Source organism: Streptomyces xanthochromogenes (assembly GCF_014650455.1).
Taxonomy (GTDB): domain Bacteria; phylum Actinomycetota; class Actinomycetes; order Streptomycetales; family Streptomycetaceae; genus Streptomyces; species Streptomyces xanthochromogenes.
In genome coordinates this window covers 373,150-429,417 of the sequence record NZ_BMUZ01000002.1, presented here as the reverse complement: position 1 = coordinate 429,417, position 56,268 = coordinate 373,150, and the positions used below count along the sequence as shown (strand labels likewise).

Annotated in this window: 53 protein-coding genes and 2 riboswitches (2 of these 55 cut by a window edge); of the genes, 18 read left to right on the top strand and 35 right to left on the bottom strand. The window is 71.4% G+C overall.

All coding sequences use genetic code 11. The annotated features are described in order from the left end of the window. Positions 1-634 carry the 3' end of a phytoene desaturase family protein gene (locus tag IE267_RS05755; protein WP_189762329.1) on the top strand. It extends 878 nt beyond the left edge of the window, so the window shows 634 of its 1,512 coding nt (coding positions 879-1,512); the start codon falls outside the window, past its left edge; the stop codon is at positions 632-634. Positions 635-659: 25 nt separating this feature from the next. Here IE267_RS05755 and IE267_RS05750 read toward each other — a convergent pair whose 3' ends face one another. The 5 genes from IE267_RS05750 to IE267_RS05730 all read right to left on the bottom strand — a co-directional run bounded on the left by IE267_RS05750 (position 660) and on the right by IE267_RS05730 (position 5,277). After that, on the bottom strand, positions 660-1,517 hold the full coding sequence (locus IE267_RS05750) for a hypothetical protein (RefSeq protein WP_229860760.1): 858 nt from the start codon (positions 1,515-1,517) through the stop codon (positions 660-662). A gap of 62 nt (positions 1,518-1,579) precedes the next feature. Beyond that, entirely contained in the window at positions 1,580-2,497 is a 918-nt protein-coding gene (gene metF, locus IE267_RS05745; protein WP_189762328.1) for a methylenetetrahydrofolate reductase [NAD(P)H], read from the bottom strand. 97 nt (positions 2,498-2,594) lie between these two features. Then, positions 2,595-3,251 (bottom strand): thiamine phosphate synthase, encoded by a 657-nt coding sequence (gene thiE / locus IE267_RS05740; protein ID WP_167153789.1) that lies wholly within the window; start codon positions 3,249-3,251, stop codon positions 2,595-2,597. Between the two features lie 105 nt (positions 3,252-3,356). Next, complete coding sequence (locus IE267_RS05735) at positions 3,357-3,722, bottom strand: Rv2175c family DNA-binding protein (RefSeq protein WP_161255091.1); 366 nt, start codon at positions 3,720-3,722, stop codon at positions 3,357-3,359. A 331-nt stretch (positions 3,723-4,053) separates the two neighbouring features. Further along, entirely contained in the window at positions 4,054-5,277 is a 1,224-nt protein-coding gene (locus IE267_RS05730; RefSeq protein WP_167153787.1) for an NAD(P)/FAD-dependent oxidoreductase, read from the bottom strand. 119 nt (positions 5,278-5,396) lie between these two features. Beyond that, positions 5,397-5,509, top strand: a riboswitch (TPP riboswitch). Here IE267_RS05730 and thiO point away from each other — a divergent pair. From thiO to IE267_RS05705, 5 genes are all read left to right on the top strand, one after another. Further along, positions 5,507-6,688 carry a glycine oxidase ThiO gene (thiO, locus tag IE267_RS05725; protein ID WP_189762327.1) on the top strand — a complete coding sequence of 394 codons (1,182 nt, stop codon included), beginning with the start codon at positions 5,507-5,509 and terminating at the stop codon, positions 6,686-6,688. Its footprint overlaps the riboswitch before it by 3 nt. Then, positions 6,685-6,885: a sulfur carrier protein ThiS gene (thiS, locus tag IE267_RS05720; protein ID WP_161258086.1), complete on the top strand. Its 201-nt coding sequence runs from the start codon at positions 6,685-6,687 to the stop codon at positions 6,883-6,885. The genes thiO and thiS overlap by 4 nt, the downstream gene beginning before the upstream one ends. A 2-nt stretch (positions 6,886-6,887) precedes the next feature. Then, complete coding sequence (locus IE267_RS05715) at positions 6,888-7,682, top strand: thiazole synthase (RefSeq protein WP_161258089.1); 795 nt, start codon at positions 6,888-6,890, stop codon at positions 7,680-7,682. Between the two features lie 87 nt (positions 7,683-7,769). Next, positions 7,770-9,776 carry a Stk1 family PASTA domain-containing Ser/Thr kinase gene (gene pknB / locus IE267_RS05710; protein ID WP_189762326.1) on the top strand — a complete coding sequence of 669 codons (2,007 nt, stop codon included), beginning with the start codon at positions 7,770-7,772 and terminating at the stop codon, positions 9,774-9,776. An 11-nt stretch (positions 9,777-9,787) separates the two neighbouring features. After that, positions 9,788-10,639 carry a deoxyribonuclease IV gene (locus tag IE267_RS05705; protein ID WP_189762325.1) on the top strand — a complete coding sequence of 284 codons (852 nt, stop codon included), beginning with the start codon at positions 9,788-9,790 and terminating at the stop codon, positions 10,637-10,639. A 22-nt stretch (positions 10,640-10,661) separates the two neighbouring features. On the opposite strand, the gene IE267_RS05700 is transcribed toward IE267_RS05705, so the two are convergent. Continuing rightward, entirely contained in the window at positions 10,662-11,294 is a 633-nt protein-coding gene (locus IE267_RS05700) for a sulfite oxidase-like oxidoreductase (protein WP_161258095.1), read from the bottom strand. A gap of 153 nt (positions 11,295-11,447) precedes the next feature. On the opposite strand from IE267_RS05700, the gene bfr reads away from it, so the two are divergent. Further along, entirely contained in the window at positions 11,448-11,927 is a 480-nt protein-coding gene (bfr, locus tag IE267_RS05695) for a bacterioferritin (protein WP_161258098.1), read from the top strand. A 37-nt stretch (positions 11,928-11,964) separates the two neighbouring features. Here the strand turns inward: bfr and IE267_RS05690 are convergent, their stop codons facing one another. Both IE267_RS05690 and IE267_RS05685 read right to left on the bottom strand, forming a co-directional pair. Further along, positions 11,965-12,231: a (2Fe-2S)-binding protein gene (locus tag IE267_RS05690; protein ID WP_167153783.1), complete on the bottom strand. Its 267-nt coding sequence runs from the start codon at positions 12,229-12,231 to the stop codon at positions 11,965-11,967. 183 nt (positions 12,232-12,414) lie between these two features. Beyond that, complete coding sequence (locus IE267_RS05685) at positions 12,415-13,755, bottom strand: class II 3-deoxy-7-phosphoheptulonate synthase (RefSeq protein WP_167153781.1); 1,341 nt, start codon at positions 13,753-13,755, stop codon at positions 12,415-12,417. Between the two features lie 188 nt (positions 13,756-13,943). Here IE267_RS05685 and IE267_RS05680 point away from each other — a divergent pair, with 188 nt between their 5' ends. The 3 genes from IE267_RS05680 (at position 13,944) to IE267_RS05670 (ending at position 18,069) form a co-directional block, all read left to right on the top strand. Continuing rightward, positions 13,944-15,950: an N-acetylmuramoyl-L-alanine amidase gene (locus IE267_RS05680; protein WP_229860756.1), complete on the top strand. Its 2,007-nt coding sequence runs from the start codon at positions 13,944-13,946 to the stop codon at positions 15,948-15,950. A gap of 11 nt (positions 15,951-15,961) precedes the next feature. Then, positions 15,962-16,060, top strand: coding sequence for a trp operon leader peptide (locus IE267_RS40355; RefSeq protein WP_161258106.1), 99 nt, complete (start codon positions 15,962-15,964; stop codon positions 16,058-16,060). Between the two features lie 104 nt (positions 16,061-16,164). Then, positions 16,165-18,069: an anthranilate synthase family protein gene (locus IE267_RS05670; protein WP_167153777.1), complete on the top strand. Its 1,905-nt coding sequence runs from the start codon at positions 16,165-16,167 to the stop codon at positions 18,067-18,069. A gap of 9 nt (positions 18,070-18,078) precedes the next feature. Here the strand turns inward: IE267_RS05670 and IE267_RS05665 are convergent, their stop codons facing one another. The 5 genes from IE267_RS05665 to IE267_RS05645 all read right to left on the bottom strand — a co-directional run bounded on the left by IE267_RS05665 (position 18,079) and on the right by IE267_RS05645 (position 23,100). After that, entirely contained in the window at positions 18,079-19,077 is a 999-nt protein-coding gene (locus IE267_RS05665) for a 2-hydroxyacid dehydrogenase (RefSeq protein ID WP_161248242.1), read from the bottom strand. Positions 19,078-19,210: 133 nt separating this feature from the next. Further along, on the bottom strand, positions 19,211-20,239 hold the full coding sequence (locus IE267_RS05660) for a 6-phosphofructokinase (RefSeq protein WP_161248244.1): 1,029 nt from the start codon (positions 20,237-20,239) through the stop codon (positions 19,211-19,213). Between the two features lie 144 nt (positions 20,240-20,383). Beyond that, positions 20,384-21,070, bottom strand: a complete 687-nt coding sequence (locus tag IE267_RS05655; RefSeq protein WP_167153775.1) for a response regulator — start codon at positions 21,068-21,070, stop codon at positions 20,384-20,386. Between the two features lie 11 nt (positions 21,071-21,081). Further along, the gene (macS, locus tag IE267_RS05650; RefSeq protein WP_167153773.1) at positions 21,082-22,296 is read right to left on the bottom strand and encodes a MacS family sensor histidine kinase; all 1,215 of its coding nucleotides are present in this window, start codon (positions 22,294-22,296) and stop codon (positions 21,082-21,084) included. Positions 22,297-22,335: 39 nt separating this feature from the next. Next, positions 22,336-23,100 carry a lysophospholipid acyltransferase family protein gene (locus IE267_RS05645; protein WP_167153771.1) on the bottom strand — a complete coding sequence of 255 codons (765 nt, stop codon included), beginning with the start codon at positions 23,098-23,100 and terminating at the stop codon, positions 22,336-22,338. 170 nt (positions 23,101-23,270) lie between these two features. On the opposite strand from IE267_RS05645, the gene IE267_RS05640 reads away from it, so the two are divergent. Beyond that, positions 23,271-24,050, top strand: a complete 780-nt coding sequence (locus IE267_RS05640) for an alpha/beta hydrolase (RefSeq protein ID WP_167153770.1) — start codon at positions 23,271-23,273, stop codon at positions 24,048-24,050. Next, entirely contained in the window at positions 23,962-24,678 is a 717-nt protein-coding gene (locus IE267_RS05635) for a hypothetical protein (RefSeq protein ID WP_373304472.1), read from the top strand. Before IE267_RS05640 ends, IE267_RS05635 begins: the two co-directional genes overlap by 89 nt. Before the next feature lie 351 nt (positions 24,679-25,029). Here the strand turns inward: IE267_RS05635 and IE267_RS05630 are convergent, their stop codons facing one another. The 6 genes from IE267_RS05630 to IE267_RS05605 form a co-directional block, all read right to left on the bottom strand. Continuing rightward, a complete protein-coding gene (locus IE267_RS05630; RefSeq protein WP_189762321.1) occupies positions 25,030-25,785 on the bottom strand; it encodes an endonuclease/exonuclease/phosphatase family protein in 756 nt (251 codons plus the stop codon). A 69-nt stretch (positions 25,786-25,854) separates the two neighbouring features. Next, positions 25,855-26,808, bottom strand: a complete 954-nt coding sequence (locus IE267_RS05625) for an ROK family glucokinase (protein ID WP_161248258.1) — start codon at positions 26,806-26,808, stop codon at positions 25,855-25,857. A gap of 174 nt (positions 26,809-26,982) precedes the next feature. Next, positions 26,983-27,417, bottom strand: a complete 435-nt coding sequence (locus IE267_RS05620; protein WP_161248260.1) for a DUF5304 domain-containing protein — start codon at positions 27,415-27,417, stop codon at positions 26,983-26,985. A 70-nt stretch (positions 27,418-27,487) separates the two neighbouring features. Continuing rightward, a complete protein-coding gene (locus IE267_RS05615) occupies positions 27,488-28,612 on the bottom strand; it encodes an ArsA family ATPase (RefSeq protein WP_189762320.1) in 1,125 nt (374 codons plus the stop codon). Between the two features lie 2 nt (positions 28,613-28,614). After that, a complete protein-coding gene (locus IE267_RS05610) occupies positions 28,615-29,094 on the bottom strand; it encodes an SRPBCC family protein (RefSeq protein ID WP_167153762.1) in 480 nt (159 codons plus the stop codon). A 123-nt stretch (positions 29,095-29,217) separates the two neighbouring features. Then, complete coding sequence (locus tag IE267_RS05605) at positions 29,218-29,979, bottom strand: metallophosphoesterase family protein (protein ID WP_161248267.1); 762 nt, start codon at positions 29,977-29,979, stop codon at positions 29,218-29,220. A 275-nt stretch (positions 29,980-30,254) separates the two neighbouring features. Between IE267_RS05605 and IE267_RS05600 the strand changes: the two genes are divergently transcribed. Beyond that, a complete protein-coding gene (locus tag IE267_RS05600; protein WP_167153760.1) occupies positions 30,255-32,048 on the top strand; it encodes an AMP-dependent synthetase/ligase in 1,794 nt (597 codons plus the stop codon). 524 nt (positions 32,049-32,572) lie between these two features. Here IE267_RS05600 and IE267_RS05595 read toward each other — a convergent pair. Beyond that, positions 32,573-33,715 carry a glycosyltransferase family 4 protein gene (locus IE267_RS05595; RefSeq protein WP_189762319.1) on the bottom strand — a complete coding sequence of 381 codons (1,143 nt, stop codon included), beginning with the start codon at positions 33,713-33,715 and terminating at the stop codon, positions 32,573-32,575. Between the two features lie 160 nt (positions 33,716-33,875). Here IE267_RS05595 and IE267_RS05590 point away from each other — a divergent pair, with 160 nt between their 5' ends. Next, positions 33,876-35,102, top strand: a complete 1,227-nt coding sequence (locus IE267_RS05590; protein WP_189762318.1) for a glycosyltransferase 87 family protein — start codon at positions 33,876-33,878, stop codon at positions 35,100-35,102. Positions 35,103-35,241: 139 nt separating this feature from the next. Here IE267_RS05590 and IE267_RS05585 read toward each other — a convergent pair whose 3' ends face one another. The 5 genes from IE267_RS05585 to IE267_RS05565 all read right to left on the bottom strand — a co-directional run bounded on the left by IE267_RS05585 (position 35,242) and on the right by IE267_RS05565 (position 40,726). After that, the gene (locus IE267_RS05585) at positions 35,242-36,474 is read right to left on the bottom strand and encodes a hypothetical protein (protein ID WP_189762317.1); all 1,233 of its coding nucleotides are present in this window, start codon (positions 36,472-36,474) and stop codon (positions 35,242-35,244) included. 16 nt (positions 36,475-36,490) lie between these two features. Continuing rightward, positions 36,491-37,522 carry a C40 family peptidase gene (locus IE267_RS05580; protein WP_167153757.1) on the bottom strand — a complete coding sequence of 344 codons (1,032 nt, stop codon included), beginning with the start codon at positions 37,520-37,522 and terminating at the stop codon, positions 36,491-36,493. Positions 37,523-37,762: 240 nt separating this feature from the next. Continuing rightward, entirely contained in the window at positions 37,763-38,788 is a 1,026-nt protein-coding gene (locus tag IE267_RS05575) for a C40 family peptidase (protein ID WP_161244273.1), read from the bottom strand. A gap of 275 nt (positions 38,789-39,063) precedes the next feature. Continuing rightward, positions 39,064-40,425, bottom strand: a complete 1,362-nt coding sequence (locus tag IE267_RS05570; protein ID WP_373304471.1) for an NYN domain-containing protein — start codon at positions 40,423-40,425, stop codon at positions 39,064-39,066. Between the two features lie 46 nt (positions 40,426-40,471). Continuing rightward, positions 40,472-40,726, bottom strand: coding sequence for a hypothetical protein (locus IE267_RS05565; protein ID WP_161251868.1), 255 nt, complete (start codon positions 40,724-40,726; stop codon positions 40,472-40,474). Positions 40,727-40,881: 155 nt separating this feature from the next. On the opposite strand from IE267_RS05565, the gene IE267_RS05560 reads away from it, so the two are divergent. Then, entirely contained in the window at positions 40,882-41,631 is a 750-nt protein-coding gene (locus IE267_RS05560; protein ID WP_167153755.1) for a rhomboid family intramembrane serine protease, read from the top strand. After that, positions 41,628-41,909 carry an Lrp/AsnC family transcriptional regulator gene (locus IE267_RS05555; RefSeq protein WP_053727718.1) on the top strand — a complete coding sequence of 94 codons (282 nt, stop codon included), beginning with the start codon at positions 41,628-41,630 and terminating at the stop codon, positions 41,907-41,909. Before IE267_RS05560 ends, IE267_RS05555 begins: the two co-directional genes overlap by 4 nt. Positions 41,910-42,243: 334 nt before the next feature. On the opposite strand, the gene IE267_RS05550 is transcribed toward IE267_RS05555, so the two are convergent. The 6 genes from IE267_RS05550 to ctaE all read right to left on the bottom strand — a co-directional run bounded on the left by IE267_RS05550 (position 42,244) and on the right by ctaE (position 49,577). Next, positions 42,244-43,656, bottom strand: coding sequence for an aminotransferase class V-fold PLP-dependent enzyme (locus tag IE267_RS05550; protein ID WP_189762316.1), 1,413 nt, complete (start codon positions 43,654-43,656; stop codon positions 42,244-42,246). 245 nt (positions 43,657-43,901) lie between these two features. After that, a riboswitch (SAM riboswitch) is annotated at positions 43,902-44,019 on the bottom strand. A gap of 134 nt (positions 44,020-44,153) precedes the next feature. After that, complete coding sequence (gene trpD / locus IE267_RS05545) at positions 44,154-45,218, bottom strand: anthranilate phosphoribosyltransferase (RefSeq protein ID WP_189762315.1); 1,065 nt, start codon at positions 45,216-45,218, stop codon at positions 44,154-44,156. A gap of 196 nt (positions 45,219-45,414) precedes the next feature. Continuing rightward, entirely contained in the window at positions 45,415-47,040 is a 1,626-nt protein-coding gene (gene qcrB, locus IE267_RS05540; protein ID WP_167153752.1) for a cytochrome bc1 complex cytochrome b subunit, read from the bottom strand. Continuing rightward, complete coding sequence (gene qcrA, locus IE267_RS05535) at positions 47,037-48,086, bottom strand: cytochrome bc1 complex Rieske iron-sulfur subunit (protein ID WP_167153751.1); 1,050 nt, start codon at positions 48,084-48,086, stop codon at positions 47,037-47,039. Before qcrA ends, qcrB begins: the two co-directional genes overlap by 4 nt. Continuing rightward, on the bottom strand, positions 48,083-48,892 hold the full coding sequence (gene qcrC / locus IE267_RS05530) for a cytochrome bc1 complex diheme cytochrome c subunit (protein WP_161249134.1): 810 nt from the start codon (positions 48,890-48,892) through the stop codon (positions 48,083-48,085). Before qcrC ends, qcrA begins: the two co-directional genes overlap by 4 nt. 64 nt (positions 48,893-48,956) lie before the next feature. After that, on the bottom strand, positions 48,957-49,577 hold the full coding sequence (ctaE, locus tag IE267_RS05525) for an aa3-type cytochrome oxidase subunit III (RefSeq protein ID WP_053727713.1): 621 nt from the start codon (positions 49,575-49,577) through the stop codon (positions 48,957-48,959). A 187-nt stretch (positions 49,578-49,764) separates the two neighbouring features. Between ctaE and IE267_RS05520 the strand changes: the two genes are divergently transcribed. Next, complete coding sequence (locus tag IE267_RS05520; protein WP_167153750.1) at positions 49,765-50,166, top strand: DNA-binding transcriptional response regulator; 402 nt, start codon at positions 49,765-49,767, stop codon at positions 50,164-50,166. 2 nt (positions 50,167-50,168) lie between these two features. On the opposite strand, the gene IE267_RS05515 is transcribed toward IE267_RS05520, so the two are convergent. From IE267_RS05515 to ctaC, 4 genes are all read right to left on the bottom strand, one after another. Continuing rightward, the gene (locus IE267_RS05515) at positions 50,169-51,422 is read right to left on the bottom strand and encodes a L,D-transpeptidase (protein ID WP_161249130.1); all 1,254 of its coding nucleotides are present in this window, start codon (positions 51,420-51,422) and stop codon (positions 50,169-50,171) included. 114 nt (positions 51,423-51,536) lie between these two features. Continuing rightward, entirely contained in the window at positions 51,537-51,935 is a 399-nt protein-coding gene (locus IE267_RS05510; protein WP_100574649.1) for a cytochrome c oxidase subunit 4, read from the bottom strand. After that, a complete protein-coding gene (ctaD, locus tag IE267_RS05505; RefSeq protein ID WP_161249128.1) occupies positions 51,932-53,674 on the bottom strand; it encodes an aa3-type cytochrome oxidase subunit I in 1,743 nt (580 codons plus the stop codon). Before ctaD ends, IE267_RS05510 begins: the two co-directional genes overlap by 4 nt. Further along, a complete protein-coding gene (gene ctaC, locus IE267_RS05500; protein ID WP_189762314.1) occupies positions 53,671-54,636 on the bottom strand; it encodes an aa3-type cytochrome oxidase subunit II in 966 nt (321 codons plus the stop codon). Before ctaC ends, ctaD begins: the two co-directional genes overlap by 4 nt. A 273-nt stretch (positions 54,637-54,909) precedes the next feature. Between ctaC and IE267_RS05495 the strand changes: the two genes are divergently transcribed. After that, a protein-coding gene (locus IE267_RS05495) for a cysteine desulfurase/sulfurtransferase TusA family protein (protein ID WP_189762313.1) crosses the window boundary here: on the top strand, positions 54,910-56,268 show its 5' portion. It continues 96 nt past the right edge of the window; only the first 1,359 of its 1,455 coding nucleotides appear in the window; it begins with the start codon at positions 54,910-54,912; its stop codon lies beyond the right edge, outside the window.

Sequence of the window (56,268 nt, the reverse complement as noted above, 5' to 3'; positions counted from 1 at the left end):
GCTGCCCGGCCGGGAGTTGTGGGAGTCCGGCACGGTGCGGCCGACCGCCGGGGCCCGGCCGAGCCGGTTCACGGTGCTGCTCGCGCTGCGCGGCGCCCGCCCGGCCGACGCGTGCCACCACACGGTGGTGCACTCTCCGGACGCCTCGGCCGAGGCCCGCGCGGCCTTCACCGGGCCCGGCCTCGCGCCGCCCACGGTCACGGTGCTGCGTCCCGACGACCCGGCGGTGCGCCCCGACGACGACCACGAGGCGCTGACCCTGACGGCGACGGTCGCCCCGCACGGCCCGGTCGACTGGACGGACGCAACCCTCGTGCGGCGGTACACGGACGAGCTGATCGCGGCCGCCGCACGGGCCGTGCCCGATCTGCGCGAACGGCTCCTGTGGCACGAGTCCCGCACCCCGGTGCACCTCGCGCAGGCGACGGGCGCCGAGGGCGGTTCGGTGCCCGCGCCCTCCCTGGCCGGGGCCGGGGCCGCGTTCCTGCACCCGTCCAACACCACGGCCCTGCCGGGGCTCCACCTCGCGGGCGGCTGGGCGCACCCGGGCGGCGGGCTCGCGCACACCGGGATGTCGGGCGCGCTCGTGGCCGGCCTGATCGTGGAGGGGGACGACTTCCGGGGCTCGCAGTGAGCCCCGGGGTCCGCCCGGTCGGCGGTCAGTAGCGGTAGGGCTGCTGCTCCGGATGCTGCGGCAGGTCCGGGTGGTTCTGGTGGTTCTGGCCGCCCGTGTGGTTCGGGTCGTACGGCGGCTGGGGCTGCTGCTGCTCGTAGGGCACGTACTCGCCGTCACGCTGCTGGGGCACCCAGACGCCGCCGGGCGGGGTGTCCGTCCCGTACTGCGCGGCGAGCGGGTCGGGGTAGGACTGCTGGCCGCCGAAGCTGTCGTAGCCGGTGTAAGTGCCGTACGCCTGGGCGCCGTTGCCGATGTACGGGTCCGAGTAGGCGGCGTACTGCTGCTGCCCGGCGCCCGTCTCGTCGTACTGCGGGGCATACGGATCGGCGTACGGCTGGTGCGGGTCGTAGCCGCCGTACTGGGGCTGCGCCTCGGCCTGCTGGGCGGCCCCGTAGATGCCGTACTGGCCGGTGTCGTCGGGCATCGGCAGCGACTCGTAGACCGCATCGGCGTGCGCCGCCCGGTCGTTGGCGTCCGGCGGGGCGGCCTCGCTGCTCTCCTCGTACTGGAGGTCCGAGACCTCCAGGACCGGCTCCGCGGCGGGGGCACCCCGGCGGCCCGCCTTGCGGCGGCGGCTGGCGCCGGGGCGGCCGCCGATCGCCCAGCCCGTAGAGAAGCCCTTGCGGAAGGACAGGGTCACGTACGCCTGCCCGACGGCGAAGGCGATCGCACCCAGGATGATCACGAAGACGGACGGGATCAGGACACCCACGACCACGCCGAGGAAGCCGGTGAAGGCGAGCAGCCGCCAGCGCAGCCGTGCCTTGTACTGCAGCAGCACCTCACCGAGCAGCCACAGCGCGACGATTCCGAACGCGATGTAGAGGACCGTCCAGCCCATGTACGCCCCTCATTCTCCTGCCCCGGGTACAGCTGTCCCCTGACCCGGGTACCGGTCTCCGGCTACGCCTGCTGGTGCAGACCGAGATTCTCGTAGATTTCGAGCGTCGCCGTGGAGTTGTTGAGGGTAATGAAGTGCAACCCGGGAACGCCATCGGCGAGCAGCCGCGAGCAGAACTCGGTGGCGAACTCGATGCCCATGGAGCGTACAGCGGCCGGATCGTCCTTGGCCGCCAGCATCCGGTCCCTGAGGTCCGCCGGGAAGACCGCGTTGCTGAGCTGGGGCAGTCGTCCCAGCTGCTTCACGCTGGTCACGGGCAGGACCTCGGGGATGATCGGGGTCTCACAGCCGGCCGCCGCGACCCGGTCGCGCAGTCGGGAATAGTTCTCGGGCTCGAAGAACATCTGCGTGATGGCGTAGTCGGCGCCGGCCCGGCACTTGTCCACGAAGTTGCGGATGTCGGAATCCCAGTCCGTGGAGCGGGGGTGCATCTCGGGGAAGGCCGCGACGCCGACGCAGAAGTCGCCGGACTCCCGGATGAGCGAGACCAGTTCGGCCGCGTAGGTCACGCCCTGGGGGTGCTTGACCCACTCGCCCATCGGGTCGTCCTTCGGGTCGCCGCGCACCGCGAGGATGTTGCGGATACCGGCGTCGGCGTACTGCCCGACCGCGTGGCGCAGCTCGGCGACCGAGTGCCCGACGGCGGTGAGGTGGGCGACCGGCGTGAGGGTGGTGTCCTCGGTGATCTGCTGGGTGGCCTCGACGGTTCCGGTACGGGTGGTGCCACCGGCGCCGTACGTGACGGAGACGAAGTCGGGGGCCACCGCCTCGACCCGGCGCAACGCGTTCCAGAGGTTCCGCTCACCCTTCTCGGTCTTGGGCGCGTAGAACTCGAAGGAGTACGTGGTCTCGCCGGTCGCGAGCATGTCGCGCACGGTGCGTGCGTGATCAGTCCTGGTGGAAGCAGTGCCTAGGGCCATACTGGCAGGTTAGCCACGGGGGCCCGGCACCCCAACCACGCAGGGGTGAATTGTCTTAATTGCCGGACTTCTGTCCACCCCTCGGACAGCGGGCCGCTCAGCGCGCGCCGAGCCGCTCGCGGACGCGCTTGGCGAGGTCGGCGGCGGCCGCGGCCGGGTCGTCGGCCTCGGTGATCGCCCGCACCACGACGACGCGGTCCGCGCCCGCGTCCAGGACCTCGTCCAGGTTGGCCGCGTCGATCCCGCCGATCGCGAACCAGGGCCGGTCCGTCGTGAGCGAGGCGGTGTGGCGCACCAGGTCGAGGCCGGGCGCGTGGCGGCCGGGCTTGGTCGGGGTGGGCCAGCAGGGGCCGGTGCAGAAGTAGTCCACGCCGGGCTCGACGGCGGCCGCGGCGGCCTCCGCCTCCGCGTGGGTGGAGCGGCCGATCAGGACGGTGTCGCCCAGGATCGCGCGGGCCGCGGGCACCGGCAGGTCGCCCTGCCCCAGGTGCAGCACGTCGGCGCCGATGGCGTGCGCCACGTCGGCGCGGTCGTTGACCGCGAGCAGCTTGCCGTGCCGACGGCAGGCGTCCGCCAGGACGGCCAGGTGCTCCAGTTCCTCGGCGGCCTCCATGCCCTTGTCGCGCAGCTGCACGATGTCCACGCCGGACGCGAGGACGGCGTCCAGGAAGGCGGGCAGGTCGCCCTGGCGCTTGCGGGCGTCGGTGCACAGGTAGAGCCGGGCGTCGGCGAGCTGCTCACGGGCCGTGGGCATGGAAGGTCCCCCGTTGTGTTCGTCTTCGGCCGGGCCGCGCGGTGTACGGCCGGGTGGACCGGACCGTACACCGCGCGGCGTTCGGCACTGTCGGGTGGGCTCGGCTCAGAGAGCGAGCGCCTGGGCGCGGCGCTTCACCTCCGTGCCGCGATTCTCGCTGAGGGCCTCGGCGGGGGTGCCGGGCAGCGTCGGGTCCGGAGTGAAGAGCCACTCCAGCATCTCCTCGTCGGAGAAGCCGTCGTCCCTCAGCAGGGTCAGCGTCCCGGCCAGGCCCTTGACCACCTTGTCGGAGTCGATGAAGGCGGCGGGCACCTGAAGCGCCCTGTTCTCACCGCGGCGTACGGCGATGAGCTGGCCCTCCTTGACCAGCTGCCGTACGCGCGTCACCTCCACGTCCAGCATCTCCGCGATGTCGGGGAGGTAGAGCCAGGCGGGGACGAGAGCATCAATCTTTGCGTCAATCTCGGTCACGGACCAAGCGTGCCACCTCGCACGGACACTCGGTACCGGGGTGGTCCCTCGGGGGCTGTGCCCCCGCGCCCCTTCCTGGGGGCACAGCCCCCAGGCCCCATCGCGGGGCGCTGCCCCCGGACCCCTTCTGGGGGCGCTGCCCCCAGACCCCCGCTCCTCAAGCGCCGGAGGGGCTTGATGCGGTTCGGCCGCAGGCCCGTGCGTGGTTGCTCGCGCCGTTCCTCGCGCCCCTGTAGGTGACCCCGAGCCCCTTGGCGGAGCCACGCACACGTCGCAGGCCGGCGCCCCTGTAGGTGGCCCCGAGCCGCCTTAGGGCACCCGGCGCCACTCGTCACGTCAGCGTGGCCGACTTCAGCGGGATGGACGGGTCGGCCGTCTTCGACGGGTCCATCAGGGCACCCGATTCGATCAGTTTGCGGCCCTGGGCCAGGTCGCGGGGGCGGCCCACCGCGAGGATCGCCACCAGGGCGCCGTCCCTGAGCCAGCACACGGACCAGGGGGTCGAGGACGGGTCGCCGCGGTGGATCAGCTCGTCGGTGTCGGTGTGGTGGCCCGCGTACTGGACGAAGCGGCCGAACTGCTCGGACCAGAAGTACGGGACCGGGTCGTAGTCGGTGGGGGCCTCACCCACGATGTCGGCGGCGACCGTACGCGGGCCCTGGAGCGCGTTGTCCCAGTGGTGGACCAGGAGGCGCTCGCCGAACCGGGCCGAGGGGAACGAGGCGCAGTCGCCGACCGCGTACACATCGGGCAGCGAGGTGCGCAGACGGGCGTCCGCGGTTACCGCGCCCTCGGGGCCGAGCGCGATGTCCGAGCCGGTCAGCCAGCCCGTCGCGGGGCGGGCCCCGATGCCGATGACCACCGCGTCGGCCGGCAGCCGGCGCCCGTCGGCGAGCAGCACCTCGCCCGGCACGACCGCCTGCACCCGGGCACCGGTGAGGAGCTCGGCGCCCGACTCGGCGTACCAGCCGGTCATGGGGGCGGCGACCGCCGCGGGCAGCACCCCGGCCAGCGGGCGGTCGGCGGCCTCGACGACCGTGACCTCGCAGCCCGCGTCGCGCGCGGCCGTCGCGAACTCCGCGCCGATCCACCCCGCGCCCACCACCACGATCCGGTGGCGCTGGTCGAGGACCGGGCGCAGCCGGCGCGCGTCGTCGAGGGTGCGCAGGAGGTGGACGCCGGGCACCCCCTGGCTGCCGGGCAGGGTGAGCGGTTCGGCGCCGGTGGCGATGACGAGGGTGTCGTAGTCCACCTCGCCCGCCTCGGTCACCACGCGGTGCTCGTCCGGGCGCACCCCGGTGACTTCGAGGCCCAGGCGGAGGTTCACGCCGAGTGCCTCGAAGTCCACCTCGAAGGCCGAACCCTCGGCCTTGCCGAGCAGGACGGCCTTGGACAGCGGGGGCCGGTCGTAGGGCTGGTGGGGTTCGGCTCCGATGAGGGTGATGGTTCCGGTGAAGCCCTGTTCGCGCAGGGCCACCGCGGTCTGCACGCCGGCCATGCCCGCGCCGACGACGACCACGTGCCGCGCTTCGGATTGCGTCTGCTGTTCGCTCACCCGATCACCATAAGCAGCTGACTATTTGTCAGGTAAGGGGCCGGGCCCGGCCGGGCACCCCTCGGGCACCCGGACGCTCCCTTACTGCGCGCTGGCGGCTCGGGCTATGGTGGCAGGCGTAAAGCACTCGCGGGAGCCCGGACGCACCGGGCTGAGAGGGAGGCTGGGCGGCCTCCGACCGTACGAACCTGATCCGGGTCATGCCGGCGAAGGGAGGGGCTGGACGCCCATGCGTTCTGCACAGCGAGGGCCCGGGAACGGGTCCGACGTCCTCGTGGTCGGGGGCGGCATCATCGGGCTCGTCACCGCCTGGCGGGCCGCCCAGCGCGGGCTGACGGTGGTGCTCGTCGACCCCGAGCCGGGCGGCGGGGCCGCCCAGGTCGCGGCCGGGATGCTCGCCGCCGTCACCGAACTCCACTACGGCGAGCAGACGCTGCTCGCCCTGAACGTCGAGTCCGCCCGGCGCTATCCGGCCTTCACGGCCGAGCTGAGCGAGGCGACCGGCCTCGACACCGGCTACCGCGCCTGCGGCACCCTGGCCGTGGCGCTCGACTCCGACGACCGCGCCCACCTGCGTGACCTGCACGCCCTCCAGGTCCGCTGCGGCCTGGAGTCGGAGTGGCTGTCCGGGCGCGACTGCCGTCGCCTGGAGCCCATGCTCGCGCCCGGAGTGCGCGGCGGGCTCCGCGTGGACGGCGACCACCAGGTCGACCCGCGCCGCCTCGCCGGCGCCCTGGTCGCCGCCTGCACCGGGGCCGGGGTGCGCTTCGCGCACGGCTGGGCCGAGCGGCTCTCGGTGGTACGGGAACGGGCGGCGGGAGTCGTCCTCGCGGACGGCACCGCGCTCGCCGCCGACCAGGTGGTGCTCGCCGCGGGCAGCCTCAGCGGGCGTTTCGCGGGCGTACCGGAGGAGCTGCTTCCGCCCGTCCGTCCGGTGAAGGGCCAGGTCCTGCGGCTGACGGTGCCGCCCGCCTACGCGCCGTTCCTGTCCCGGACCGTGCGGGCGGTGGTGCGGGGCAGCGACGTGTATCTCGTACCGCGGGAGAACGGCGAGCTGGTCGTCGGCGCCACCAGCGAGGAACTCGGCTGGGACACCACGGTCACCGCGGGCGGTGTCTACCAACTCCTGCGCGACGCGCACGAGTTGGTGCCGGGCATCACCGAGCTGCCGCTCACCGAGACCCGGGCCGGACTTCGCCCCGCCTCCCCCGACAACGCCCCCCTCCTCGGCCCGACCGCGCTGCCCGGGCTGCTGCTCGCCACCGGGCACTACCGCAACGGCGTGCTGCTCACCGCCGTCACCGGCGATGTCCTGGCGCACGCCCTGGCCACCGGTGAACTGCCCGACGAGGCACGCCCGTTCACCCCACGACGCTTCGCCTCCGCACCTCGGGAGCTGACGACCGCATGACCATCTCCGTCAACGGCGAGCCCCGCGCGCTCGCCTCCGGAACCACCCTCGACGCCCTCGTCGCCACCCTCACCCCGTCCCGCTCCGGGGTGGCCGCCGCCGTCAACGAGGCGGTCGTGCCGCGCAGCGCCTGGCCGACGACCACGCTCGACGACGGCGACCGCGTCGAGGTCCTCACCGCCGTGCAGGGGGGCTGACCATGGCCGACGACCTGCTGACCATCGCCGACACCACCTTCGGGTCCCGGCTGATCATGGGCACCGGCGGGGCGCCCAGCCTCGACGTCCTGGAACGCGCGCTCACGGTGTCCGGCACCGAGCTGACCACGGTGGCGATGCGCCGCCTCGACCCGAGCGTGCAGGGCTCGGTGCTCTCCGTCCTGGACCGGCTCGGCATCCGCGTGCTGCCCAACACCGCGGGCTGCTTCACGGCGGGCGAGGCGGTGCTCACCGCGCGCCTGGCGCGCGAGGCGCTTGGCACGCACTGGGTGAAGCTGGAGGTCGTCGCGGACGAGCGCACCCTGCTGCCCGACCCGATCGAACTCCTCGACGCCGCCGAGGTATTGGTGGACGACGGGTTCACCGTACTGCCGTACACCAACGACGACCCGGTCCTCGCGCGCAAGCTGGAGGACGTCGGATGCGCGGCGATCATGCCGCTCGGCTCCCCCATCGGCTCCGGCCTCGGCATCCGCAACCCGCACAACTTCGAGCTGATCGTGGACCGGGCCGGCGTCCCGGTGATCCTCGACGCGGGCGCCGGCACCGCGTCCGACGTGGCGCTCGCCATGGAGCTCGGCTGCGCCGCGGTGATGCTGGCCTCGGCGGTGACCCGGGCCCAGGAACCGGTCCTGATGGCCGAGGCGATGCGGCACGCGGTGGAGGCGGGCCGGCTCGCCCACCGCGCGGGCCGCATCCCGCGCCGCCACTTCGCCGAGGCGTCCTCGACGATGGCCGGGCGGGCCGCGCTCGACCCCGAGCGGCCCGCGTTCTAGCCGGTCCGCGTCACAGCTCGGCTGCAGTCGGGCCCCCGGAACGCACGCGGCGTGAAGGGGGCCGGGCGGCGCTCGTAAACTCTCCCCGTGGATACGACCCTTCATGACCCCCTCGTCGGGCAGGTGCTCGACGGCCGCTACCGCGTCGACGCGCGCATCGCCGTCGGCGGTATGGCCACGGTCTACCGGGCCGTCGACACCCGCCTCGACCGTGTACTCGCCCTCAAGGTGATGCATCCGGGCCTCGCCGCCGACGCCTCCTTCGTGGAGCGCTTCATCCGGGAGGCCAAGTCGGTCGCCCGGCTCGCGCACCCCAATGTGGTCGGCGTCTTCGACCAAGGGGCGCAGGACCAGTACGTGTACCTGGCGATGGAGTACGTCGCGGGCTGCACCCTGCGCGACGTGCTGCGCGAGCGCGGCGCGCTCCAGCCGCGCGCGGCCCTCGACATCCTGGAGCCCGTCCTCGCGGCCCTCGGCGCCGCCCACCGGGCCGGGTTCGTGCACCGGGACATGAAGCCCGAGAACGTCCTGATCGGCGACGACGGCCGGGTCAAGGTCGCCGACTTCGGCCTGGTCAGGGCCGTGGACTCGGTCACGAGCACCACCGGCTCGGTGCTCGGCACGGTCTCCTACCTCGCCCCCGAGCAGATCGAGCACGGCACCGCGGACACCCGCGCCGACGTGTACGCCTGCGGTGTGGTCCTGTACGAGATGCTGACCGGCGCCAAGCCGCACGTCGGGGACACCCCCGCCCAGATCCTCTACGCCCACCTCCACGAGGGGGTGCCCGCGCCCTCCGCGGCGGTGCCTGGCCTCGCCCTGGAGCTGGACGAGCTGGTCGCCTCCGCGACCGCCCGCAACCCGGAGGTCCGCCCGCACGACGCGGTGGCCCTGCTCGCCGAGACCCTCACGGCCCGCTCGGCCCTGGGCGAGGCGCAGCTGGACGCCGTCCCGCCGGGCGCCCGCCCGGCCGCCGGCGGGTCCGGTGCCGAGGACCGTACGAGCGTGATCCCGCGCGCGCTGCCGACGCCGCTCCCCCCGGCGTCCGGCGCGCTGCCCGCCGATGCCGTGCCCGACCAGGGGGCCCACCGCACGACCCGGCTGCGGACCGACGAGTCCGTCAACCGCACCAGCCGCCTGATCATGCCGCAGCGCGTCGAGGACGAGCCGGAGCAGCGGCCGCGCCGGGTGCGCGGGCGCCTCGCCAACCGGCGCGGCCCGGTCGCGGTGGTGGCGGCGCTGCTCCTGATCCTCGGTGTCGGCGCGGGCGTCTGGTACATCAACTCCGGCCAGTTCACCCGGGTTCCGGCCCTCATCGGGCAGACCGAGGACGCGGCGAAGAAGAAGCTGTCGGACGCCGGGCTCGACGTCAAGAAGGTCGACCGGCAGTTCAGCGACACCGTCGAGCGCGGCCAGGTCGTCTCGACCGATCCGGCCACCGGCGCCCGCATCCGCGGCAACGGCGCGGTGACCCTGGTGGTCTCGCGCGGCCCGGAGACGGCACAGGTGCCGAAGCTCGACGGGATGCCGCTCGACCGGGCGAAGGACGAGCTCCGGAAGGCGGGCTTCGCGCCGGGCGACACGTCCAGCGAGTTCAACGACGACGTCGCGCAGGGCTCGGTGATCCGCACCGACCCGGCCGCGGGCATCAAGCGCCACACGGACACGGCCGTCTCCCTCGTCATCAGCAAGGGCGCCCCGGTCGATGTGCCCGGAGTCGTCGGCGACTCGGTGGCCGACGCCACCGCCGCCCTCCAGGACGCCGGGCTGAAGGTCACCGTCTCTCCCGACCAGGTCGAGTCGCCGCAGGACGCGGGCAAGGTCGCGGCCCAGTCCGCCGCCGAGCACGCCCGGCTCGCCCAGGGCGACAGCGTCACCCTGACCGTGTCGAAGGGCCCCCGGATGGTCACCGTGCCCAAGGTGACCGGCGAGAAGGCCTCGGACGCCCAGAAGGACCTGGAGAAGGCCGGCTTCAAGGTGAAGGTCGACCGCGGCTTCCCGTTCCTCAGCGACGAGGTGTCGGGCCAGTCCGTCGCCGCCGGCGCCCAGGCGCCCGAGGGCTCCACCATCACCATCACCACCAAGGGACTGTAGGTAGCCACCCCATGCGCAACCCCATCGGCGGCCACGTCCCCGTGGCCGGCGGCCTCGCCACGGTCGGCCTCTCCTACGCGCGCGAGATCGGCGCCGAGACCGTCCAGGTCTTCGCCGCGAACCCGCGCGGCTGGGCCACCCCCACCGGGAACCCGGCCCAGGACGAGCGGTTCCGGGCCGAGTGCGCCGAGGCGGCGGTACCGGCGTACGTCCACGCGCCGTACCTGATCAACTTCGGCTCGCACACCGAGGCGACGGTGGAGAAGTCGGTGGAGTCGCTTCGGCACTCGCTGCGCCGGGGCCGTGAGATCGGCGCGCTCGGCGTGGTCGTGCACACGGGCTCGGCGACCGGCGGACGGCCGCGGGCCGAGGCGCTCGCGCAGGTACGGGAGCACCTGCTGCCGCTCCTGGACGAACTGACCCACGACGACGACCCGTTCCTGCTCCTGGAGTCGACCGCCGGGCAGGGCTCGTCGCTGTGCTCGCGCACCTGGGACTTCGGCCCGTACTTCGAGGCCCTGGACTCCCACCCCATGCTGGGCGTCTGCCTGGACACCTGCCACATCTACGCGGCCGGGCACGACCTGGCCGGTCCCGGCGGGATGAAGCAGACCCTGGACCTGCTCGTGGACACCGTGGGCGAGGGGCGGCTGAAACTGATCCACGCCAATGACTCCAAGGACGTGGCCGGCGCGCACAAGGACCGCCACGAGAACATCGGCTCGGGGCACATCGGCGAGGAGCCGTTCCGCGAGCTGCTCGGGCATCCGGCGACCGCGGGCGTACCGCTGGTGATCGAGACGCCGGGCGGCAAGGAGGGGCACGCGAACGACGTGGCCCGGCTGAAGTCGCTGCGGGCCTAGCGCCCGCGCCGCGGCCGGGAGCTCAGAGCTCGGGGCCGTCCCCGGGCTCCTCCTGGTAGGAGTAGCGCTGCTCGCGCCAGGGGTCGCCGATGTTGTGGTAGCCCCGCTCCTCCCAGAAGCCCCGGCGGTCGGCCGTCATGTACTCGATGCCGCGGACCCACTTGGGGCCCTTCCAGGCGTACAGGTGCGGCACGACCAGGCGCAGCGGGAAGCCGTGTTCGGCGGTGAGCAGGTCGCCGCCGTTGTGGGTGGCGAAGAGCGTGCGGTCGGAGAGGAAGTCGGCGAGCCGCAGGTTGGAGCTGAAGCCGTACTCGGCCCACACCATCACATGGGTGACATCGGCGGCGGGCGGCGCGATCTCGGCTATCGTGCGGGCGCCGACCCCGCCCCATTCGGCCCCGAGCATCGAGAACTTGGTGACGCAGTGCAGGTCGGCGATCACGGTCTCGAACGGCAGCGCCGAGAACTCCTCGTGGTTCCAGCAGTGCTTGTCGCCGTCGGCGGTGGCCCCGAAGACCCGGAACTCCCAGCGCTCCGGCTTGAACTTGGGCACCGGCCCGTAGTGGGTGACCGGCCAGCCGCGCTGGAGGCGCTGCCCCGGCGGAAGCTCCGTCTGCGCTGCTCCCTGCCGCTCCCGGCTCTCCGGCTGACCCATGCCTCCATGGTGACAGACCCCGGGGGATGGTGTTGACCAGGGACGTCCCGATTCGGGCAACTCCTACTAAGCATGCACTTACTGGACGGGTTCTGATCACGGTGCAAGGATGCGCGAAACCTGCCCAGTTACCGCTTGGAAGGAGCCTCTGCGATGCAGGGCGACCCCGAGGTCATCGAATTCCTGAATGAGCAGCTGAGTGCCGAGCTGACGGCGATCAACCAGTACTGGCTGCACAGCGCGATGCAGGCCAACTTCGGCTGGACGAAGCTGGCCAAGTACACGCGTCACGAGTCGATCGACGAGATGAAGCACGCGGAGGTGCTGACCGACCGGATCCTGTTCCTGGACGGCCTGCCGAACTTCCAGCGGCTCTTCCATGTGCGCATCGGGCAGACGGTCACCGAGATGTTCCAGGCGGACCGGCAGATCGAGGTCGAGGCGATCGACCGCCTCAAGCGCGGCATCGAGGTCATGCGCGCCAAGGGCGACATCACCTCGGCGAACATCTTCGAGTCGATCCTGGCCGACGAGGAGCACCACATCGACTACCTCGACACCCAGCTGGAGCTGGTGGAGAAGCTCGGCGAGGCGCTCTACATCGCGCAGCTCATCGAGCAGCCGGAGAGCTAGCGGGCGCCGGTCGGCACCGCGGCGGCCGGGGCCGGCATCAGGCGGCCTCGTCGAGGGCCGCGGCGGCGAGCTCCGGCTCGGGCGCGACGGCGGTGAGCGCCGGCCTGCCCTGCTCCACCAGCTCGCGCCGGGGGCACGCGCCGCGTCCGAGCAGCGACTGGATGCGGCGCACGCACGAGCCGCAGTCGGTGCCGGCCTTGGAGGCGGAAGCTATCTGGCGGGGGGTGCAGGCACCACCCTCCGCGTGCTTCTTGACCTGCTCCTCGGTGACACCGAAGCAGTTGCACACGTACACGCGGTTCACCTCCCGAGATGATCGACACGGGGTCGATGGACATGCCGTCCCGATCGACCGATTCCCGTTTCGTCGGTGAGGCAACCCTAACCTTACCCGGCACCCCGGGAGCGCGACAGTCCCGGTACGCCAGTGGGGCGCGGATCACATGGATCCGCGCCCCACCGTCGATGCCTACGGGCTGTACGGGAATTACTGGTCGCGGTACATCTCGGCGACCAGGAACGCCAGGTCGAGGGACTGGCTGCGGTTCAGGCGGGGGTCGCAGGCCGTCTCGTAGCGCTGGTGCAGATCGTCCACGAAGATCTCGTGGCCGCCGCCCACGCACTCGGTGACGTCGTCACCGGTGAGCTCGACGTGGATGCCGCCCGGGTGGGTGCCCAGCGCCTTGTGGACCTCGAAGAAGCCCTTGACCTCGTCCAGGACGTCGTCGAAGCGGCGCGTCTTGTGGCCGGAGGCCGCCTCGAAGGTGTTGCCGTGCATCGGGTCGGTGACCCAGGCGACGACGGCGCCGGAGGCGGTGACCTTCTCGACGAGCTCGGGCAGCTTGTCCCTGACCTTGTCCGCGCCCATGCGGACGACGAAGGTCAGCCGGCCCGGCTCGCGGTCCGGGTCGAGACGGTCCACGTAGGTGAGCGCCTCGTCGACGGTGGTCGTCGGGCCGAGCTTGATGCCGATCGGGTTGCGGATACGGGACGCGAACTCGATGTGCGCCCCGTCCAGCTGACGGGTGCGCTCGCCGATCCACACCATGTGGCCCGAGGTGTCGTACAGCTCGCCGGTGCGCGAGTCGGTGCGGGTCAGCGCCGACTCGTAGTCGAGGAGCAGCGCCTCGTGGGAGGCGTAGAACTCGACGGCCTTGAACTCGGCCGGGTCGGTGCCACAGGCCTTCATGAAGTTCAGCGCGTTGTCGATCTCGCGGGCGAGCTGCTCGTAGCGCTGGCCCGAGGGGGACGACTTCACGAAGTCCTGGTTCCAGGCGTGCACCTGGCGCAGGTCGGCGTAGCCGCCGGTGGTGAAGGCGCGCACCAGGTTGAGCGTCGAGGCGGACGCGTGGTACATCCGCTTCAGGCGCTCGGGGTCCGGGACGCGGTCCTTCTCCGTGAAGGCGAAGCCGTTCACGGAGTCGCCGCGGTAGGTCGGCAGGGTCACGCCGTCGCGGGTCTCGGTGCCCTTGGAGCGGGGCTTGGAGTACTGGCCGGCGATGCGGCCGACCTTCACCACGGGCACGGAGGCCGCATAGGTGAGGACGGCGCTCATCTGGAGGAGGGTCTTCAGCTTGGCCCGGATGTGATCGGCCGAGACGGCGTCGAAGGCCTCGGCGCAGTCGCCGCCCTGGAGCAGGAACGCCTCGCCCTGGGCGACGGCTCCCAGACGGGCGCGCAGCTGGTCGCACTCGCCCGCGAAGACGAGCGGCGGATACGACTCGAGGTCCGCGATCACATCGCGCAGAGCCTCGGCATCGGGGTACTCGGGCTGCTGCGCCGCGGGAAGGTCACGCCAGGTGTTTACGTTCACGGTCACCGGACCCACATTACGGGGTCGGCCAAGCCGTCCACCCCAGCGACCACCAAATGAGACACCGGCCACGCGGACACGGAGGCGAGGACCGCGAGGGCAGTCATGCCGTCCGGGAGGTCCTGACCGTGACGGTTCATGATCATCCCCTGTTAATCTCGCGCCAGTTACTGAATTGCGGACAAAGGCGACCAGGGGTGGGCGTGAGCCGAAGCGTGACCAGCAGGCAGCGGAAACACACGAGGAGGAAGCTTCTCGGGTACGGAGTGGCCGGGGCCCTCGCCCTCACCGCACTCGGCCCGCAGGCGCTCGCGGCGCCTGCCGCCACGGCGGCCGACGCCGGCTCCGCGGGCTCGGCCCTACAGGGCCAATTCACCCGTGCGGCACAGGAGTTCAAGGTTCCGCAGAGCGTCCTGATGGCGGTCTCCTACCGCCAGACGCTCTGGGAGGACCACGACGGTGAGCCCAGCACCTCGGGCGCGTACAACGTCATGGGGCTGACCCGGGTGCTGCCCGGCGACGTCGAGCGGCCCACCGCCCAGGACCGGCTCGCCCACCTCGACCTGAGCGGCGACCCGGCGGTCATGAAGCGGTTCGACGCGAGCAAGGCGCCGGCCGCCGAGCCGTCCGTCGACACCGCCGACCCGCGCCTGCACACCCTGGACGAGGGCGCGAAGCTCATCGGCGAGCCGGTGGACGCGGTGCGCACCGACGCCGGGCAGAGCATCCGGGCGGGCGCGGCGCTGCTCGCCCGCTACCAGCGCGCGGCCACCGGCTCGCTGCCGGCCGACCCGGGTGCCTGGTACCCGGCGGTGGCCCGCTACAGCCAGTCCCCCGACGCCAAGGGCGCCGACGCCTTCGCGGAGCGGGTCTTCGACTCGGTGCGCTCGGGCGAGAGCCGGGTCACCACCGGCGGCCAGCACCTCGCACTGCCCGCCGACCCCGGGGTGAAGCCCGCCGAGCCGTCGAAGAAGGCGGCCAGGACGGCGGCGGCCGCCCCCGCGGCTCCGACGCCCGAGTGCCCGGCCGGGCTGAACTGCGACTACAAGCCGGCCGACCCGAACAACTACAACGTGGCGAACCGGCCGGACAACGGCTTCGACATCCGGCAGATCGTGATCCACGACACGGAGGGGACCTACGAGGGGTCGATCAACACCTTCCAGGATCCCAGGAGTTCGGCCAGCACGCACTACATCGTCAAGGACGACGGCAGCCTGGTCACCCAGGTGGTGGCGACGAAGGACGAGTCGTACCACGCGGGCAACAAGACGGTGAACATGCACGCGCTCGGCGTCGAGCACGTGGGCTTCGCCATGAAGACGGGCAGCTGGTACGGCGAGCCGCTCTACGACGCGTCGGCGACGCTGGTGAAGTACCTCGCCGACCGGTTCTCCATCCCGCTGGACCGCGAGCACATCGTCGGCCACGACGAGGTGCCGGGCCCGCTGGACGGCTATGTGGCCGGGCAGCACTGGGACCCGGGCCCGTTCTGGGACTGGAACCACTACATGTCCCTGCTCGGCGCCGACGACTGCGCCGGCGGCCGGCGGCCCGTGGCCGGGCAGGTCGTCAAGGTCGTCCCGCCGTTCACCCCGCGCACGACGACGTACTACGACCCGGCCACCAAGGTCCGCACCACCTTCGACCAGCCGGTCAACTTCGGCTACCTGTACGCGGCCCCCTCCACGGACGCGGCCGCGCCGACCGACCCGTACCTGGGCGACCAGATCGCGACCGAGGGCCCGAACTGGGCCAACAAGGTCGTGGCGGGCGGCCGGTACGTGGTCGCGGACCAGCAGGGCGACTGGACGGCGATCTGGTACGGCGGGCAGAAGGCCTGGTTCCAGAACCCGGGCGGCCGCTACACCTCCGTCGTGGCGCGCTCGGCGGCCCCGGTCGTCCTGAAGGCCAAGGGCACCGCCCCGGTCCAGGTCTACGGGCGCTCCTACCCCGAGGACGCGGCGTACGCGGGCACCGGGGTGCCGGTGCAGGGCAGCAACTCGGCGTCCCTGACGAAGTACAGCATCCCGGCCGGGCAGGCCTACGTGGCCGCCGGTGACCCGGTCGCGGGCGACTACTACTACGGCGGCACCACGCTCGGCACGCTGGTCAAGGGCGCCCAGACCTTCTACCCGATCCGGTACAACCACCGGATCGCCTGGGTGAGGACGGCCGACGTCCAGGCGGTCACCCCGGGGACCCGCTAGGCATCCTCCCGATGGCACCGCGGGCCGCGGTGCCATCGGGTAGAGTGCGCCGCATGTTCGCGCACTCGATCCAGAACTGGTGGTGGACCGCTCATCCGGCGGCCCGCTGATCTCTGCGCTTACACAGACTCGCGAAGGCCGCCCCGAGGGGCGGCCTTCAGTGTTTCCCGGGCCGTTCCCCTCCCGCTCACACCGCCGGAAGGAACCCCAACTCGTGCTGATCCAGAGGCTGTTGGACGAGAACTGCCCGCCTTTCGCGCTGCTGCGCCGGCGCACCCCGGGCCACGACCACGACGTCGTCGAGCTGTTGATCGGCGAGGTCCACGAGGCCGAGCACCTCGCCGACCTGCCCGTCCGCGACCTGCCCACGCTCGCCCTGGTGCCGTTCCGGCAGATCCGGGAGCGCGGCTTCGACGTCCGCGACGACGGGACCCCGCTCTCCGTCCTGGTCGCCGACGAGGTGCACGAGCTGCCGCTCGACGAGGTGCTGGCACAGCTGCCCGCGCACGAGGTGCGGGTCGAGGGCGGCGCCTTCGACGTCGGCGACGAGGAGTACGCGGGCATCGTGCGACGGGTGATCGACGACGAGATCGGCAGCGGTGAGGGCGCCAACTTCGTCATCCGGCGCACCTTCACCGGCGAGATCCCGGGCTTCGGCCGGGCCGACGCGCTCGCCCTGTTCCGCCGGCTGCTCGCGGGCGAGCGGGGCGCGTACTGGACGTACGTGGTGCACACCGGAAGTGGGCAGGGGCCCGAAGGGCCTTCCTCGCAAGGGGGGCGGCGGGCGACGGGCGGGCGGACGCTGGTCGGCGCCAGTCCCGAGGTGCACGTGCGGATGTCCGGCGGCACGGTCGTCATGAACCCGATCAGCGGGACCTACCGCTATCCGGCCGGCGGCCCCACCCCCGAGGACCTGCTGACCTTCCTCGCCGACCGCAAGGAGACCGACGAGCTCTCCATGGTCGTCGACGAGGAGCTCAAGATGATGTGCACCGTCGGCGACATGGGCGGCGTGGTGATCGGCCCCCGCCTCAAGGAGATGGCCCATCTCGCCCACACCGAGTACGAGTTGAGGGGCCGCTCCTCGCTCGACGTGCGCGAGGTGCTCAGGGAGACGATGTTCGCGGCGACGGTCACCGGCTCGCCGGTGCAGAACGCGTGCCGGGTCATCGAGCGGTACGAGGACGGCGGGCGCGGCTACTACGCGGGCGCGCTCGCGCTGCTCGGCCGGGACGCGGGCGGCGCCCAGACCCTGGACTCCCCCATCCTGATCCGCACCGCGTACGTCTCCCCCGAGGGCCGCCTCACGGTCCCGGTCGGCGCCACCCTCGTCCGCCACTCGGACCCGGCCGGCGAGGTCGCCGAGACCCACGCCAAGGCCGCGGGCGTGCTCGCCGCGCTCGGGGTGCGCCCGGCCCGCCCCGCCGTCGAGTCCGTACGCCCGCGGCTCGCCGACGACCCGCGGGTGCAGGCCGCGCTCGACGCCCGGCGGGCCGACCTCGCGCCGTTCTGGCTGCGGATGCAGGACCGGCCGGCCGAGCCGAGCGGATCGGCCCTGGTGGTGGACGGGGAGGACACGTTCACGGCGATGCTCGCGCACGTCCTGCGCTCGGCGGGCCTGGAGGTCTCGGTCCTCCGCTACGACGCCCCGGGGCTGCGCGAGCGGGTGCTCGGCCACGAGGGCCCGGTGGTCCTGGGGCCCGGGCCGGGCGACCCACTGGACGCGGCCGACCCGAAGATGCGCCTCCTTCGCCCGCTCGCGGCCGAGCTACTGCGCTCGCACCGGCACGGGCTGCTCGGCGTGTGTCTGGGCCACGAGCTGATCGCGGCGGAGCTCGGCCTGGAGATCGTGCGCAAGCGGGAGCCGCACCAGGGCGCGCAGGTGCGGATCGACCTGTTCGGGCGCGAGGAGACGGTCGGCTTCTACAACAGCTTCGCGGCACGCTGTGAAGGTGAGCTGCCCGGCGTGGAGATCGCCCGCGACCCGGTCACGCACGAGGTGCACGCGCTGCGCGGCCCCGGCTACGCGGGCATCCAGTTCCACCCGGAGTCGGTGCTGACCCTGCGCGGCCCCGAGGTCGTCAGGGATCTGCTCGCGGGAGTCGCGGCGGTCCGCTGAGCGGCCGCCTCACTTCGCCGCGGGGACCAGGACGTTCTCGGTGTGGCGGCCTTCGGCGTAGGCCGCCACGTTCTCCACCGTCGCCTCGACGATCTGGGCCACCGCGTCCCGGGTGTAGTACGCCTGGTGCGAGGTGACCACCACGTTGGGGAACGTCACGAGGCGGGCCAGGGTGTCGTCCTCGACCGCCTCCAGGGACTTGTCGAGGAAGAACAGGCCCGCCTCGGCCTCGTACACGTCGAGGCCGACCCCGGCGAAGCGGCCCTTGCGCAGCTCGCCGACCAGTGCGTCCGTGTCGACGAGCCCGCCCCGGCTGGAGTTGACCAGGATCGCGTCGTCCTTCATCGCGGCGAGTTCCTCGCGCCCGATGATGTGGTGGGTCGAGGGCAGCAGCGGTACGTGCAGGCTGATCACGTCAGCGCTCGCGAAGAGCTCGTCCTTGTCGACGTACTTCATGCCGAGCTCCACGCAGGCCGGGTTCTGCGCCACGTCCCAGCCGAGCAGGTTCATGCCGAAGCCGTGGGCGATCCGGGTGAACGCCTCGCCGATCTTGCCGGTGCCGAGGACCCCGACGGTGCGGCCCCGCAGATCGCGGCCGAGCAGCCCGTCCAGGCGGAAGTCGAAGTCGCGGGTGCGGTTGGAGGCCCGCACGATGCGGCGGTTCACCGCCATCGCCAGGGTCCAGGCGAATTCGGCGACCGAGTACGGCGAGTAGTAGGAGACCCGGGCGACGGTGAGGCCCAGGCGCTCGGCCACGTCCAGGTCGATGTTGTTGAACCCGGTGGAGCGCTGGGCGATCATCTGCGTGCCGCCGACGGCCAGGCTCTGCAGCACCCGGGCATTGAGGTTGGCGTTGACGCTGGTGGAGATCACCTCGTACCCGGTGGCGATCGGCGCGGTGTCCTCGGTGAGGAAGACGTCCAGGCAGCGGACCTCGTGACGGCCCTCGAAGGCCTTCTCGATCAGCGGCTTCTCGTCGGCCTGCACGCCGAATGCCAGGATTTCCACGACTTCCCCTTCAGGGCGCTCTCCGGCACGTGTGCCGGATATGAGGGCTATGGGCCGGATATCGCGAATATACGGCCCACAGCCCCGCCCCGCCCGGCCTGGTCGGCCTGGGTGAGCCCGGTCCCGGCCCGGGTCAGCCGAAGAAGACGCCCACCTCGGCGTAGAGCGCGGGGTCCACGGTCTTCAGCTTCGAGGTGGCCTCCGAAATCGGCACCCGCACGATGTCGGTGCCGCGCAGCGCGACCATCTTGCCGAAGTCCCCGTCGCGCACCGCCTCGATGGCGTGCAGCCCGAAGCGGGTCGCCAGCCACCGGTCGAACGCGCTCGGGGTGCCGCCGCGCTGGACATGGCCGAGGACGGTGGTCCTGGCCTCCTTGCCGGTGCGCTTCTCGATCTCCTTCGCCAGCCACTCGCCGACGCCGGAGAGCCGGACGTGCCCGAACGAGTCGAGCGTGCCGTCCTTGAGCACCATCTCGCCGTCCTTGGGCATGGCACCCTCGGCGATGCAGACGATCGGCGCGTACGAGGCCTTGAAACGGGAGGTGACCCACGCGCAGACCTGGTCGACGTCGAAGCGCTGCTCGGGGATGAGGATGACGTTGGCGCCGCCGGCCAGGCCCGAGTGCAGGGCGATCCAGCCCGCGTGCCGGCCCATGACCTCGACGACCAGGACCCGCATGTGGGACTCGGCCGTGGTGTGCAGTCGGTCGATGGCTTCGGTGGCGATGCCGACGGCGGTGTCGAAGCCGAAGGTGTAGTCGGTGGCGGACAGGTCGTTGTCGATCGTCTTGGGCACGCCGACGCAGTTGATGCCGTACTCGTCGCTGAGCCGGGCCGCGACTCCCAGCGTGTCCTCGCCGCCGATCGCGATCACGGCGTCGATCTCGTACTTGGTGAGGTTCTCCTTGATGCGGCGGACGCCGTTCTCCGCCTTGAGGGGGTTGGTGCGCGAGGAGCCGAGGATGGTGCCGCCGCGCGGCAGGATGCCGCGCACCGCCGGGATGTCCAGCTTGACGGTGTCGCCCTCCAGGGGCCCGCGCCAGCCGTCCTTGAACCCGGTGAACTCGTATCCGTACTCCTGCACACCCTTGCGGACGATGCCCCGGATGACGGCGTTGAGTCCGGGGCAGTCACCGCCTCCGGTCAGTACTCCGACCCGCATGGAATGGTCCCTTCACCTGGGAGTGACGTACGCGGTCCACGCTAGTGGTGACGTACGTCACTCCGGGATGGGGCGAAAGGTCAATTCCCGCCCTGGGCAAGGGAGTTGATCGACGGTCGTTCACTCGTACGGGGGATGGCTCGCTCAGGCGTCGTCCAGGCCGCGCTCGATCGCGTACCGCACGAGCTCCACCCTGTTGTGCAACTGGAGCTTGCCCAGGGTGTTCTGGACGTGGTTCTGCACCGTGCGGTGCGAGATGACCAGGCGCTCGGCTATCTGCTTGTAGCTCAGGCCCTTGGCGACCAGGCGCAGGACCTCGGTCTCGCGCTCGGTGAGCTGGGGAGCCTTGGGCTCGTCGGCGGTGGCGGGCGCCGGGGCGCCGGCCAGCCTGCGGTACTCGCCGAGGACGAGGCCGGCCAGGCCCGGGGTGAACACCGGGTCCCCTACGGCCGTGCGGCGCACCGCGTCGGTCAGCTCCTCGGTGCTGGCCGACTTGAGGAGGTAGCCGAGCGCGCCGGACTTCACCGCCTCCAGAACGTCCGCGTGCTCGCCCGACGCGGACAGGACGAGCACCCTCAACGCCGGGTTGGCGGCGACCAGTTCCTTGCAGACCTGGGCGCCGGACAGGCCCGGCAGGTTGAGGTCGAGGACCAGGACGTCGGGCGCCGCGGCCTGGGCGCGGCGGACCGCCTGCGGCCCGTCGCCCGCGGTGGCGACCACGTCGAACCCGGCGGCCGCGAGGTCACGGGCGACCGCGTCGCGCCACATCGGGTGGTCGTCGACCACCATCACCTTCACCGTCGCCTCCGCCCGTTCCCTGTGCTGTTCCATGTGCTGTTCCGTCATCCGTGCCGTCCTGCCTTCCCCCGCGGTACCTTCAGTTCCACTTCCGTGCCCTGGCCCGGCACGGAGATCAGCTCCGCGGTGCCGCCCAGGTCGCGCAGCCGGCCCCGGATCGAGAGGGCGACGCCCAGGCGCCCCTCCCCCTCGGCCTGGTCGAGCCGGCCCGGCGGGATCCCGGGCCCGTCGTCCCGTACCGTCACGATCACTTCGTCCCCCCAGTCCTCGACCAGGATCCAGGCCTGGGCCGCGTCCCCCGCGTGCCTGCGGACATTGTCCAGGGCGGCACTGACAGCGGCCGCCAACTCCCGTGCCGCGACGGGCGCGAGCGGGACCGGGGCACCCGGCTCGGCGAAGGAGACCGTCGATCCGGCGTGCCGCGCGAGCAGCGAACGCAGGTCGACACAGGCCACGTCGCCGGGCTCGTCGTCGACCTCCACCGCCCGCACGACGGCGCCGTTGGCGAGGTCCTCGGAGGCACGGGTCGGCGGGACCAGTCCGCTGGAGACCAGGGTGCGCAGCGCGACCTCCTGCTCGCCCGCCATCCGGCCGAGCTCCGCCGCCTCGCCGCCGAGCGCGCTGCCGCGCCGCTGCACCATGGCGAGGACCTGCAGCACGCTGTCGTGGATGTCCCGGGCCAGGCGCTCCCGCTCGCGGGTGGCCGCCTCGATCTCGAGGGCACGGGCGAGCGTCGCCTCACTGGCCCGGGCCACCTCGACGATGTAGCCGATCGCGATGGAGGCGATCCACACCAGGAGCACGTTGTGGAAGGTGTCCCGGGTGGGGTGGGCGCGCTCCACGATGTTGGCGACGGCCACCAGCGAGGAGGCGAACGCGGCCCAGCGCCAGCCCCCCTTGATCGCGAAGGCGAGCACGGCTCCGGCCGCCGCTATCGTCGGCAGTGTCGGGCCGTCGATGTGCTGGGCGTCCAGGTCGGCGAGCGGGGTCAGCAGGATGCCGGTGAGCACCACGGTGAGGTCGGCGACGAGGAAGCGTCCGGTGCAGGCGGCCGCGTTCGCCACCCTGGGCAGCGTCGCGAAGTTCCACACCGTGAGCACCGCCAGGTACCCGATGCCGACCCAGGGCCGCTCGAACTTCTCGTAGCCGCTGGCGAAGATCGCCAGAGCGTAGAGCGTGGTGAGCACCCGGTAGCCGGTCAGGGCCCGCCACAGCGGCAGCTCCACCGACATCCGTACGACACGTTCGCGCTTGGCCATCTCCCCCACCCCCGACCGAACCCCCGGAACGGACGGCGCCTAGGCGCCGGGCTGTTCCGCCCGCCTGGCCTGCTCGGCCTCGCGGGCCCGCTCCGCCCGCTCGGCGGCCTTCTGCTCGTCCGCGACGCGCTTGGCCTCGTCGGCGATCTGCCGCTTGGCCGCGGTCGCGTAGATGTCGACGTACTCCTGGCCGGAGAGCTTCATGATCTCGTACATGACCTCGTCGGTCACCGAGCGCAGGATGAAGCGGTCGCCCTCCATGCCCTGGTAGCGGCTGAAGTCGAGCGGCTTGCCGATCCGGATGCCGGGGCGCATCAGCTTCGGCACCACCTTGCCGGGCGGCTGGATCTTCTCGGTGTCGATCATCGCGACCGGGATCACGGGGGCGCCGGTGGCGAGCGCAACCCGGGCGAGGCCGCCCGGCTTGCCGCGGTAGAGACGGCCGTCGGGCGAGCGGGTGCCCTCCGGGTAGATGCCGAAGAGGCCGCCGCCCTTGATGACGTCGATGCCGGCGTTGATCGCGGCCTCACCGGCCCCGCGGGCGCCCGAGCGGTCCACCGGGAGCTGGCCGACGCCCTTGAAGAACGCGGCCGTCAGCTTGCCCTTGACCCCGGGGGAGGTGAAGTACTCGGCCTTGGCGATGAAGGTCACCTTGCGGTCGAGGACGGCCGGCAGGAAGAAGGAGTCCGAGAACGAGAGGTGGTTGCTCGCGAGGATCGCCGGGCCCTCGGCGGGGATGTTCTCCAGGCCCTCCACCCACGGCCTGAAGGCGAGCTTCAGCGAGCCGCCGATGGAGAACTTCATAGCGCCGTAGATCAACTCGGATGCCTTCCTGTGCTTGTCGAACAGACCTTAACCCGTGCCGGACCCGGCCTCCCGCGCGACGGCCCTGGTCGGTGTCGGTCCGGTCGCGTACCGTGAAGTAGGACTCCCCCGCACAACCCCCGCCCCTGCTCATGAACAGGAGACCCCTGGTGCCGGTCCTCCCTGGAGCCGAGCCGTTCCGCCACGAGGGCGGAGAGGTCGGCGTCCTCCTCTGTCACGGTTTCACCGGTTCCCCGCAGTCGATGCGGCCCTGGGCCGACCACCTCGCGGAGCGCGGCCTCACGGTCTCGCTGCCGCTCCTTCCCGGACACGGCACCCGCTGGCAGGACATGCAGCTCACGGGCTGGCAGGACTGGTACGCGGAGGTGGACCGCGCCCTGCGCGAGCTCCAGGAGCGGTGCACCCAGGTCTTCGTCTTCGGGCTCTCCATGGGCGGCGCCCTGGCGCTGCGGCTCGCCGCCAGGCACGGCGACGCGGTGAGCGGTCTGGTCCTGGTCAACCCGGGGAACAAGGTGCACGGGGCGGCCGCCCATGCGCTGCCCGTGGTCCGTCACCTCGTGCCGTCCACCAAGGGCATCGCGAGCGACATCGCCAAGGAGGGCTCCGAAGAGGTCGGCTACGACCGGGTGCCGCTCCACGCGGCGCACTCGCTGCGCAACTTCTTCAAGATCGTCGACGGTGAACTGCCGCAGGTGACCCAGCCGTTGGTGGTGCTGCACAGCCCCCAGGACCACGTGGTGCCGCCGGCCGACTCGGCACGCATCCTCAGCCGGGTCTCCTCCACCGACGTCGAGGAGATCCTGCTGGAACAGAGCTACCACGTGGCGACGTTGGACCACGATGCGGAGCGGATCTTCGAGGAGAGCTACTCGTTCATCGGCCGCCTCGCTCCGAGCGTCGGGAAGAAGGGGAGCACGACCGGTGGCTGAGCACGACGCGGACCGCGAACCGCAGCCGATCGACGAAGAGGCTGCCTGGGCGGCGATCGTGGCGGGGTACGGCGAGGAACCGGCCGATCCGCCCGGCACCAGACCCTTCAGATCGGTCGAGGACCTGGCCCTGATCGAGGACGAGCCCGGTGCCGGCACCGGGTCGGGCGGGAGCGGTGACGCCACGGCGGCGGCACCCGAGCCCGGCCCCGGCGCCGAGAAGGACACCGACACCGCCAAGGGGCTCGACAAGGGACTCGACAAGAGCGCCGGCACCGGGCCCGACAAGCCCGCGCTCGGCAGCTCGGTGGTGTTCGCCCCCGGCGTGGGCGGCCCGCGCGACTTCACCCCGGCCGAGCCCTCCGACGCGGACGCCTCGGACGAGGGCCACTTCGTGCCCCCGGAGCCGCCGCCGCTGCCGGAGGCCGACGCGACGGCCAAGTTCGCCTGGCTCGGCGTGATCGGCGGTCCGCTGCTGCTCGTCCTGGCCGCGATCTTCGGCTGGGACATCACGTGGTGGCTCACCCTGCTCGGCGTGGGCGGCTTCCTCGGCGGCATCGCCACGCTGTTCGCGCGCATGCAGCCCGACGAGGAGGACGACGACCCGGGGCGTGGCGCGGTGGTGTGACGCGGGTTCGCTGCGCTGGGCTTGCGGAGTGCGGCTCTGCTCCGACCCCGAGCGTGCCTTTCCCCGTGCCCCCCAACCCCGCCTTACGCTGCGGGCCGTGCGTGGTGCTCGCGGTCCTGACTCCGCTTTCGGCTGCGGGCCGTGCGTGGTCGCTCGCGCAGTTCCCCGCGCCCCTCCGCGGCACCGGTGGCATGGGCATACCCAGCCCGTCCGGCGATTGAGGACGAGCGCCGTTCAGGCGCGACCGGGGTCCGGGGCGGAGCCCCGGGGGGGGCTCGCATACGGGTGCGGACCGTGGGCGCTTCTCGCGCAGTTCCCCGCGGCACCGGTGGCATGGGCAACCCCAGCCCCTCAGGGAGCCGCGGTGGGGACTCGTAGGGCGGCCAGGACCGGTAGGTGGTCCGTGGCGGCCAGCAGGTCGTCCGGGTCGGCCAGGCCCAACGGCACGCCGCAGCCCAGGACTTGGACACCCCGCGTGGCGAAGACCGCGTCGATGCGCTGGTGCGGATCACCCGGCGTGGACGTGAACTCGCCTCCCCACGGCGCCACTTGGTGGCAGTCCTGGAGCACCCCGGCCAGCCGGCGGAAGCTGCGCCCGCCGGGCCGTTCATTCAGGTCGCCGCCCGCGATCGCGTGCTCCACGCCCATCCCGGCGAGCCGGTCCAGCAGCGCCCCGGCCTGCTCGTACCGCTCGTCCGTCTGAAGGCTGAGGTGGGCGCTCAGGACCCCGATCCTGGCCCCGCCGATGCGTACCACCGCGGTCGCGAAACCGCGCCGGTGCAGCCCGGGGGTGAGCGGAAGCAGCACGTCCTCGGTGCGCTCCACGGTGGCCCGCAGGGAGCAGAGCAGCATCGGACCCGCAGCGGTGGCACCACCGCTCAGGACCACCAGGTCGGTCGCCGCCGCGAGGCGGGCCGCGGCCTTGCGCCAGCGGAAGAAGCGGGGGGCCTCCTGGATCAGGACCAGGTCGGGCTCGCAGGCCCGGATCACCCGGGCCAGCGCCGCGTTGTCGTCGCGCATCGAGCGGATGTTGTAACTGAGGACGCGGATCACGGCCGAGCCGTTGTCGGTCGCGGACGCGGGCAGCCCGTCGGCGGGGGTCGTCATGGTCCACAACGTATGACAGCGCCCGCCGGTCCGGGGAGGACTCGACGGGCGCTGCCGGTGGTACGTGCGTTACATGATCGGGTCGGGCTGGCGGGCGAGGTCGGCCGCGCCGACCAGGCCGGCCTTGTTGCCGAGCTGAGCCGCGATGACATCGGCGACCGGACGCCAGTTCCCGCCGACCAGCCAGCGCCGGTAGGACTTGCGGATCGGGTCGAGCACCAGCTCGCCCTCGTCCGAGAGCCCGCCGCCGACGATGAACGCCGACGGGTCGAAGAGCGAGGCCAGGTCGGCGAGACCCGCACCCGCCCAGCGCGCCAGTTCGCGGTACGAGTCGACCGCCACCGGGTCGCCCTGCCGGGCGGCCATCGAGATGTGCTTGCCCTCGATGCCCTCGGGGGTGCCGTCCCCCAGCCCGAGCAGGAACTCGGCACGCTCGGGGGTGGCGTTGGCGCGCTGTTTGGCGTAGCGCACCAGGGCCCGGCCGGAGGCGTACTGCTCCCAGCAGCCCTGGCTGCCGCAGCCGCACAGCAGGCCGTCCGGCACCATCCGGATGTGGCCGAACTCGGCGGCCACACCGAAGTGGCCCCGGCGCAGCTTGTTGCCGATGATGATGCCGCCGCCGAGGCCGGTGCCGAGCGTGATGCAGATGACGTTCCGGTGCCCCTTGCCGGCTCCGAAGCGGTACTCGCCCCAGGCGGCCGCGTTGGCGTCGTTCTCGACGACCACGGGGAGGCCGACGCGCTGCTCGACCTTCTCCTTCAGCGGTTCCTGGCGCCAGTCGATGTTGGGCGCGAAGTAGACGGTGGACCGCTGCCGGTTGACGTAACCGGCGGCCCCGATGCCCACGCCCACGATCTCGTGTCCGGCGCGCGCGCCGTCGACGGCCGAGGCGATCGCGTCCACGATGGCATCGGGCGTGCCGGGCGTCGGCACCTTGTGCGTGGAGAGGATGTTGCCGTCCTCGTCGACCACGCCCGCCGCGATCTTCGTGCCGCCGATATCGACACCGATGGTGAGTCCCATGAATCCCTCAGTTCGGTCGAGCCCCGCTACGGCCAACCGTACCCGAGCCGGGGCGCCACCCAGCGTGCCGAGCCTCCGTTCGTCCCAGGTGTGGGACGGAGGTCGGCGCTTTGTCCGCACCGGTCCGGGTCTCGTCGTCCCGGCGGCGCGGGTGGCCGGGCTCGCGCCCGGGCCTCAGTCGTCGAGGTCGATGTGCTCGGTGGGTCCCGGGCCCTCGTCGCGCTTGCGCTCGTCGTCGGACGTCCAGCGCCGCTCGTGGCCCTCGACGGCCGAGCGGTAGGCGGCGAGCAGCTCGCCGCCGGCCGCGGCGAGGTGGTCGAACACCTGGGGATTGCGCTCGATGACGGGCTCGACGGCGGACTTCGCCTGGCTGATCAGCTGCTGCACGGCACCCTGGGCCGCCATCCCGGACAGCCCGGCGGGGCCGTCGAAGAGGCCGGCCACCTTGTCGGTGACGGCCTCGAACAGCTTGCGCAGCTCCTCGGCGGCGGATCCCGGCGGCGTTCCGTACTGCTCGCGGCGGCGCGCCTTCTCGGCGGCCAGGTCCTCGGCGCAGGCGTCCGCCCAGGCATCCGCGTCGGGTGCGGGGCGCTCGGTGGCTTCGCTCATGGCCAACTCCAGCGGCTGGTTCTGCTACGGGTCTGTTTCCTTCGACGTTACCCGAACGGGGGTACCCCGTTCAGCGGCCGCGAGGCCACAGCTCGGGATCGGGCGTGAAGCGGATGTCCAGAACGCCGTCGCTCAGCCCGGCCCCGGTGACGGTGCAGCGGCGCAGCGCGGAGGGCAGCGGCACGATCCGGCGGAACGGGCCGACGGTGAGCAGGAGTTCGTCGCCGCGCCGCACCAGCGCGAGCCCGTCCTTGACGGCGCCCGGCAGCGGCAGGCTCCACACCAGGACGCCGTCCTCGGCGAGCCGGTCCTCGACGTCCCAGCGCGGGGCCGGGGCCGCGTCCGGTTCGGGGCCGGTGGCCAGGTGCTCCAGGTCGTCGTCGCCGCGCGGATCGCGTCCCAGGTGGGCCACCTCGCGCACGACGGGGAACTCCTGGGCCAGCTCGTCCAGGTGCTTGCGCTGCTGGGCGACGAGACCGGCCAGCCAGGGGTCGGGGGTCTCGCTCGGCAGCAGCCGGTTGGCGACCACCGCGTCCAGGGCCAGCCCGTGCACGGCGAGGCCGAGCCGGGCGGTGCGCAGGGTCTCGGCGGCGGCCGGTCCCGGCTCCGCGACCAGCCGTACGGTCGTGCCCGGGTCCTCGACGACGGCCTGGACGGCGGCCAGTTCGAGGTCCCAGCGGGCCGCGGTCTCGTACAGCCACTGCGCGGGCATCGGCACCCCGGCGAGCTGGGCGAGGACCGGGCGCAGTGAACGGGCGGCCTGGCGCTCGGGCGGGAGCAGCCGGCGCAGATAGCGGCGCAGCTGCTCGGGCAGCGCGAGGGCGGCGAGCGCCCGGTCGGCCGACGGGAGGTCGACGACGAGCAGGTCCGGCCGGTCGGCCGCGGCCTCGCGCAGGGCGCTGAGCAGGGCGAGCTGTTCGGCGCCGGGGAGTTCGGTGAGCTCCTCGGCGTCCAGGCGGGAGGCACCGAGCAGATCGAGGGCGGCGCTCGCACGGTCCTGGAAAGCGAGGAGTTCGGCGCGGAAATGGGCCGCCGAATCGATTCGCCGGACGGCGGCCCCGGCGAGTTCGCCGGGCAGCCGGTCCGCGGTCAGCAGCGTGACCCGGATGCCCCGGCGGGCCTCGGCGAGCGCGGTCGCCGCCGCGATGGTGCTGCGGCCCGCGCCGCCGGGGCCGGTGACCAGGACCGTACGCACGTCTAGAGCTTCTCGGCCCCGTCGGCGGCACCGGCTCCGGCCTCGCCCGGGCCGCTCTCGACGCGCTTCTTCAGACCGGCCAGGGCGCGGTCGATGATGACCTTCTCCGCCTTGCGCTTGATCATGCCGAGCATCGGGATCTTGACGTCGACGGTCAGCCGGTAGGTGACCTCGGTCCGGCCGCCGGGGGCGTCGGCGAGGGTGTACGAGCCGTCGAGGGTGCGCAGCATCTGGGACTTGACCAGCGTCCAGCTCACGGTGTTGCCCTGCCAGGTGTAGGCGAGGGTGTGGTCGTCCTTGATGGCGCCCGCGTCGAGCAGCAGCCGCACCTTCTCGGCGTGACCCAGGTCGTCGGTGGCGAGCACCTCGGCCTCCTTCACCTCGCCGGTCCACTCCGGGTAGCGGGCGAAGTCCGCGATCACCCCCATGACGTCGGCGGGGGCCGCCTCGATGGTGATAGACGAGCTGGTGTGTTCCGCCATCGTCGTGGCTCCTCCAGTGCGCGGTCCGGTGGGTCTGGGTCTCCCCCCGGCGCGGCCGGCAGCGGTGGGGAGGTGCCCGTGCAGGCTATCGCGTACGGGCCGGTCGCCGGTCCAGTGGCCTGATCACCACTCCAGGGCGAACGGCCGGGAGGTGGCCGCGAAGTGGCCGACGTTGACGCACTCGGTGCGCCCGATCCGCATCCGCCGGGCCAGCGGCTGGTGGACGTGCCCGAACAGCGAGTAGCGGGGCCGGGTCTTCTCGATCGCCGCGAGCAGGGCACGCGAGCCGCGCTCGAAGCGGCGGGCGACGGTGTCGTACACCAGCTCCGGGACCTCGGGCGGGATGTGCGTGCAGAGCACGTCGACCTCGCCGAGCGCCTCGACCTTGGCGGCGTACTCCTCGTCGGAGATTTCATAGGGCGTTCGCATCGCCGTGCGCAGCCCGCCACCGACGAAGCCGAAGACCCGCCCCGCTATCTCGATCCGCCGGCCGTCGAGGACGGTGGTGCCCGGGCCCGCGTACTGCGACCACAGGGCCGGCATGTCGACATTGCCGTACGTGGCGTACGTCGGGGTGGGGAAGGCGGCGAACAGCTCCGCGTACTGGCGGCGGACCGCGGCCTCGATCGCGGCCTCCCGGTCGAGCCCGGCCCACAGCGAACGTCCCAGCTCGCGGGCCTCCTCGAAGCGGCGGGCGGTGCGCAGGGCGACCAGGCGGTCGGCGTTCTCGACGCCGAAGAGGTCGGGGAAGATGCCGCGCGAGTGGTCGGCGTAGTCGAGGAAGAGGACCAGGTCACCGAGGCAGATCAGGGCGTCCGCCCCCTCACCGGCTCTGGCCAGACCCTCGGCGTTCCCGTGCACGTCACTGACCACATGAACTCGCATGGGGATCACCCTAGGCCGTCGGACCTGCGGTTACTTCCGAGTCCTGAAAGCGGTGGACTATCGTGCGCGGAGCAGTGTCCAACATGTGTGATGCACCGAACATCTGGCCAGAACCCCCTATCCGGAACCGCCTACCCATGGGTAACGTCCGGGCAGTCCAGTCGTGCTCGTCAGTTCCGCCCCCCACGGATCCGCCGGGCACCTGCCCGATCTTGGACCGCAGCCGGTGCGTCACACAGAGCCGTGGCACCGGCGCCCGATGAGGAGCAGCAGTCTTGCGCGAGTTCAGCCTTCCGGCCCTGTACGAGGTCCCTTCGGACGGCAACCTGACGGATCTGATCCGCCGCAATGCCGCTCAGCACCCCGATGTCGCGGTGATGGGCCGCAAGATCGCGGGTGCCTGGGCCGATGTCAGCGCCCGCCAGTTCCTCGCCGAGGTGCGGGCCGTCGCCAAGGGCCTGATCGCCACCGGTGTCGAGGCCGGCGACCGGGTGGCCCTGCTCTCGCGCACCCGCTACGAGTGGGTGCTGCTCGACTTCGCGATCTGGAGCGCGGGCGCGGTCACCGTGCCGGTGTACGAGACCAGCTCCCCCGAGCAGATCCAGTGGATCCTCGGCGACTCCGCCGCCACCCTCGCGATCGTCGAGTCCGAGGCGCACCGCGCCTCCGTGGCCTCCGTCCAGGGTGCGCTGCCGGGCCTCAAGGGGATCCGGAGCATCGAGGCGGACGCCGTCGCCGAGCTCACGGCGGCCGGCGCGGACGTCTCCGACGAGCTCCTCGACGCCCGGATGTCCTCCGCGCACGCCGACGACCCGGCGACGATCGTCTACACCTCGGGCACCACCGGCCGCCCCAAGGGCTGTGTGCTGACCCACCGGGCGTTCTTCGCGGAGTGCGGCAACGTGGTGGAGCGGCTCAAGCCCCTCTTCCGTACCGGCGAGTGCTCGGTGCTGCTGTTCCTGCCCGCGGCCCACGTCTTCGGGCGCCTGGTCGAGGTGGCCTCGGTGATGGCGCCGATCAAGCTCGGCTGCGTCCCCGACATCAAGAACCTCACCGATGAACTCGCCTCCTTCCGGCCGACGTTGATCCTCGGGGTGCCGCGCGTCTTCGAGAAGGTCTACAACTCGGCGCGCGCCAAGGCGCAGGCGGACGGCAAGGGCAAGATCTTCGACAAGGCCGCACACACCGCGATCGCCTACAGCACGGCGCTCAGCACGGACGCCGGGCCCTCGATCGGCCTGAAGCTCAAGCACAAGGTGTTCGACAAGCTCGTCTTCAGCAAGCTGCGGGCGGTGCTCGGCGGGCGCGGCGAGTACGCGATCTCCGGCGGGGCGCCGCTGGGCGAGCGGCTCGGCCACTTCTTCCGCGGCATCGGCTTCACGGTCCTGGAGGGCTACGGCCTGACCGAGTCCTGCGCCGCGACCGCATTCAACCCCTGGGACCGGCCGAAGATCGGCACGGTCGGGCAGCCGCTGCCGGGGTCGGTGGTGCGCATCGCCGACGACGGCGAGGTGCTGCTGCACGGCGAGCACCTGTTCCAGGGCTACTGGAACAACGAGGCCGCGACCGCCGAGGCGCTGGCCGACGGCTGGTTCCACACCGGTGACATCGGCACCCTCGACGAGGACGGCTACCTCGCGATCACCGGCCGCAAGAAGGAGATCATCGTGACGGCGGGCGGCAAGAACGTCGCCCCCGCGGTCATCGAGGACCGCATCCGCGCGCACGCGCTGGTCGCGGAGTGCATGGTCGTCGGTGACGGGCGGCCGTTCGTGGGCGCGCTGGTCACCCTCGACGAGGAGTTCCTCGGCCGGTGGGCCGAGGAGCACGGCAAGCCGGTGGCGACGGTGGCCGCGCTGCGCGAGGACGCCGACCTCCTCACGGAGGTGCAGCGGGCCGTGGACGACGGGAACGCGGCGGTCTCCAAGGCGGAGTCGGTCCGCAAGTTCCGCATCCTGGGTGCGCAGTTCACGGAGGAGGCGGGGCACATCACGCCGTCGCTGAAGCTGAAACGGAATGTGGTGGCGAAGGACTTCGCGGACGAGATCGAGGCGATCTACACCCGCTGAGCCGCAGCGGGCCCGGCCTCGGATACGCCACCCTGTGCCGCCCGGCCCCCGGGGCTCCGCCCCCGGCCCCGGGCCTGTTTGCCCACCCGCCCGCCCGTGCGGCGGGTTGGATCAGCTGAGCCCTGGGGCTGTGCCCCAGACCCCCTTTGAGGGGCTGCGCCCCTCGAACCCCCGCAGGGGGCTGCGCCCCCTGCACCCCCGGCTCGGGGCTCCGCCCCGGACCCCGTATCGCGCCTGAACGGCGCTCGTCCTCAAACGCCGGACGGGCTGAAGGTGCCCGATGCGGGCCAGCACCGAGGCCCTTAGGGGCGCGGGGAACTGCGCGACCAGCCACGCACGATCCGCACCCGAACAAGCAGGGCCCGGGGCGCAGCCCCCGGAAGCCCTCCCCCCCCCCATTTCACCCCCGGAGGGCTTAGGGAAGGGGCGGGGAGGGGCAAAACCCCGGGGCCCAGGGCGAAGCCCCAGCGCACCCCGGGGAAACGGGGCCGCACCTGCCCGCCCACCCCCAGGGGAAAGGGAGGCTAAAGCAGACCCCGGAGCTTCTCCGCCAGGAGGTCCCAGCGCCACTTCTCCTCCACCCAGGCCCGCCCCCGCTCCCCCATCCGCCGCCGAAGGCCGGGATCCTCCAGCAGGGTCACGATCCGCTCGGCCGCGTCGCCGGGGGAGCCGCCCTGGACGACCCAGCCCGTCTCGCCGTCGAGGACGGCGTCCGGCGCGCCCCCGGAGTCGCCCGCCACCACCGGCAGGCCCGTCGCGGAGGCCTCCAGGTAGACGATGCCGAGGCCCTCGACGTCCAGGCCGCCGCGCCGCGTGCGGCACGGCATCGCGAAGACGTCCCCGGCCCCGTAGTGCGCGGGCAGCTCCGCCCACGGCACCGCCCCGGTGAAGCGGACCGAGGCCGAGACCCCGGTGTCGGAGGCCAGCTTGCGCAGGTCCGCCTCGTACGGCCCGCCGCCGACGACGAGCAGCACCGCGTCCGGCACCCGCGCCAGGATCGCCGGCAGGGCGCGGATCAGCGTGTCCTGCCCCTTGCGCGGCACGAGCCGCGAGACGCACACCACCACGGGCCGGTCGGTGAGCCCGAGCCTGCTCCGCACGGCGTCGCCGCCCGAGCCGGGGTGGAAGGTCTTCTCGTCGACCCCGGGCGGAAGCTGGACCATGCGGGCCGCGGCCTGCTGGGTGAGCGCGCCCGCGATCCGCGAGCGGGTGTACTCGCCGAGGTAGGTGATCGTGTCCGTACCCTCGCCGATCCGCCTCAACAGCCCGCGCGCGACGGGGAGTTGGGCCCACCCCGCCTCGTGCCCGTGGGTCGTCGCCACGAGCCGCTCCGCACCGGCCCGGCGCAGCGCGGGCCCCATGAGGCCGAGCGGCGCGGCCGCCCCGAACCACACCGAGGAGCACCCGTGTTCGCGCAGCAGGCCGACCGCGCGCCGGGTGACGCGCGGAGTGGGAAGCAGCATCGTGGTGCGGTCCCGTACGACGGTGAACGGCTGCTCGGCATCGAACGCCGCCGTCGCCTCGACGCCCTCGCGGCTCCGCTTCCACGTCGAGGCGTACACGACGATCTGCTCCGGATCGAGGCGCAGGGCCATGTTGTGGAGGAACGCCTGGATTCCGCCCGGCCGCGGCGGGAAGTCATTGGTCACGATCAAGGTCTTGTGCATCGCCGCCGACAGTACCGAACCCGGGGCGCGCAGCCGAGGCGAGCCCGCCGGGCGGCGCCACCGGAACCGGAACGCCCCGGCCCCGCCTTGCCGCCAACACGCCGGCGCACCCGGCATCATGGCTGGCTCCGGCCCCCGAAACGAGGACGAGGCGGACATCATGCGCACCTCCCGGCGCCCCTTCACCGTGGCGGTCATCTGGGCCGCGACCCGTTATCTGCTGCTGCTCTGCGTCTTCAAGGTGCTCGTCTTTCCCGGCCCGGACGTCACCAGCGACGTCCACGTGATCTACCAGGGCTGGTCGCAGGTGCTGTGGACCGGCACGTATCCGCTGGACGACGTGACGTGGCAGTACCCGCCGGCCGCCGCCCTCGCGATCCTCTCCCCCGCCGCGCTGCCCTTCCTGCCGTACGCGTCGGCGTTCTTCGTGCTCGTCCTGATCGCGGACGCGCTGGTCTTCGCCCTGCTGATGTACGCGGCCGGCCGGCCCGGCAAGTCCCTGAACGGGGCCTGGGTGTGGACGCTCGGGGTGCCGCTGCTCGGCCCCACCGCTTACGCCCGCTACGACCTGATGGTGACGGCCGTGGCGGTCGCGGCGCTGCTCGCGGGGGCCCGCCATCCGCGCGTCCTGGGCGCGCTCGCCGCGTTCGGGGCGCTGCTCAAGGTGTGGCCCGTCCTGCTGCTCGTGCGCGCTCCGCGCCGGGCCTGGACGACCGCCGCCGTGACCGCGGCGGCCCTCCTGGTGGCCTGTGTGGCGGCGGCGCCGGGCGCGCTGGCCTTCCTCACCTTCCAGCGCGAGCGCGGCACCGAGGTCGAGTCGCTCGGCGCGCTGGTCTTCCAGGTGGCCCGGCACTTCGGCTGGCGGGGCCGAGTGCAGCTGAACTACGGCTCGGTGGAGTTCCTCGGCCCCTACGTACCAGTGGTGTCCGCCCTCGCGATGACCCTGACCGTGCTCGCGTTCGGCTGGCTGCTGCTGTGGCGCCTGCGGGTCCGCGGCCCGGGGCGCCCGAGCACGCTCGCGGACGCGGCCTTCACCGCGGTGCTGCTCTTCACCACCACGAGCCGGGTCATCAGCCCCCAGTACCTGCTGTGGCTGGTCGGCCTCGCCGCGGTGTGCCTCGCCTTCGGCCGCAGCCCGATGACCCGCCCCGCCCAGTTGGTCCTGGCCGCGACGGCGGTGACGTTCCTGGAGTTCCCGATCTGGTTCTCCCACGTGGTGGCCGGCGACTGGCTGGGCCTGCTCCTCCTCGCCCTCCGCAACGGCCTCCTGGTGGCGGCCTCGTTCCTGGCCTGCCGCCGCCTGTGGCACTCCACCTCCCGAAGCCGCAACCTGCCCCCACTCCCCGTTCAGCCCACCCGCACGACCGAACCCTCCGCCAGCCGCTGACGCCCACCGCCCCGGCGCAGCACGCCGAGCCGGGCAGCGGGGCCGCACCCCGGCGCATCCTCTCCCGCACCGACGCGGGCCGCGCCGACCTCCTGAGAAGTGGCTGGCCGAGGCGATCGGTGAGCTGGCCTCGCCCTGATCAGCCCAGCTGGGCCCGTACGTAATCCCGCCACTGCGCCGTGAACTCCCTTGGCGTCAAGCCCAGTTGATCGGTCATCGCCTTTTCCGTGGCGTCCTCGCGATGGGGCTGGTCGCCGACCTCGGTGTAGAAGCGGGCCAGGGTGGCGTCGCTCCAGCGGGCGGCGATCATGCGGCAGGCCAGCCAGCCGCCCTCGTACGCGCGCGCCAGGCGGTCCGCGCCGCCGTCGAAGCCGAAGTCGGCGTCCGAGGGAAGGTCGGCGGGGAGGTCGCCCGCACGGACCGCCTTCTGGAGTTCGGGGGCGGCCTGCGCGGCGGTGCGGCCGGTGTCGCGGTAGCCGACCCAGTCCGCGTAGCCCTCCGAGAGCCACATCGGGGTGGCGGGCGAGGTGTGGGCGCGGGTGGCGACATGGGTGGTCTCGTGGGTGAGGACGACCTTGCGGCCCAGGTCGCCGAGGACCGCGTACGCGTCCGGATTGACGATCACCCGGTCCGCCGGGGCCGCCCCGGCGCCGCCCGCCTCGCCGGTGGTCACCGCCGCGATGCCCCGGTAGGAGGCGGCGGGCGCGCCGAGCAGCGCGGCCATGGCGTCGAGCGACGCCGGTACGAGGACGACCACGCGGCCCGCCCACTTCCCCGGCCAGGCCCCCGAGACCGCGGGCACGGCGGTGTCCTCGGCGGCGGCGATCTCGCGCAGTCTCGCCGGGTCCTGGCCCACCCCGAGGATCAGGCTGTGGGCGCCGCGCACGGCGGTCACCGCGCCCTGCTGCCAGAGGAGTTGGGCCGCGCCCCGGGCCGGCCGGTCGCCGGTCACGTACCAGTCGGCGCCGCGCCGGTCGAGGCTCAGGGTGCGCGCGGCCGTGACGGGCGCGGAGTCGTACCCCTGGATCCGGTAGCGCAGGTCCACCTTGGCGGTGGCGGTCGTGCCGTGCCGGTCCACCTGGGTGACCTTGTACGCCCAGGAAGTCAGCGGCACCTGGGCCAGGTTGGCGAACTCGGCGCCCTGGGCCGCCCGCAGGGCGCTCGCCGCGGGGTCGACGGCGGCCAGATAACCGGCCGCGTCGTGCTTCAGGACGGCGGCGGCGCGCCGGTCGAGGACCCGCTGCACCTGGCTCGCGGTGGCGTCCGGGGCCGTGCCCGGCGCCGAGCAGGCCGCGCCGAGCAGCAGCACGGCGAGCGCGCATCCCGCCGCCCGACCGCCCCGCGTCCCTCGCCCACGTCCATGACCTGCCACGCCGCCGATCGTACGGTCACACGCGCGTCACCGAGGAGACGGGCATCATCCCGACGGGGTCGTAGCGCACCGGCGCGCCGGGGTAGGGGGCGTGCACGACCTGGCCGTTGCCGACGTACATGGCGATGTGGCTCGCGTCGTGCCGGTAGGCGACCAGATCGCCCGGCTTCGCCTCGGAGAGCGGCACCTGGTGACCGGCGTACCGCTGCTCCTGCGAGGTGCGCGGCAGGCCGACCCCGGCCCGGGCGTACGACCACTGCATCAGGCCCGAACAGTCGAACCCGGAGGGCCCGTTGGCGCCCCAGATGTACGGCTTGCCGATCGCCGAGCGGGCCGCCATCACGGCCGCCGCCGCCCGCGAGGAGGCGGCGGGCGCGGAGCCGGAGAGCGGGGGCAGCTCGGTGCGGCCGGAGCGCGAGGCCCGGTCGAAGGCGGCGCGGTCGGCGGTCGGCAGCGCGTTCAGGGTGCGGCGCGCCTCGGCCAGTTTCGACTCCACGGTCCGCTTGTGCCGGGCCACCTCGGTGCGGCTGCGCTCCAGCTCGGACAGCTTGCGGCCGGCCTCGGCCCGCTGCTGGGCGAGCCGGCGCTGCTCGTGCTGGAGGTCCTGGAGGGCGCCCGACTGGCGCTCGCTGAGCCGGTCGAGGGCCGCGGCCTGGTCGAGGTAGGTGTTCGGGTTCGAGGACAGGAGCAGCGCGAGCGCGGGGTCGATGCCGCCCGAGCGGTACTGCGCCCCGGCGATCGCGCCGAGCGCTCCCCGCATGCGGTTGATCTTCTCCTGCCCGCGCGCGATGCCGTCCTGTGCGTGCTTGACCTCGTCACGCAGTTCCTTGGCGTGCTCGTCGGCCTTGTCGTACTGCTCGGTGGCCTTCTCGGCCTCCTCGAAGAGCCGGTCGACCTTGGCCTTGCCGGACGCACCCGGCTCGTGCGGGGCGGCACTCGCCACGGGGGCCGCCAGGGCCGCCGCGGCCGTCGCCGCGGCTGCCGAAAGGACGGTGACGCGGGCGCTCTGGGTCAGGCCCGACTGCGAAGGCCGGCGATGGGACGCCACGGATGCCGTACTCCCTTGCACTGCGTGCGGCCCCTGCCGCCCGGGCGGGCGGCGAGTCACCGGGGGAACCGCACGCCGGACAGTAACCGGGCGGATACCCATGGGCCAACGACCGCCCCGCCTACGCAAAGTGACGCCCCACCGGAGAGCACAGGTCACCGGCGGGGCGTCGCGTCAGCGCGTGTCGCCGTAGTTCGCCCGTTTGGGCGGTGTCGGCGGCTGACGAAGGGAAAGGCGGGGTCAGCCGATGCGCACGCCGAACTGGAACGGCATGTTGTCCATCGACTCGTAGCGCACGACCGTGCCCGTCCGGGGCGCGTGCAGCACCATGTTGTTGCCGGCGTACAGGCCGATGTGGTGCAGGTCGCCGAAGAACAGCACCAGGTCGCCGGGCTTGAGCTCGCTGCGGCCGATCCGGGTGCCCGCGTTGGCCTGCTCCTGCGAGGTGCGCGGCAGGTTGACGCCGGCCTGGCGGTAGGCGTAGCCGGTCAGACCCGAGCAGTCGAAGGTGGCCATGCCGGTCGCGCCGTAGCTGTACGGCTTGCCGAGCTGGGTCTGGGCGGCGGCGAGAGCGGCGGCGCCGACCTGCGAGGCGGGGACGTCCTTGCCGAGGTTCGGGCGCTCGGTGGAACGATTGGCGCGCGACTCGTCGGAGGCGAGGGCCGCCTTCTCCTGCGCGGTCAGGGAGTTGAGCAGCTTCTGCGCGTCGCCGAGCTTGCCCTGGACTTCCTTCTTCTTGTCGTCGAGCACCTTGCTGGTGTCGGCGAGGTCCTTCAGCTTGTCCTGGGCCTCCTTGCGCTGCTGCGCGAGGGTCCGCTGCTTGCCCTGGATCTTCGTCAGGGCCTCGGCCTGCGTGGCGCTCAACTGGTCGAGCGAGGAGGCCTTGTCGAGGAAGTCGTCCGGGTTGGAGGAGAGGAACAGCGCGAGCGAGGGGTCGATGCCACCGGAGCGGTACTGCGCCGAGGCCAGCGAACCGAGGCCCTGGCGCAGGGTGTTGAGCTCCTGCTGGCCACGGGCGACCTGGTCCTGGATCTGACCGATCTGCTTCTCGAGCCGGCCCTGCTTCTCCTTGGCCCCGTTCGCCGCCTCGGTCGCCTGCTCGGCCTCGTCGTAGAGCTTGTCGACCTTGCTCTTGACCTCGTCCTTGGTGGGCTTCGGGTCCGCGTGGGCGGCCTGCGAGGTGAGGGCGACGACCGCGGCGGCGGTGGCGCTGAGCACGGTCACACGCGTACGGCTCGCGGGCTTGGGACGACGGTGGGACCCCACGAAGGCGAGCTCCTTCTTCCTCAACCGCCGAACACTGCACACTCGACGGGACCTTCACGGACACCCCGAACGAGTGATCAACCGCATGAAGGTACGAGGCCCGACCCTAGTGACCTTCCTGTGATCAGTTCAAATCCTGATGGCAAAAAAGTCGGTCACCGAGAGGATTCTTTACTGTCATCCCACGCGCAGTAGTTGGCACTTGACGGTCTGCTCGTCAGTGATCACCCGAATTCGGGCATTGAACACAGGAGTTGCAGAACGGACGCAATGCCTCAGACGCGTGAAAGCCGCTTGAGGAGCAGCAGCGAGGCGACCGGGCGGGCGCCCGCCTTCGCGACGCCGTCCGCGACTTCCTTGTCCGTGGAGGCGACGACCACGGGACGTCCCGACGGCTCGGCCCGCACCAGCTGACGGATCAGCTCGTCCGCGGTCACGCCCGGCTTGGAGAACAGCACCCGTACGCTCCGTGGCGGGGCGAGCAGCACCGGGGCCGCCAGCTCCGCGCCGTCGAAGACACAGGTGACCTCGGCGCCGGTCTGCGCGGCCAGCACGGACAGACCGCCGAGCAGCCGGAGCCGCTGCTTCTCCAACGGCATCGTCGGATAGCCGGTCTTGGTGACGTTGTAGCCGTCCACGACCAGATGCACCTGGGGCAGCGCGAGCAATTGGTCGAGCAGCGCCGGGTCGGTCTCCGAGAGCGCGCGGGCCGCGATGTCCTTGGGCGTCATGTTGCCGGGCGCGACCGCGTCCACGGTGTCGGCCGGGCGCACCGAGGCGGGCGGCAGGGCCAGTTCGCGGCGCAGCCCCTGGGCGCCCTCCAGGACGGTGTCGAGCAGCAGCCGCAGCCGCATGTCCTCGACCGAGCGGCCCTCGCGCACCGCCCGTCGGCTCGCCTCCAGGCCGGCCTCGGCCTCGCCGAGCCGGGTCTTCAGGCGCCGGGCCTCGCTCTCGGCCGCCGCCACCTGGGCGGCCGCCTCGGACTTGATGCCGTCGATCTCGGAGGTGGCCCGGCGCAGGGCCGCCTCGCCGCGCTTCACATCGCTCTGGGCGCTGCGCAGCTTCCGCTGGAGCGACTCGGTCTCCTTGCGGGCGGCGACCAGCTCGGTGCGCAGCGACTCGTTCTCCGTCTTGATGCGGTCGCGCGCCTCGGCGAGTTCCTCGCGCAGCCGCTCCAGCTCGCGCCGGCCCTCCTCCTCCGCACGCTCGGCGAACGCCCGCTGGGCCTCCTCGCCGGCCGCGGCGACCAGCTTGACCCAGCCGGTGGGGCGCAGCACATAGGCGGCGGCCGCCACGTCCACGGGGTCGGCCGCGCCGGGCGGCGATCCCGCCTCCACGGCCGCCGCGAGCTCGGGCTGCGCCTCCTTGAGGCGCTCGCCGACCCGCTGGCGGAACACCGGGTCGCTCTCCAGGGCCGTGGCCATCGCGTTTCCGGCGAACTTGGCGCGCCGGGTGGGGGTGAACCGGGCGTACTGCCGCAGCTGTCCGGGCAGTTCACCGACGGTCAGGCCGCCGAACGCCTCCGACACGAAGGCGACGACCCGGCGCCGGACCCCTTCGGGCAGCGGGCGGTCGAGCACCTCGGCGGGGCCGTCGCCGGCCGCAGCGGCCGGTTCAGCGCCGCTTGCATGCTCCACAATCCGTCACCCCAACTGTCATCCGTACCGCGTGGGCGGCAGCCTCTCAGGAGGCGGCCGCGGAGTCGGTACCCGGCCGGTCCACTAGCTCGATCTGGTCCACCGCGTTGCACCACCGGCAGCGGACCGACTCGATGGTCTCACTGACCACATCGCGTTCCTCCACCTTGGGCTCTCCGGCGAGGTCCAGATGGACGTACTCGACCACTTTCGACGAGCGGGTGACATCGAAACGCGTGAGGTTGCCGCAGAGCGTGCAGCGCCACCGGGTCTCGGCGGTCATCTGGGGAACGGTGGTCATGTGGTGCGGCCCTCTTTTCCACTTCCATGGTCCAGGATCTCGCGGTGCGCCGTCGAACTGCGGGAGTACTGCCCGCAACCCTACGGCCTACCCGTCGAGCGCCGGCACGGCGAGGCGGTCTGTACCGAAAGCTCCCTTTGGGCCATTCTCTCCCCATGATCAAGTGGCGGGGAGCGGAGATCCTCAGGGGTGCGGTACGGGGCCCGACCATGACGTACGGGCTGATCGCCGCCTGCTGCCTGCTGTTCATGGTCAGCCCGGTGTCCGGCCTCAACCCGGTGTACGGCACGGGGGACGCGATCCTGAGCGCGCAGAGCGACTACTTCGCACGGTGGGGGGTCATCCCGGCGGAGCTGATGACGGGCCGGCCGCACGCCCTGCTCACCCCGCTCACCGCGCTCTTCGTCCACGGCGGCTGGCTGCACCTGCTGGGCAACATGCTGTTCCTGTACGTCTTCGGCGCGATGACCGAGGAACGGCTCGGGTGGGCCGAATTCGCCCTGTTCTACCTGGTGGCCGGCTATGTGGCCCTGCTCGGCTACGCCGTCGCGAACGCGGGCTCCGACCAGACGCTCGTGGGGGCGTCCGGGGCGATCTCGGCGGTCCTGGGGGCTTTCCTGTACCTCTTCCCCCGGGCCCGGGTGACCAGCGTCTTCCCGTTCCTGCTCTTCCTGCCGCTGCGCTTCCCGGCGTGGATCGTGCTCGTCTTCTGGTTCGCCCTCCAGTGGCTGGCGATCCGGAGCGCGTCGGCCGGGCCCGGGGTCGCCTACCTGGCCCACCTGGTCGGCTTCGGCGTCGGCTTCCTCTACGCGTGGGCCCGTTTCGGCGGGGCGGATAGAGTGAAACGCCGAAAGCCCGTGAAGACCGCGGGTCCGGCCGCCACCGAGGGAGAAAGCCAGCCGTGATCACCGCGATCGTGCTCATCAAGACCAGCGTGGACCGGATTCCCGAGATCGCGGAGTCCATCGCGGCGCTGGACAGCGTCAGCGAGGTGTACTCGGTGACCGGTACGTACGATCTGATCGCGCTGGTCAGGGTGGCCCGGCACGACGACCTGGCGGACATCATCCCCGGGAGCATCAGCAAGATTCCCGGGGTGGAGGGGACGGACACGCACGTGGCGTTCCGGACGTACTCCCAGCACGACCTCGAAGCGGCCTTCGCCATCGGCCTGGACTCGTAGCCCCCCGGCCCCCTCGGGGGCTGCGCCCCCGCGCCCCTGGGGCTGCTCACGGGTGCGGACCGCGGGGGCCGTTCGCGCAGTTCCCCGCGCCCCCGACCCCGTTTTCGTCCTCGCACCGTGCGTGGCCGATCGCGCAGTTCCCCGCGCCCCCGACCCCGTTTTCGTCCTCGCACCGTGCGTGGCCGATCGCGCAGTTCCCCGCGCCCCTGTAGGTGTCCCCGAGTACCTCGGTGCCGGCCCGCACCGGGGCACCTCCAGCCCGTCCGGCGTTTGAGGACGAGCGCCGTTCAGGCGCGAACGGGGTCCGGGGCCGCCGAGCCCCGCGGGGCCGGGGCTACACCGCCGGGACGCAGCGGCCGGCCTCCGTGCGGTACTGCCACTTCGCGCCGTCGGCCACCAACTCCCGCACCGCCCGCACGAAGCGGTCCACGTGCTCGTCGGGCGTCCCCGCACCGAAGCTGACCCGGATCGCGTTGAGCGAGCGCTCGCCCGGCTCGGCCTCGGGCGCCCCGCACTCGCCCGGGTCCTGCGGGTCGCTGCCGAGCAGCGTGCGCACCAGCGGGTGGGCGCAGAAGAGGCCGTCGCGCACCCCGATGCCGTACTCCGCCGACAGCGCCGCCGCGAAGTGCGAGCTGTTCCAGCCGTCGACGACGAAGGAGATGACTCCGACCCGGGGCGCGTCGTCGCCGAAGAGCGAGAGCACCCGGACCGCGGGAACCCCGGCCAGACCCTCGCGGACCTTCGCGATCAGATGCCGCTCGCGCTCGACCAGCGCATCGAAGCCCGCCTCGGTCAGCGCCTTGCAGGCGGAGGCGATGGAGTAGACCCCGATGACGTTGGGCGACCCGGCCTCGTGCCGCGCGGCCGTGGTGTGCCACTCGACGTCGACGCCCCCGTCCGAGCGCCGGGCGACCTTCTTGGACGCGCCGCCACCCGCGAGGTACGGCTCGGCCTCCTGCAGCCAGTCCGCCCGCCCGGCAAGCACGCCCGAGCCGAACGGCGCGTACAGCTTGTGCCCGGAGAAGGCGATCCAGTCGACGTCCAACTCCCTTACGGAGACGGGGTGATGGGGCGCGAGCTGGGCGGCGTCCAGAACGATGCGGGCGCCGTGGGCATGCGCCGCCGCGGCGAGCTCCCTCACCGGCCACAGCTCGCCGGTGACGTTGGAAGCGCCGGTGACGCAGACGAGGGCGGGGCCGTACGGGTCGCGGTCGGCGAGCGCGCGCTCCAGCGTCTCGACGGCCTGCTCCGGGGTGCGCGGCGCGTTCAGGTAGGTCACGCGGGCATCGCGCCACGGCAGCAGCGAGGCGTGGTGCTCGGTCTCGAAGACGAAGACCTGGCAGTCGGCCGGCAGCGTCTGGGCGAGCAGGTTCAGCGAGTCCGTGGTGGAGCGGGTGAAGACGATCTGGTCGCCCGGGCGGCAGTCGAGGAACTCCGACACCGTCGTCCGGCTGTTCTCGAACAGGTCGGTGGAGAGCTGCGAGAGGTAACCCGCCCCGCGGTGCACGCTGCCGTAGTACGGGGCGTACGCGGCCACGTCGTCCCAGACCCGCTGGAGGGCGGGCGCGCTCGCCGCGTAGTCGAGGGCGGCGTACGTCACTTCACCGCCCGTGACCAGCGGCACGGTGACATCGCGGCCGAGCACCGGCAGCGGCGCGGCACAGCAGGGGTCGGCGGACTCCACGGCCGCGGACTCGACGGCGGGGGACGAAACGGCGGCGGTGGCGGTGGCGGGGCGTGCGGACATGGCGGTATCTCCCGGCAGGACAAGGCGAGTTGACTTCGGACCCCGGGTACGGCGGCGTGACCCTGCATCGAGCGAGAGGGTTCGACTGCGGTGCCGTGTACGGGTGTTGACCTCGAACACGCAGCCCGAAGAAGGGTGCGCGGAGGTGTGAAGAAGGGGCGGTACGCCCTATCGCATTCGCTTGCTCACGAGACTGCTCCCTTGAGGACCAGGACCCCAGGGCTGTGACATCGAAGATGTCCAGGGGTCCGCGCTTGCCGCAGGCCTTGCTGCCTACGACCTGGTCTTCACCCGGGGCACCCCGCCACGGACGGAGGGTTGCCGGACAGCGAGCCGGGGCCTAAATCGCTGTCACTCATGACCTTGAAGAGCATCCTGCCATACGTATGGACGGGCGCAAGACACAGTCCGCGATCCGGACTGCGCCTCGCGTCACATCCCGCACGGCACACCCGTACAGGACGACCCGCGCGAGCAGGGTCCCGTACGGGCAGGGGTCAGGCGTTGCTGGCGGCGACCCAGCGTTCCAGGGCGCCCTGGGCCGCCCCGGAGTCGATCGCCTCGGCCGTCCGCTCCATCGCGGCGCCGATCTGTTCGGCGAGCGCGCCCCGTCCCGGTTCGAGGGCGACCAGGGCCGCCGCCGCGTTCAGCAGCACCGCGTCCCGCACCGGCCCGCGCTCGCCCGCGAGCAGGCGGCGGGCCACGTCGGCGTTGTACGACGAGTCCGCGCCGCGCAGCGCCTCGATGGGCACGATGTCGATGCCGACGTCCCGCGGGTCGAAGGCCTCCTCGTGGACCTGGCCGTCGCGCACCACCCACACCCGCGAGGTGCCGGTGGTGGTGAGTTCGTCGAGGCCGTCGTCGCCGCGGAAGACCAGCGCCGACGAGCCGCGCTCGGCGAAGACTCCGGCCACGATCGGGGCCATCCGCGGGTCCGCCACACCGGCGGCGGTGGCCCGCACCTTGGCCGGGTTGGTCAGCGGGCCCAGCACGTTGAAGGTGGTGCGGATGCCGAGCTCCCTGCGCGCGGCGGCCACGTACCGCAGCGCGGGGTGGAACTTCACCGCGAAGCAGAAGGTGATGCCGGCCTCCTCGACCACCTCGGCGACCCGCTTCGGCGTCAGCTCCAGGTTGACGCCGAGCTTCTCCAGGACGTCGGAGGAGCCGCTCGCCGACGAGGCGGCCCGGTTGCCGTGCTTGACGACCTTGGTGCCGGTTCCGGCGACCACGATCGCGGCCATGGTGGAGATGTTGACCGTCTTGGCGCCGTCGCCGCCGGTGCCGACGATGTCGACGCTGGGGCCCGGTACCTCGATGAGGTTGGCGTGCGCGTACATCGCGCGTACCAGACCGGTGATCTCCTGGACCGTCTCGCCCTTGGCACGCAGGGCCACCATGAAGCCGGCGATCTGGGCGTCGGTGGCCTCGCCGCGCATGATCCGGTCCATCGCCCAGGCGGTCACGTCGGCGCTCTGGTCGGTGCCGCCGAGCAGCGCGTCCAGGACGCCCGGCCAGGAGTGGGCCGCCACGGTGTCGCCTCCGGTGGGGGTAACAGCGCTCATGCTCGCTCCTGGTGGTCAGGGTGGGGATATACCGCCCGTCAGCCTATCGACAGCGGGGGCTCCATCCGTACGCATGCCCGTAGTACGGACAGGACGCGGCACGGATGCGGCACGGACGCCGAAAGGCTCCGGCCCGGCCCCCGGACGGGGGCCGGGCCGGAGCCTCGGTTGTGGCGACCGACAGGTCGGGCGGGGATCAGTGGTGGCCGTGGCCGCTCGTGATCTCCTGGTACTCCTCGGCCGTCGGCTTGGGGATCTGGTTCCCCTCGCCGTAGTAGCCCTTGCTGAGCTTGGCGCGCAGCTTCTGGAGCGGCGAGACCTTGCGGGCGACACCGTTCTCGTCGACCTCGGGACCGATCTCGGCCGGCTTGTACTGCTCGTGCGCGGTGAGCTTGTAGCGCGCACCGGCGTCGAGCGGCTCGTGGATCTCGATGAACTCGCCGTGCGGCAGCCGCTTGATGATGCCGGACTCGCGTCCGTGCAGCACCTTCTCGGCGTCACGCCGCTGCAGACCCAGGCAGATCCGCTTGGTGGCGATGAACGCGAGGACCGGAGCGACGAAGAACGCGATCCGCACGAACCAGGTGATGACGTTGATCGAGAGGTGGAAGTGGGTCGCCCAGAGGTCGTTTCCACCACCGATCAGGAGCACCAGGTACCAGGTGATCCACGCGACACCGAACGCGGTACGCGTCGGCGCGTTGCGCGGCCGGTCGGCGATGTGGTGCTCGCGCTTGTCCCCGGTGATCCAGGACTCGATGAACGGGTACACCGCGATCGTCGCGAGGACCAGCGGGAAGATGACCAGCGGGATGAACACACCCAGGACCAAGGTGTGGCCCCACAGGTTGATCTCCCAGCCCGGCATCACTCGGATGAGGCCTTCGGAGAAGCCCATGTACCAGTCGGGCTGGGCGCCGGTGGACACCTGGTCCGGCCGGTAGGGGCCGATCGCCCAGATCGGGTTGATCGAGGCGATCGCCGCGACCACCGCGATGACACCGAAGACCAGGAAGAAGAAGCCGCCCGCCTTCGCCATGTACACCGGGAGCAGCGGCATGCCGACGACGTTCTTGTTCGTACGTCCCGGACCCGCGAACTGGGTGTGCTTGTGGTAGAAGACCAGGATCAGGTGCGCCACCATCAGGCCGAGCATGATGCCGGGCAGCAGCAGGATGTGGACCGAGTAGAACCGGGCCACGAAGTCGCCGCCGGGGAACTCGCCGCCGAACAGGAAGAACGAGAGGTACGTGCCGACGATCGGCACGGACAGGATCGCGCCCTCCATGAAGCGGACACCGGTGCCGGAGAGCAGGTCGTCCGGGAGCGAGTAACCGGTGAAGCCGGTGAACATGCCCAGGACGAACAGCAGGAAGCCGAACAGCCAGTTGACCTCACGCGGCTTGCGGAACGCACCCGTGAAGAACACGCGCATCATGTGCACGAACATGCCGGCGAGGAAGATCAGCGCCGCCCAGTGGTGGATCTGCCGGATCAGCAGACCACCGCGCACATCGAAGCTGATGTGCATGGTCGAGTTGAACGCCTCGGACATGTGCATGCCCTGCAGCGGCACGTACGAGCCGTCGTAGACGACCTCGTTCATGCTCGGGTGGAAGAACAGCGTCAGATACACACCCGTGAGGATGATGATGATGAAGCTGTACATGCAGATCTCGCCGAGCATGAAGGACCAGTGGTCCGGAAAGATCTTGCGCATGTTGGCCTTGGCCAGGGAGTAGATCCCGAGCCGGCCGTCCGCCCAGTCCGCGATCCGCTCACCGGCGGGCGCTTCGCGCCGTGCGTCTGTCGTGGTGCTCATCCGCGCTCCCAGAAGGCAGGACCGACGGGCTCATCGAAGTCGCCGAGCGCTTCGAGGTAACCCTCGTCATTCACGCCGATCCGCAGCTGCGGAAGGGCGTGACCGGCCGGGCCGAAGATGACGCGGGCGCCGTCGGAGAGGTCGAAGGTGGACTGGTGGCACGGGCAGAGCACGTGGTGCGTCTGCTGCTCGTACAGGGAGATCGGGCAACCGACGTGGGTGCAGATCTTCGAGTAGGCGACGATGCCCTGGTGCGACCATTCGAGCTCGCGCTTGTCCTTGATGTCCTCCGGCTTGATCCGGACGAGCATCAGGGCGGCCTTGGCGATCTGCGTCTGGAAGTCCTCGGCGTCCTCCTCCAGGCCCTCGGGCTTGGCGAAGGTGAGCGAACCGACCAGCAGGTCCTCGGGACGCAGCGGCTCGTTGGTGTTCATGTTGATCAGGGCCTTGCCCTTGGACCACATGGTGTGCCGCAGCTTCTTCTCGGGCAGCGTGCCCAGGTCGCGCAGCAGCATCACACCGGAGAGCGGCACCATGGCCAGCGCGCCGAACATGGTGTTGCGGATCAGCTTGCGCCGGCCGAAGCCGGACTCGGCCGCGCCCTGCTTGAAGTCGGCCAGGACCTGCGCCTTGACCTCCGGCGGGGCCGCGATCTCGTGCCGCTCGGCCGGCATCTCGACGTCCGACATCAGGGTGCGGGCCCAGTGGACCGCGCCCGCGCCGATGCAGAACAGCGCCACGCCCAGGGTCAGACCCAGAGCGAAGTTGAGGACGCTGACGTGCCCGAACGGGAAGATGAAGACGATCTTGTCGACCGGGAAGATCACGTACGAGGCGATGAAGCCGATCGTCGCGACCATGGACAGGAAGAACAGGAACGCGACCGCGCGCTCGGAGCGCTTGGCCGCCCGCTCGTCGATGTCCTGGATGCGCGGCTTGTGGGCCGGCAGTCCCGGGTCGGCGAACGGGTCGCCCGCGTGCTCTACCGCGCCGTGCGCGGGGGCCTGCGCTTCGGGCAGGCTCTCGGAATTCTCTTGGCTACTCATGACTTCTTGGCCTTAGCGGTGTGGGCCGCGACCCAGATGGCTACTGCGATGAGGGCACCCAGACCGAAGATCCAGCCGAACAGGCCCTCGCTGACCGGACCGAGCCCGCCGAGCTTGAGACCACCGGGGCTGGCGGACTGGTCGCTGTTGACGGCGTGCAGGTACGCGATGATGTCCTGCTTCTGCTTCTGCGGCATCGTCGTGTCCGGGAAGGACGGCATGTTCTGCGGGCCGGTCTGCATGGCCTCGTAGATGTGCTTGGGGTCCACGTCCTCCAGGCTGGGGGCGAACTTGCCGTTCGTCAGGGCACCGCCCTCACCCGTGAAGTTGTGGCACTGGGCACAGTTGGTGCGGAACAGTTCGCCACCCTTGGCGATGTCGGCACCGCTGGGGTTGTACTGCGAGTCGGTCGGCACGCTCGGACCGGCGCCCAGCGACGCCACGTAAGCGGCGAGCTGGTCGATCTCGGGCTGCGAGTAGATGACCTTCTTCTTCGGCACCTGCGCGCCGGGCTGCTGCGCCGGCATACGGCCGGTGCCGACCTGGAAGTCCACCGCGGCGGCGCCGACGCCGACCAGGGAGGGGCCGTCAGAGGTTCCCTGACCGCCGGTTCCGTGGCAGCTGGCGCAGCCGACGGAGTAGAGCTTCTTGCCCTCGTCGATGGCGAGGGACTGGGCGGTTTCGTCAGCCTGAGCCTTGCCCGCGGGCGCGAACGCGGCGTACAGCCCCCCGGTGGCCGCCAGCGCGAGGAGTAGGACGACGACCGCCGCCAGCGGATGGCGTCGTCGTGCGGAGAGCTTTTTCACGGATTACCCCGGTGTCAGGATCTTCTGCGTCGATGGCGGATGTGGTGCGGACCTACGGGCCCGGTTACTGGATCAGGTAGATCGTGGCGAAGAGGCCGATCCACACGACATCGACGAAGTGCCAGTAATAGGACACGACGATCGCCGCGGTCGCCTGCTCGTGGGTGAACCTCTTGGCCGCGTACGTCCTGCCCAGAACCAGCAGGAAGGCGATCAGGCCGCCCGTCACATGCAGTCCGTGGAAGCCCGTGGTCAGGTAGAACACCGAGCCGTACGGATCCGAGGACAGCGAGAGGCCGTCCTTCTTCACCAGCTCGGTGTACTCGAAGACCTGGCCGCCGATGAAGATCGCACCCATCACGAACGTGATGATGAACCAGGTGCGGAGCTTCTTCACATCGCCGCGCTCCGCGGCGAAGACGCCGAGCTGGCAGGTGAGGGAGGAGAGCACCAGGATCGTGGTGTTGGTCGCCGAGAACGGAAGGTTCAGGGACGAGGCCATTTCGGACCAGTGCGCGGCACCCGTTACCGATCGCAGAGTGAAGTACATCGCGAAGAGGGCCGCGAAGAACATCAGCTCGGAACTCAACCAGATGATGGTTCCGACGCTGGTGAGGTTCGGCCGATTGACCGACGGGTGCGCGTGCCCGGTTTCTACTGTCGTTGCTGTCGCCACGACCGACATTATGTCGGTCGCTTATCCCGCCCTCACTCCGGGGGGTGCCGTTCGGTGTGTCAGCGGCGTATGCAGGGCCCGAACGGCCCATCGAAGGGCTGGCCGAACCGGTGTTGACGGGCAGTCGGACGGAGTAGCATCCGCGCATCGGTTCATGAGCCAACGTCGGCGAAAGCGCCGGACCTTCGGAGGATCCATGCAGTCGAGCGCCACGGTTCTGGTCTACAGCGACGACGCGAACACCCGCGCACAAGTGCGGCTCGCGGCCGGGCGCAGGCCCGCGTCCGACGTGCCCCCCGTGGAGTTCCTGGAGTGCGCGACGCTGCCGGCGGTCCTCAAGGAGCTGGACCGCGGCGGCATCGACGTCTGCGTGCTGGACGGGGAGGCCGTCCCGGCCGGCGGCATGGGGGTGTGCCGCCAGCTCAAGGACGAGGTGTTCCAGTGCCCGCCGGTGCTGCTCCTCATGGGCCGCCCGCAGGACGCCTGGCTGGCCACGTGGAGCCGTGCGGACGCCGCGGTGACCCTGCCGGTGGAACCGGTCGAGTTCGCGGACGCCCTGGCCTCCCTGTTGCGCAAGCGGCTTGCCGTGGGTGCCTGACCTCACACTCCCGGCCGCAGCCGGGCGGAGTTGACCCTGCTCTGCCCGGCCTTGAGGTCGGCCTGCAGGACGCTGCCCTCACGCCACTCGTCCCACGACACGTTCCAGTCGCCGAACCCGTTGTCGAAGGGCGTCATGTCCTCGCCGATGCTGTTGACGACCTTGACGATGTCGCCCTCGTTGATGTTCTCGAAGAACCAGGCGGCATTGCCGGTGCTCATGCCCGTGCAGCCGTGGCTGACGTTCTCGGAGCCCTGCGAGCCGACCGACCAGGGCGCGGCGTGCACGTATTCACCACTCCAGGTGACGCGCGTGGCGTAGTAGACGGGCAGGTCGTATCCGTCGGAGCTGCTGGACGAGATGCCGACGGTCTCCCCGCGCATGCGTACGAAGTACTGCTTGCCCAGGACCACCTTGACGCCGTTGCGGGTGGAGAAGCCCGGCTTTCCGGTGGTGACCGGAATGGTGTTGATCACTTCTCCGTTGCGCTTGACCGTCATGTAGTGCCCGGCGGCGTCCGTGATGGCCTCGACGCGGTCGCCGGTGGTGATCCGCAGGGGCTTGCCCGGCCCGCCGTACAGCTTGTCGGCGATCTTCACGCCCTCCAGGTTGGAGTGCACGTCGATGGTGGCGTGGGCGGGCCAGTACTCCTTCGGGCGGTAGTGCAGGACCTTGTCGTTCACCCAGTACCAGGCGCCCTCCACCGAGGGCGTGGACTGGACCTTCAGGGCCCGCTCGACGACGGACCGGGCCGCCTTGTCCTTGACGGGCTTGCTCAGCTGGGCCGTGATGGGCTGTCCGACGCCGTACTTGCCCGCGTCCGGGCCGAATTCGACCTCCACGGCCTCCTTGGCCGCCGCCGTGTCGAACGTCAGCGTGCGCAGCCCCGGAGAGCCGTCCTCGTTCTCCGTGGAGACCTTGACGGTGTAGTGGGCTCCGGCCACCAGCGGGGCCGTGGAGTGCCAGCGGCTGCCGTCGGCGGCCAGTTCGCCGGCCAGGTAGCGCCCGTTGCCGTCGACGGCCGTGACGTCCGTGAGACGGCCGTCCTTGCTCTTGGCGGTGATCTCCAGGGGCTTGTCGGGGTCGGCCTTCTGACTGCCCGCAGGGCCGTTGTAGGCGACCTGCCCGGCCGCGTCGTAAGGCTTCGCCGAAAGGGGATTGCCGTCGGACCCGCCACACCCCGTGGCCCCCACACCGAGGGACAGGACAAGGAGGGTGCAGCTCACTACGGTGCGGATGCGCGGTGCGTGGCTCATGGTCACACGGTATGAAGACTCGTCAGATTCGGCGCGCGGTGTGACTGCAAACGAGGGGCCCTCCGTCCCGGAACGAGACGAAGGGCCCCTCTTGGAGCAATGCGGCGGGCGGAACTACTGGTTCTGGTTCTCGCCGCGGTAGTACTCGAAGACCCAGCCGTAGAGACCGACGAGGATCAGCGGCGCCGAGAAGTACAGCAGCCACCAGCCCATCGCGATCGCGAGGAAGGCCAGCGCGCCGCCGATGCCGAGCGCGAGCGGCTGCCAGGAGTGCGGCGAGAAGAAGCCGACCTCACCGGCGTCGTCCGCGACATCGGCCTCCTTGTTGTCCTGGGCGCCGACGTCGACCCGCCGGGCCGTGAAGGCCAGGTAGAAGCCGATCATGACGCTCAGGCCGAAGGCCATGACGAGCGCGGTGGTGCCTGCCGCTTCCTTCGACCACACGCCGTAGACGATGGCCATCACGAGGATGAAGGCGGACAGCCACAGGAACATCTTGCCCTGGATCTTCACTTCCCGGCCTCCTTGCCACCGGCCAGCATGTGGTCACCGTGGACGTCGCCGTGGTTCTCGAGCTGGTCGAGAGCCGCGATCTCCGGGTGGTGGAGGTCGAAGGCCGGCGATTCGGAGCGGATGCGCGGCATGGTGACGAAGTTGTGCCGGGGCGGCGGGCAGGACGTCGCCCACTCCAGCGAACGGCCGTAGCCCCACGGGTCGTCGACCTCGATCTTCTTGCCGTACTTGGCGGTCTTCCAGACGTTGTAGAAGAACGGCAGGATCGACAGACCGAGCAGGAACGAGGAGATCGTCGAGATCGTGTTGAGCGCGGTGAACCCGTCGGCCGCCAGGTAGTCGGCGTAACGACGCGGCATGCCCTCGACACCCAGCCAGTGCTGCACCAGGAACGTGCCGTGGAAGCCCACGAACAGCGTCCAGAAGGTGATCTTGCCAAGCCGCTCGTCCAGCATCTTTCCGGTGAACTTCGGCCACCAGAAGTGGAATCCGGAGAACATCGCGAAGACCACGGTGCCGAAGATGACGTAGTGGAAGTGCGCGACGACGAAGTACGAGTCGGAGACGTGGAAGTCCATCGGCGGCGAGGCCAGGATGACGCCGGTCAGACCACCGAAGGTGAAGGTGATCAGGAAGCCGATGGCCCACAGCATGGGTGTTTCGAAGGACAGTGAGCCCTTCCACATCGTGCCGATCCAGTTGAAGAACTTCACGCCCGTTGGCACGGCGATGAGGAACGTCATGAAGGAGAAGAACGGCAGGAGCACGCCACCGGTGACGTACATGTGGTGCGCCCACACGGTCACGGACAGACCCGCGATCGCGATGGTGGCGCCGATCAGACCGCTGTAGCCGAACATCGGCTTGCGACTGAACACCGGGATCACTTCGGAAATGATTCCGAAGAATGGCAACGCGATGATGTACACCTCTGGATGGCCGAAGAACCAGAAGAGGTGTTGCCACAGCAAGGCGCCGCCATTACTGGCGTCGAAGACATGGGCACCGAACTTGCGGTCCGCCTCCAGGGCGAACAGCGCGGCCGCGAGGACCGGGAAGGCCAGCAGGACCAGCACACCGGTCAGCAGGACGTTCCACACGAAGATCGGCATACGGAACATCGTCATGCCGGGAGCGCGCATGCAGATGATCGTGGTGATGAAGTTGACCGAGCCGAGGATCGTGCCGAAGCCGGAGAAGGCCAGACCCATGATCCACATGTCGGCGCCGACGCCCGGCGAGCGGACCGCGTCCGACAGCGGGGAGTAGGCGAACCAGCCGAAGTCGGCCGCGCCCTGCGGGGTGAGGAAGCCACCGACCGCGATGGTCGAGCCGAACAGGTAGAGCCAGTAGGCGAACATGTTCAGCCGCGGGAACGCCACGTCGGGCGCGCCGATCTGCAGCGGCATGATCCAGTTCGCGAATCCGGCGAACAGCGGCGTCGCGAACATCAGCAGCATGATCGTGCCGTGCATCGTGAACGCCTGGTTGAACTGCTCGTTCGACATGATCTGCGTGCCGGGGCGGGCGAGTTCGGCGCGCATGAAGAGCGCCATGATGCCGCCGATGCAGAAGAACGCGAACGACGTGACCAGGTACATCGTGCCGATCGTCTTGTGATCAGTGGTGGTCAGCCACTTGATGACGACGTTTCCCGGCTGCTTGCGCCGGACCGGCAGCTCGTTCTCGTACGAGTCGTCTGCTGCCGCGGCACCCTGAGGTTCGTTGAGGATGCTCACAGTTTGTTCGTCTCCGCGTTCTTGGCGGGGTCGGTCTGGGCGATGCCCGCCGGCACGTAGCCGGACTGGCCCTTCGCCGCCAGCTCCTTGAGGTGCTGCTGATAGCGCTCCGGGGAGACGACCTTCACGTTGAAGAGCATGCGCGAGTGGTCGACGCCGCAGAGTTCGGCGCACTTGCCCAGGAAGGTGCCTTCCTGGTTCGGCGTGACCTCGAACGAGTTGGTGTGCCCCGGGACGACGTCCTGCTTCATCAGGAACGGCACGATCCAGAACGAGTGGATGACGTCGCGCGAGGTCAGCACGAAGCGGACCTTCTCGCCCTTCGGCAGCCACAGGGTCGGGCCCGGGTTTCCGGTCTGCGGGTTACGGGTGCCGGGGATACCGACGTCGTAGACACCGCCCGCGTTCGCGGGGAAGTCCTTCTTGAACCGGTCCGGAATCGCTTCCAGGTTCGGGTCCGTCTTGGCGTTGCCCTTCACACCGGGCACGTCCTCGACGTAGTTGAAGCCCCAGCTCCACTGATAGCCGACCACGTTGACCGTGTGAGCCGGCTTCGGGGTGAGGGCCAGGAGCTTCGATTCGTCGCGTGCCGTGAAGTAGAAGAGCACGGAGACGATGATGAGCGGGACCACGGTGTACAGCGCCTCGATGGGCATGTTGTACCGGGTCTGCGCGGGTACCTCGACCTTGGTGCGGCTGCGCCGGTGGAAGATGACGCTCCACAGGATCAGGCCCCAGACCAGCACGCCCGTGGCGAGCGCAGCCGCCCACGAGCCCTGCCAGAGGGACAGGATCCTGGGAGCCTCTTCCGTCACCGGAGTGGGCATACCAAGTCGAGGGAAGTCTTTCCAGTTGTACGAGCAACCGGATGCTGTCGCCAGGACCAGGCCCGCAGTCAGCACCTGCGGCAGCTTCCGCCGCATCGGGCGCCGCGACGAGCGGTCGGAGCCGTTGGGACTCACGTAGCGCCTTCCCGAGAGTCTCGCCCGCGGTGGTCGGCTACGGCCGTCTCGCTGGTCGGTCGCCGCCCTGGCACACGGGCAGGGGTTTGGATGTTTATGCGGACCAAACCCTACTGGACGCTATTTGGGGTCGCGCGGGGAGGGTGCCCAACGCGCCGTCCGAGTCCCCGAAGGGGTGGAGTCGCGGTGGAATCCCGGCCTCCGGGCGCCATCTGACGCCCCCTCGCCCCGTCCCTCGCCGCTCGCGTGCCGGACCGGGGTTAGCGTGGCCGCGTGCCCTATTTCGACGCGGCCTCCTCGGCCCCCCTGCACCCCGTCGCACGCCAAGCGCTGCAAGCCTCCTTGGACGAGGGATGGGCCGATCCGGCCCGTCTCTACCGGGAGGGAAGGCGTGCCCGGCTGCTGCTCGACGCGGCGCGCGAGGCCGCCGCGGAGGCCGTCGGCTGCCGTCCTGACGAGCTCAGCTTCACCGGTTCGGGGACCCAGGCGGTGCACTCCGGAATTTACGGATCCTTGTCCGGGCGTCGGCGTGTCGGCCGGCACCTGGTGGTGTCCGCGGTCGAACACTCGTCGGTCCTCCATTCGGCCGCCTCGCACGAGGCGGCCGGCGGTTCGCTGGCCGAGGTCGCGGTGGACCGTACCGGCCGGGTCTCCCCCGACGCCTACGCCGCGGCCCTGCGTCCCGACACCGCGCTCGCCGCGCTCCAGTCCGCCAACCACGAGGTGGGCACGCTCCAGCCGGTGGCCGAGGTCGCCGAGGTGTGCCGGGCGGCGGGGGTGCCCCTGTTCGTGGACGCGGCTCAGTCCCTGGCGTGGGGGCCGGTCGAGGGGGCCTGGTCGATCCTGGCGGCGAGTGCCCACAAATGGGGCGGTCCGGCAGGAGTCGGGCTGCTCGCCGTGCGCAAGGGAGTCCGGTTCGCGCCCCAAGGGCCGCCGGACGAGCGGGAGTCGGGGCGGGCGCCCGGGTTCGAGAACATCCCGGCGATCGTGGCGGCGGCCGCCTCGCTGCGTGCGGTGCGGGCCGAGGCGGAGGCCGAAGCGGCACGGCTGCGGGAGCTGGTGGACCTCATCCGGGCCCGGGTCGTGGAGGTCGTACCGGATGTGGAGGTGGTCGGCGATCCGGTGCGGCGGCTGCCGCATCTGGTCACCTTCTCCTGTCTCTATGTCGACGGAGAGACCCTGCTGCACGAACTCGACCGGGCGGAATTCTCGGTTTCTTCCGGTTCGTCCTGCACGAGCAGCACTCTGACGCCCAGCCATGTGCTGCGCGCCATGGGGGTGCTGAGTGAAGGGAACGTCCGGGTGTCACTGCCGATCGGCACCCCGGCGGAGGACGTCGAGCGGTTCCTCGACGTGCTGACGTGGCTGGTCACGGCCGTACGGACGAAGCTGGGCGCGCCGGTCGCGGCGTCCGGGCCGGGCGCGGCCGCGCGCGACGCCGGGACCGGGAGCGGGGTCGAGGCCGGGGCCGGGATCGCGGCCGAGGCATCCGATGCCGGGGCCGAGGAGTTCACGGTGGATTCGCTCGGCAGGCTCTGCCCGATCCCGGTCATCGAACTCGCCAGGGCGATGGAGGGCGTGCCGGTGGGCGGCGTCGTGAGGGTCCTCGCCGACGACGAGGCGGCCCGTCTC

What these genes read in the sequence shown, in the direction of transcription:
- IE267_RS05750 (WP_229860760.1), bottom strand. Translation starts at nt 1,517, where the DNA reads ATGGGCTGGACGGTCCTCTACATCGCGTTCGGAATCGTCGCGCTGTGG.
- metF (WP_189762328.1), bottom strand. Translation starts at nt 2,497, where the DNA reads ATGGCCCTAGGCACTGCTTCCACCAGGACTGATCACGCACGCACCGTG.
- thiE (WP_167153789.1), bottom strand. Translation starts at nt 3,251, where the DNA reads ATGCCCACGGCCCGTGAGCAGCTCGCCGACGCCCGGCTCTACCTGTGC.
- thiO (WP_189762327.1), top strand. Translation starts at nt 5,507, where the DNA reads ATGCGTTCTGCACAGCGAGGGCCCGGGAACGGGTCCGACGTCCTCGTG.
- thiS (WP_161258086.1), top strand. Translation starts at nt 6,685, where the DNA reads ATGACCATCTCCGTCAACGGCGAGCCCCGCGCGCTCGCCTCCGGAACC.
- IE267_RS05715 (WP_161258089.1), top strand. Translation starts at nt 6,888, where the DNA reads ATGGCCGACGACCTGCTGACCATCGCCGACACCACCTTCGGGTCCCGG.
- IE267_RS05705 (WP_189762325.1), top strand. Translation starts at nt 9,788, where the DNA reads ATGCGCAACCCCATCGGCGGCCACGTCCCCGTGGCCGGCGGCCTCGCC.
- IE267_RS05700 (WP_161258095.1), bottom strand. Translation starts at nt 11,294, where the DNA reads ATGGGTCAGCCGGAGAGCCGGGAGCGGCAGGGAGCAGCGCAGACGGAG.
- bfr (WP_161258098.1), top strand. Translation starts at nt 11,448, where the DNA reads ATGCAGGGCGACCCCGAGGTCATCGAATTCCTGAATGAGCAGCTGAGT.
- IE267_RS40355 (WP_161258106.1), top strand. Translation starts at nt 15,962, where the DNA reads ATGGCACCGCGGGCCGCGGTGCCATCGGGTAGAGTGCGCCGCATGTTC.
- IE267_RS05660 (WP_161248244.1), bottom strand. Translation starts at nt 20,239, where the DNA reads ATGCGGGTCGGAGTACTGACCGGAGGCGGTGACTGCCCCGGACTCAAC.
- IE267_RS05655 (WP_167153775.1), bottom strand. Translation starts at nt 21,070, where the DNA reads ATGGAACAGCACAGGGAACGGGCGGAGGCGACGGTGAAGGTGATGGTG.
- macS (WP_167153773.1), bottom strand. Translation starts at nt 22,296, where the DNA reads ATGGCCAAGCGCGAACGTGTCGTACGGATGTCGGTGGAGCTGCCGCTG.
- IE267_RS05645 (WP_167153771.1), bottom strand. Translation starts at nt 23,100, where the DNA reads ATGAAGTTCTCCATCGGCGGCTCGCTGAAGCTCGCCTTCAGGCCGTGG.
- IE267_RS05635 (WP_373304472.1), top strand. Translation starts at nt 23,962, where the DNA reads ATGCGGAGCGGATCTTCGAGGAGAGCTACTCGTTCATCGGCCGCCTCG.
- IE267_RS05630 (WP_189762321.1), bottom strand. Translation starts at nt 25,785, where the DNA reads ATGACGACCCCCGCCGACGGGCTGCCCGCGTCCGCGACCGACAACGGC.
- IE267_RS05625 (WP_161248258.1), bottom strand. Translation starts at nt 26,808, where the DNA reads ATGGGACTCACCATCGGTGTCGATATCGGCGGCACGAAGATCGCGGCG.
- IE267_RS05620 (WP_161248260.1), bottom strand. Translation starts at nt 27,417, where the DNA reads ATGAGCGAAGCCACCGAGCGCCCCGCACCCGACGCGGATGCCTGGGCG.
- IE267_RS05610 (WP_167153762.1), bottom strand. Translation starts at nt 29,094, where the DNA reads ATGGCGGAACACACCAGCTCGTCTATCACCATCGAGGCGGCCCCCGCC.
- IE267_RS05605 (WP_161248267.1), bottom strand. Translation starts at nt 29,979, where the DNA reads ATGCGAGTTCATGTGGTCAGTGACGTGCACGGGAACGCCGAGGGTCTG.
- IE267_RS05595 (WP_189762319.1), bottom strand. Translation starts at nt 33,715, where the DNA reads ATGCACAAGACCTTGATCGTGACCAATGACTTCCCGCCGCGGCCGGGC.
- IE267_RS05590 (WP_189762318.1), top strand. Translation starts at nt 33,876, where the DNA reads ATGCGCACCTCCCGGCGCCCCTTCACCGTGGCGGTCATCTGGGCCGCG.
- IE267_RS05565 (WP_161251868.1), bottom strand. Translation starts at nt 40,726, where the DNA reads ATGACCACCGTTCCCCAGATGACCGCCGAGACCCGGTGGCGCTGCACG.
- IE267_RS05560 (WP_167153755.1), top strand. Translation starts at nt 40,882, where the DNA reads ATGATCAAGTGGCGGGGAGCGGAGATCCTCAGGGGTGCGGTACGGGGC.
- IE267_RS05550 (WP_189762316.1), bottom strand. Translation starts at nt 43,656, where the DNA reads ATGTCCGCACGCCCCGCCACCGCCACCGCCGCCGTTTCGTCCCCCGCC.
- trpD (WP_189762315.1), bottom strand. Translation starts at nt 45,218, where the DNA reads ATGAGCGCTGTTACCCCCACCGGAGGCGACACCGTGGCGGCCCACTCC.
- qcrB (WP_167153752.1), bottom strand. Translation starts at nt 47,040, where the DNA reads ATGAGCACCACGACAGACGCACGGCGCGAAGCGCCCGCCGGTGAGCGG.
- qcrA (WP_167153751.1), bottom strand. Translation starts at nt 48,086, where the DNA reads ATGAGTAGCCAAGAGAATTCCGAGAGCCTGCCCGAAGCGCAGGCCCCC.
- ctaE (WP_053727713.1), bottom strand. Translation starts at nt 49,577, where the DNA reads ATGTCGGTCGTGGCGACAGCAACGACAGTAGAAACCGGGCACGCGCAC.
- IE267_RS05520 (WP_167153750.1), top strand. Translation starts at nt 49,765, where the DNA reads ATGCAGTCGAGCGCCACGGTTCTGGTCTACAGCGACGACGCGAACACC.
- IE267_RS05515 (WP_161249130.1), bottom strand. Translation starts at nt 51,422, where the DNA reads ATGAGCCACGCACCGCGCATCCGCACCGTAGTGAGCTGCACCCTCCTT.